The organism is Microbulbifer sp. JSM ZJ756 (assembly GCF_044383805.1).
Lineage (GTDB): Bacteria > Pseudomonadota > Gammaproteobacteria > Pseudomonadales > Cellvibrionaceae > Microbulbifer > Microbulbifer zhoushanensis.
Window position 1 is genome coordinate 114470 of the sequence record NZ_JBISER010000011.1, and the last position, 54250, is coordinate 168719.

Genomic DNA, 54250 nt, shown 5'->3' on the forward strand with positions numbered 1-54250 from the left:
TCATGTACCTGGCCGGCTTTGTGGCCGCCTGGTGGCTGGCGCTGCGCCGTGCGGCCAAGCCCTGGACGCCGCTGGTCAAGTCGGAGGTGGAAGACCTGATCCTCTACTGCGCCATCGGTGTCGTAGTGGGCGGGCGCCTCGGTTACATGTTCTTTTATAACTTCCCGCAGTTGCAGGAGGAACCTTTGTCGATCCTGCGGGTGTGGGAAGGCGGCATGAGTTTCCATGGAGGCCTGGTCGGGGTGATGCTCGCGACCACCATCTATGCCCGCAAGATTGGTACAACTTTTATCGACCTGATCGACTTTGTTGCCCCGCTGGTGCCCATCGGGCTGGGGCTGGGGCGGATCGGTAACTTTATCGGTCAGGAACTGTGGGGGCGCCCCACCGACGGGCCCTGGGGCATGGTGTTCCCGCGGGATCCGGAGCTGCTGGCCCGGCACCCGTCGCAGTTGTACCAGGCGTTCCTGGAAGGGCTGGTGCTGTTCGCGGTCCTGTGGTGGTTCTCCCGCAAGCCCCGGCCGCGCCTGGCGGTGGGTGGAGTCTTCCTTCTTTTATACGGGTTCTTCCGCTTCCTGGTGGAGTTCGTGCGGGAGCCCGATGGCCATATTGGTTTCGACCTGTTCGGCTGGATGACCCGTGGCCAGCTGCTGAGCATACCGATGATCCTGGCGGGTATCGCCATTCTGGTATGGAGTTACCGCACCCAGCCACTGGCGGGGGAGCAGAACTCGGTAAAGCCCGGCTCTCAGGCCAAGGGTGGCGCGTAAGAAGCCCTACTGTTTAATTAGGTGTAATAGATGAAGCAATACCTTGAGCTGATGCGCCATGTGCGCGATCACGGCACCCGCAAGGATGATCGTACTGGCACCGGCACCGTCAGCGTGTTTGGTTACCAGATGCGGTTCGACCTGGCCGCCGGCTTTCCGCTGGTGACCACCAAGAAGTGCCACCTGCGCTCAATCATCCACGAGCTGCTCTGGTTCCTGAAGGGCGATACCAATATCGCCTACCTGAAAGAGAACGGCGTCCGCATCTGGGATGAGTGGGCCACGCCGGAGGGAGACCTGGGGCCTGTGTATGGGCACCAGTGGCGCTCCTGGCCCACCGCTGACGGCCGCCACATCGACCAGATCGGGCAGCTGCTGGAGCAGTTGCGGATCCGCCCGGATTCGCGCCGGTTGCTGGTCAGTGCCTGGAACCCGGCCGACCTGCCGGACGAGGGGACCTCCCCGGCCGCCAATGCGGCAGCTGGCCGCATGGCCCTGGCTCCCTGCCACGCGCTGTTCCAGTTCTACGTTGCCGACGGCAAGCTGTCCTGCCAGCTTTACCAGCGCAGCGCAGATATCTTCCTGGGCGTGCCGTTCAATATCGCCTCTTACAGCCTGCTGACACTGATGATCGCCCAGGTCTGTGGCCTGCAGCCGGGGGAGTTTATCCATACGCTGGGTGACGCCCATCTCTATTCCAACCACATGGAGCAGGTGGAGGAGCAGCTCTCCCGCACACCGCTGCCGCAGCCGCAGATGCACTTGAATCCGGAAGTCACCGACCTGTTTGCCTTCCGCTTCGAGGACTTCGAGTTGCGCGGTTACGAGGCGCACCCGCATATCCCGGCACCGGTGGCTGTCTGATGGCGCCGGTAGCACTGATTGCGGCCGTGGCGCGCAATGGCGCCATCGGCATGGGTAACCGCCTGCCCTGGCGTATTTCCGGCGACCTGCAGTACTTCAAGCGCACCACCCTGGGGAAGCCGGTGGTCATGGGGCGCAAAACCTATGAATCCATCGGTCGGCCCCTGCCGGGGCGCGACAATATCGTGATCTCCCGCAACCCGGAGTGGCGTGCGGACGGTGTAATCTGTGTGGCGTCGCTGGATGAGGCGCTGGCGACCGCCTCGGCATCGGCGGCTGCCAGCGGTGCGGAAGAGGTCATGGTCATCGGCGGTGCCGAGATCTACCGGCAGGCGCTGCCACTGGCACGGCGTTTGTATCTGACTGAAGTGGATGCCGAGGTCGAGGGGGATGCGTTTTTTCCGGACCTGGGTGACTCTTGGGTCGAGTCTTATCGCGAGTGCTACCCGGCCTCGGAAAAGGACGAATACAACTACTGCTTAGTCCGTTTGGACAGGTCGAAATAGCAGTGGGTTGCACAAAAACTGTACAATCTGTTACTTTTCCTGTCTTCGCACATTGGATTCGCCGCCGCAAATGAGTGCACACGACTCGCAGGTGTTACCTGTTTGTTACTGTGCTACACATGCGGGCTGATACTGTTAAACGGCATTTGAATAATCAAATCGGCTGTTTACAATGTGCGGCTCTTAGCTGTCTTCAAGCCTAAAACTACCGCGTTGTGGCAGCTAACTCATCGCGACCATGTTGTGAAATATTGAACCCACTGGGGGGTCTAATGAAAACCAAGCGATTCATGGCTGTGGCGCTGACCACTGCGCTGTCTGCCGGCGCGCTCTACGGCAGCGTAGCCACTGCGGATACACTCGACAATGTGCTCGCCGTTGGTCAGCAGAAAACTACTGCGGCTCAGGCTTCACAGAAGCGCATTGACAAGATTGCCGAAGAAACCAGCAGCCTGCTGCAGGATTTCAAGGTAGTGAACAAGGAAATTGACGGCCTGCGTGTCTACAACCGTCAATTGGAAAAGCAGCTGGCCAACCAGCTGGCCGTGATCAAGGACCTGGAAGAGTCCATTGAGAACGTTACTGTTATCGAGCGCCAGATCCAGCCGCTGATCCTGCGCATGCTCGATGCCCTTGAGCAGTTCATCAAGCTGGACGCCCCGTTCAAGCTGGAAGAGCGCCTGGCCAACCTCGAAGGCGTTAAGAACAACATGGACCGTTCCGATATCACCGTTGCGGAGAAATTCCGCCAGGTGCTGGAACTGTACAACTTCGAAGCCGAGTACGCGCGTGGTATCGATGCTTACGGCACCACCCTGAACGTGAACGGCCAGGACCGCGAAGTTAACGTCCTGCAGATCGGTCGTATCGCCCTGGTGGCGCAGACCACCGACTCCAAGATCTCCCTTGCCTACGACAAAGAGCAGAAAGGTTGGGTTGAGATCGATGCCGGCGACTACCGTCGCGCCATCATGGAAGGCCTGAAGATCGCCAAGAAGCAGGCTACCACTGACATCATGACCATGCCGATTGCGGCTCCGGAGGCAGCGCAATGAAAACCTCTATCGCCAAACGCGTAATTGCAGTAGCAGCGGCAGGCCTGATCAGCGCTTCCGCCGTTGCACAGGAAAAGGCTGGCTCCCTGGATGAGCTGCTGCAGATGGTCCGTAACTCCAAGATTGCGGAGTCCAAGGAACACAAGCAGCGCGAAGCCCAGTTCCGTCGCCAGAAGGCCAACCAGCAGTCCCTGCTGACCCAGGCCAAGAACACCCGTACCGCCGAGGAAGAGCGTTCCGCGCGCCTGGAAGCCAAGTACCAGGAGCAGGAACTGCAGGTTCAGCAGAAGCGTGAGCAGCTGGACGAGCGTATGGGCTCCCTGAAAGAGCTGTTCGGTCACATGACCTCCACCGCCGGCGACCTGCGCGCCACCCTGGAAACCTCCATTGTTTCCGCGCAGTACCCGGGCCGTGGCGAGTTCCTCGACCAGCTGATCGAGAAGATGAACTCCCAGACCAAGCTGCCGACCATCGAAGAGATCGAGCGCCTGTGGTTCGAACTGCAGCGCGAGACTGTCGAGTCCGGCAAGGTCGTGAAGTTCGCTGGTACCGTAATCAAGCCCGACGGTGAGCAGGTTGAACAGGAAGTTGTCCGTGTAGGTAACTTCAACCTGGTTTCCAATGGCAAGTACCTGGAAATGAACGACGCCCAGAAAATGGCCGAGCTGATTCGCCAGCCCGACGGCGAGTACCTGGCTATGGCGGAAGAGCTGCAGGCAGCCACCTCCGGCTTCACCGCGTTCGGTGTTGACCCGACTGGCCCGACTGGCGGTTCCTACCTGAAAGCCATGATCAACAGCCCGGACATCGTCGAGCGCTGGCACCAGGGTAAGCTGGTTGGTTACATCATCACTGCCGTTGGTGTATTCGCCATGCTGCTGGCCATCTGGCGCCTGATCGTGCTGTCTGGTGTGAACGCCAAGGTTAACGCCCAGCTGCGCGACTCCACCCCGAACACCAACAACCCGCTGGGTCGTGTTCTGGCTGTGGCAGACGAGAACAAGGGTATCGACGGCGAGACCCTGGAGCTGAAGATGGAAGAGGCGGTTCTGAAAGAGCGTCCGGCCATCGAATCCGGCCTGAACCTGCTGAAGATCATTGCCATGGTTGCCCCGCTGCTGGGTCTGCTGGGTACCGTTACCGGTATGATCATCACCTTCCAGGCGATCACCATCTTCGGTGCAGGCGATCCTAAAGCCATGGCCGGTGGTATCTCCTCCGCCCTGGTAACTACCGTACTGGGTCTGTGTGTGGCGATCCCGACCGTGCTGATGCACACCATCGTTAACGGCCGCGCCCAGCGTATCCTGCACATCCTTGATGAGCAGAGCGCAGGTATCGTTGCTGAAAACGCCGAGCGTAAATAAGAGGAGGCGGCAACATGCACGCATTGTATGACGCATGGGCCGCCGTCAACGCCTTTATGGCGTCGGGCGGGCCAGTACTATTTCTGATCGCCGGCCTGACCTTCTTTATGTGGACGCTGATTTTCGAGCGCATCTTCTTCTTCAACAAAAGCTTGAAGGGAGATGTCCAGGCTGCGATGGACCAGTGGGAAGGGCGTGCCGAGCGCAAATCCTGGAATGCCCATCGCATCCGCGAAGCGCTGATTTCCCGGGTATCCGAGAAGATCAAGAGCAATATGGACATGATCCAGGCCTGTGTATCCCTGGCGCCCCTGTTCGGGCTGCTGGGTACGGTCTGGGGCATGATCAACGTGTTCGAGGTCCTCGCGATCACCGGCGGCGGCGACGCCAAGCAGATGGCGAGTGGTGTATCAATGGCGACAATCCCGACGATGGCAGGCATGGTAACTGCCCTGTCCGGAGTGTTCGCCAATACCTATCTCACCCGTAAGGCGGAGCGCGAAACCCAGCTGCTTGAAGACCATCTGACGATGGATCACTAAGGCACCACAACTAGCAAAGAGCCTGGCCAATATGTGCGGTGATTTGCTGTGAAGGTTTAGCCAAGCCAGAAACTCTCGCGGGGCCCCTGCGGGGCCCTGTTGAGGAAGTTCGCTGAGAGAGTTGCTATGAGCAGAAAACAAAATACGGCCCAGGAAGAACAGGGCGCGATCGACCTCACGCCCATGTTGGACGTGGTGTTCATCATGCTGATCTTCTTTATCGTCACCGCGACCTTTATCAAGGAGCCGGGTGAAGAAGTGGTCAAGCCGGAAGCGACAACCGCTGAACTCAAAGCCGCCTCTATTCTGGTTGCGATCAACGAGAACGATGAGATCTGGATTGCCAAGGAAGAAGTAGACGATCGCATGGTGAAAGTCACCCTCGAGCGACTCTACGCGGAAAACCCCAAGGGGTGGTTGGTGATTCAGCCCGATAAGAAGGCCAGTATCGAGAAGATTGCCCTGATTGCCGATGCAGCCAGGAAAATCGGTATTGAGAAAGTTTCGGTCGCGACAGAAAAGAGTTAACAGCTTATGAACCCGGTAAGATTATTAGGGGCGGGTGCGCTGGCGGTAGCCACCACCTTTGGCCTGATCTTCACCATGCATGCGCTGATTGAGGCAAACCTGGGCTCTCCCGAAGAGGAGGAGCAGATCAAGGTTGCTGACGTCGTGATGCCGGAACAGAAGATCGAAACCAAGTACGACACCAGTAAACCGGACAAGCCCGACGAGCCGGAGACCCCGCCGCCGGAAATGCCGGAGCCTGAGTTCGACGATCCCAATATGGATAACGCCCTCAACATGTCAGCGCCGAGTGCGAGTGCAGACCTGAAAGTAGGCGGTATCGGCGGCTTTGCCAGTGAGGGTGACTACCTGCCGATCGTGAAGGTTGCTCCCCAGTACCCGCGTCGCGCCCTGCAGCGTGGTATCGAGGGCTACGCAATCGTCGAGTACACCGTGACCAAAAACGGCTCTGTACGGGATGCGCGAGTGGTTGAAGCCTTCACTGCGGATGGCAACCCCACCACGATCTTCAACCGTGCAGCGGTGAAGTCGGCGCTGAAGTACAAGTACAAGCCGCGTGTGGTCGATGGTGAGCCGATCGAAGTGCCGGGTGTGCGCACCAAGATCAGCTTTAACATGGCCAGTAACTAAGGGGAAGCACTATGAAGTTGACGACCATGACGAAAGGTTTGTCCAAGTTCGTCTTGCGCACGTCCGTGGCGCTGCCCCTGGTAATGGCACCCGCGGTGAGCGTGACCGTGCTTGAGGCAATGGGCGTATCCGCGCCCTTCGCACAGGCCGAGGCGCAGAGCGAGCAGAAGACACGTAAGGTCCCGGCGATGCGGGAAAACGTGTTCAAGAAGCTGGGCAAGGTGCAGGAAGCTGCTGACGCGCAGGACTGGAATGCTGCCATGGCGGCGCTGCGCGAGATGGAAGCCGGCAAGAGCAAGTACAATGCGTATGAAACCGCGCAGATGTACTTCTTCTACGGCTTTGTCTACTACAGCATGGAGCGCTATCGCGACGCCATCAACGCCTATAAGAAAGTACTGGCCCAGGGGGTGGAGAACATCCCGGTGGGTGTTGAGCTGAACACACTCAAGACCATCGCCCAGCTGTACTTTGTCACCGAGGACTACAACAACGCCCTGACTTACCTGAACAAATGGTTCAAGGCGTCTGAAAAGGTTGGTGCCGAAGACTACGCGATGCGTGGCCAGGTGTACTACCAGAAAGGTGACGAGGCCAAGGCCCTGCAGGACATCAATCGTGCGGTGTCCATGTATGAGAAGGAAGGCAAGATTCCGAAGGAGAACTGGCTGAGCCTGCAGCGTTTCCTCTACTTCGAGAAGAACGACTACAAGAAGGTCACCAGCATCCTGGAAAAGCTCGTCAAGCACTACCCCAAAGCTGACTACTACAAGCAGCTGGCAGGTATGTACGGTGAGCTGAAGCGTGAGAAAGACCAGCTTCACATGATGGAAGCGGCCTATATCGCCGGTGCCCTGCAGAAAGAGAAAGAGCTGTTGAACATGGCTTATCTCTTTATGGGACACGAGATGCCTTACAAAGGGGCCAAGGTAATCAAGAAGGGCCTCGACGAGAAAAAGATCGAGCGCACTTCCAAGAACCTGGAAACCCTGGCGCAGGCTTACCAGATGGCGCAGGAACTGCAGAAGTCTATTCCTGAGCTGGAAGGTGCGGCCAAGCTGTCCGACAAGGGTGATCTCTATTCTCGCCTGGCCGGTATTTACCTGGACCTGGACAAGAATGAGAAAGCCATCACCATGGGCAAACGCGCCCTGGCGAAGGGTGACGTCAAGCGTCCGGACCAGCTCTACATCGTACTGGGGATGGCCAACGCCAACCTGAAGCAGTACGACGCAGCGCTGGAGCAGTTCAAGAAGGCCCTGAAAGACGATCGATCCAAGAAGTTCGCCGAACAGTGGATGGATTTTGTCGAGAAGGAGAAAAAGCGCGAGGAGCAACTGGCGATCTGATTTGCCGGTCCTGCCGCTTGAAAAGCCGCACAGCAATGTGCGGCTTTTTTTATGCCCGGGATAAAGAGCATCCCCCGCGCCCATCCTTCGCGATTAAGAATAGTTTGCATTTGTGACCAGATAAGCTATAAGTGTACATAGCTGATCAGCTTTTCCAGACCCGGCCGGAGTGCCGGCCAAGATCGACACCAGAATAATAAGGAGTGGTGTTATGGATAGAGCTTGTTCAGTCAATACCCCTGTTCTCAATCCCGCCCTACCAGGATTTGCCGGATCCGTGCGAAGCCTGGCTCCCGCCGCCCTGGTCACATTGCTACTGCTGCTGGTGATGAGCCGGCTGGTGGCCACGAACTATGAGGAGCCTGTGGGGCCCGACCCGATCCAGATAAAACCCATCCATATTCCGGATACCCGTCCCACGGTCCACAGGGAGCCAGTGCCGGAAAGGCCGGTGACCCCGCCCGCCCAGCCGCCTGTAACCGAGGTAAATCGTGAGGTTGATCCGACCAAGCTGACCACGGTAATGGCACCCCCGGGACCGACCGTGAAGCGACAGGGCCCGGTTGTGGTTAACCGAGATCCGGTACCGGTCTTCAAGCCGGCGCCCCGCTACCCGTCGGCAGCACTGCGGCGCGGGCTTGAGGGTTATGTGGTGGTGGAGTTCACCATCAGTGAAACCGGCAGTGTGCTCTCACCGCAGGTGGTGGCTGGTTATGACAGTGCCGGCAACGAGACGCGTGTGTTCAACAGGGCGGCGCTGAGTGCAGTAAGCCGGTTCAAGTACCAGCCACAGATGGACGATGGCAAGCCCGTCCGGCGCCACGGGGTGCGCAACCGGATTTCCTTCAGGCTGGCGGAGTAGCGTTAGGCCCGCTAATGGCAAGCTGCCGGGGGCGGAATGCCCGCCCCCGCTAGCTGCCTGCTGGCCGGAGGTGTCAGTCGATCTCGCGAACCGCGCCCCGGTCGGCGCTGGTGGCCAGCAGGGCGTAGGCTTTCAGTGCCCGGCTGACCTTGCGCGGTCGCTGTTCCACTGGTTGCCACGCGTCCTTGCCGCGGGCCTCCATGGCCGTGCGCCGCTTGCCGAGCTCCTCGTCGCTGATGGCGATTTCAATCGTCCGCGCCGGGATGTCGATGCGGATGGGGTCGCCGTCCTGCACCAGGGCAATATTGCCGCCCGCGGCAGCCTCCGGTGATACATGGCCGATCGACAGGCCCGAGGTGCCGCCGGAAAAGCGCCCGTCGGTGATGAGGGCACAGGACTTGCCCAGCCCACGGGACTTCAGGTAGCTGGTTGGGTAGAGCATTTCCTGCATCCCGGGGCCGCCCTTGGGGCCCTCATAGCGCACGATCACCGCTTTCCCTTCGGTTACCCGCCCCTCGAGGATATCCGCCACGGCGGCTTCCTGGCTTTCGACAATATGGGCCGGGCCCTCGAACTGCCACAGGGATTCTTCCACCCCGGAGGTTTTCACCACACAGCCATTGGGGGCAAGGTTGCCAAACAGCACCGCCAGCCCGCCCTCGGCGGAGTAGGCACTTTCCACCGAGCGGATGCAGCCGTGGGTGCGGTCGCCGTCCAGGTTGTTCCAGCGGCAGTCCTGGCTGAATGCCGTCTGGGTGGGTATGCCCGCGGGGCCCGCGCGGAAAAATTTATGTACCTTCGGATCGTCGGTGCGCCGGATGTCCCACCGATCGAGGGCCTCGCGCATGGAGCTGGAATGCACGGTGGGCAGCGATGCGTCGATCAGCCCGGCGGCTTCAAGCTCCCCCAGGATGGCCATCACCCCGCCAGCGCGGTGCACGTCCTCGATGTGGTATTTCTGCGTATTGGGGGCCACCTTGCACAGCTGGGGGATTTGTCGTGACAGCCTGTCGATGTCATCCAGCCCGAACTCAACCTCGCCCTCCTGGGCTGCCGCCAGCAGGTGCAGGATGGTATTTGTGGAGCCGCCCATGGCGATATCCAGTGCCATGGCGTTCTCGAATGCCGCCCGGTTGGCAATGCTGCGGGGCAGGGCCCGGTCGTCATCGCCCTCGTAGTAGCGCTTGGCCAGCGCCACGATTTCGCGGCCGGCGCGCAGGAACAGCTCCTCGCGATCCGCGTGGGTGGCCAGCAGCGTACCGTTGCCGGGCAGGGAGAGCCCCAGGGCCTCGGTCAGGCAGTTCATGGAGTTGGCCGTGAACATGCCGGAACAGGAACCGCAGGTGGGGCAGGCGGAGCGCTCGTACTCGGCCACGGTCTCGTCACTGGCCGAGTCGGTGGCGGCAATCACCATCGCGTCCACCAGGTCGAGCTTGTGCTCGGCCAGCTTGGTCTTGCCCGCCTCCATGGGGCCCCCGGATACGAAGATCACCGGGATATTGAGGCGCATCGCCGCCATCAGCATGCCGGGCGTGATCTTGTCGCAATTGGAAATGCACACCAGGGCGTCGGCACAGTGGGCATTGACCATGTATTCCACCGAATCGGCAATGATTTCGCGGCTGGGCAGGCTGTAGAGCATGCCGTCGTGGCCCATGGCGATGCCGTCATCCACGGCAATGGTGTTGAACTCCTTGGCTACGCCGCCGGCGCGCTCGATTTCACGCGCCACCAGCTGGCCCATGTCCTTCAGGTGGACATGGCCGGGCACGAACTGGGTGAAGGAGTTCGCCACCGCGATGATGGGTTTCTGGAAATCGTCGTCCTTCATGCCCGTGGCACGCCACAGGGCCCGGGCACCGGCCATATTGCGGCCGGCCGTAGTGGTGCGGGAGCGGTATTCTGGCATAAATCTGGGTCCGGCTGTCCTGCGGTAAATGGAGCGACAGCTTAACAAAAAACAGCCTGATTCGGGATGGTTTTCCCCGGGTGCTGGCAATTCACCACCCTGCTAGGATGGTTATTTCGCTGCGAGAGGACCGAGACTGAGTTTATTGCGCGGTGAGCCCCTTGCGCAGTACACGGGAATTCCGCTGGATGTTGTACAGGGACTGCCTGGGCGCGGGCAGGTCGCCCACCGCCACCTGGCGGAAGCCCTGCTCGATAAACCAGTGCTCCGCCTGCGTGGTGAGCACGTACAGCTCGGGGATGTCCAGTGCCCGTGCCTGCCGCTCCAGGTGGTGCAACAGCTTGGCGCCACGGCCACCGCCACGGAACTCCGGGTGGATGGCCACGCAGGCCAGCTCGGCCGCCAGCGTATTGCCTTCGTCGTCCTGGATCGGGTACAGGGCGGCACAGGCCACGGCGGTACCGTCCACTTCCACCAGCGTGAAGTGATCGATTTCCGCCTCCAGTTTTTCCCGCGAGCGGCGCACCAGGATGCCCTGCTTTTCCAGTGGGCGGATCAGCCCGAGGATACCGCCCACGTCGGTGATGCGCGCGCGGCGGATCACCTCGTAGCTGTCGCGGTAGATCATGGTGCCTGTGCCCTCGCGGCGGAACAGCTCCTGCACCAGGGCGCCGTCGTCGGTATAGCTGAGCAGGTGGGTACGGGGAGTACCGGCATTGCAGGCACTGATGGCACAGCGCAGGGACTCACTGTCGGTCTGGGTCACCGACTGTTCCGCCTGCAGGATACTGAGTTCGCGTACCGGCTCGCCGTCCACGAGCAATTGCGGCTCCTCGCGAAACAATACCAGCTTCTCCGCCTGCAGGGCGCGGGCCGCCTCCGCCGCAAGGTCGAGGAAATTGAGATTGAACAGCTCGCCGGTGAGCGAGGTTCCCAGCGGCGACAGGAGCACCAGCGCGCCCTGTTCCAGCGCACTGTTGATGGTGTTGACCTCCATCCGCCGCACCTGCCCGGTCCAGCGCAGGTCGACGCCGTCGAGCACGCCGATCGGGCGGGCTGTCACCAGGTTGCCGGAAATCACCTTCAGGGATGAACGGGCCATGGGCGAATCCGGCAGGCCCTGGCTGAAAGCCGCCTCGATATCGAATCGCAGTTTGCCCACCGCGGCCTTGATGACCTCGAGTGTTTCCCGGTCGGTCACCCGGGCGTTGGCGTGGAACTGGTTATCGATGCCGCGCTCGGCCAGGGCGCGATTGATCTGGGGGCGCGCCCCGTGCACCACCACCAGGCGGATGCCGAGGCTGGCCAGCAGTGCCAGGTCATGCACCAGGTTGCGGAAATTGCCGTGCTCCAGGGCATCGCCGGGAATGGCGATGACCAGGGTGCGTTCGCGCAGGTCGTTGATGTAGGGCGCGGCGTGGCGAAACCAGTTGAGAGAGGCGTTGTTGGCACTCACGAGCAGACTTCCGTGTATTCCCGGGATTCAGGCGCAATATACCGCAATTCCGGCCGCCTAATCACAGGCAGAACCTGGCGATCAGTCCGCGCAGCACATCCAGCATCGGCTCGATACGGTCGAGGCCCAGGTACTCATCCGGCTGGTGGGCCTGGTCGATATCGCCCGGGCCCAGCACGATGGTGTCCATGCCCATTTCGCGGAAAAATGGCGCCTCGGTGGCAAAGGCCACGCTCTCGGCACTGTGGCCGGTGAGCTTCTCTGCCGCTGCCACCAGTTCCGACGTGGCCGGTTGTTCAAAGGCCTCTACCCCGGCAAACAACGGGCCGTAATCCAGGTGCAGCCGTTCCCCGTGCACTGATGCGGCCAGCCGTTGCTGTAACTCGCTGCGCAGGTCGTCCAGTGCCATGCCGGGCAGGGGGCGTATATCGAATTGCAGCTCGGTAAAGCCGCATATGCGGTTGGGGTTATCGCCACCGTGGATGCAGCCCAGGTTCATGGTGGGCACGGGGACGGCGAAGCCGGGATTGTTATAGCGCTGCTGCCACTCTGACCGCAGCGACAGCAGTTCCCCGATCGCGCCATGCATTGCCTCCAGCGCGCTGGCGCCCAGTGACGGGTCAGAGGAGTGCCCGGCCTGCCCGGTGATCCGCACGGCCTCCATCATCATGCCCTTGTGCATGCGCACCGGCCTGAGCCCGGTGGGCTCACCCACCACGGCGAAGCGTGCGCGTGGCCGCCCGGCGTCAACCAGCGCCCGCGCGCCGGCCATGGAGGTTTCCTCGTCAGCCGTGGCGAGGATGGTCAGCGGCTGCTTCAGGGGGCTGCCGGCAATGGCCCGGGCGGCCTCGATGGCCAGCGGGAAAAAGCCTTTCATATCGGTACTGCCGAGGCCGTACCAGCGGTTGTCCCGCTCTTCCAGCTTGAACGGGTCGGACTGCCAGCGGCCCTCGTCGTAGGGGACCGTGTCGGTATGCCCGGCCAGCACCAGCCCGCCGTCCGCAGGGCCCCCGCTGCTGAGAGTGGCGATCATGTTGGCCTTGTGCGGCTGGCCGGGCAGTGGCATCAGTTCCACCGCAAAGCCCAGCGCCTCAAGCCACTCGCCCAGCAGTTCCACCACCGCGCGGTTGCCCATATCCAGCTTTGGGTTTGTGGCGCTGACACTGGGGATGGCCACCAGCTGCTGCAATTGCTGCCTGATATCCGGTACCGCGTTGTCCATAACCCTGCTCCTGGATGTGTCTGGGCGCTAGCGCGCTGGCACCGGCGACCCGCTGCGCCGTTGCCGCCATTCATTGAGTGCGACCGCACCGACGATGATACTGCCGCCCAGCGCCAGCCGGGGGAGGTCCGCATCACGGTTCCAGATTAACAGATTCACCAGCAGGCCTGCCGGGATCAGGGCATTATTCATCGCCGCCAGGGTGCCAGCTGAAACCTGTGTCGCGCCTTTGTTCCAGAGGAAGTAGCCCAGCCCCGAGGCCACCAGCCCGAGCCATACCAGGATGCCCCACTGCAGGCCGCTGCGGGGGTAGGCCGGCTCCCCCAGCACCAGCCAGGCGGCGGTCACCACCAGCAGGGCACCCAGGTAAAACCAGGCAAAGACCTGCCGGCCCGGCAGGGCCGGTCCCCGCTGTGTGAATTGTTGCATAAACTGCTTGTAGGCCACCTGGCCCAGGGCAAAGCAGAGGTTGGCACCCTGGACCACCAGGAACCCCAGCCAGAAGTCCCCATGCGGCCGGCCCCAGCGAATCACCGCGGCCCCGGCCACGGCGAGCAGGGCAACCAGCAGGTTCCAGGGGGAGAAGCGCCACTCCAGCAGGTCGTACAGCAGGGCGATGTACACCGGCGTGAAGATGGTGAACAGCAGCACTTCCGGCACGCTGAGTAGCAGGAACGACTGGTAGTAAAACAGGTACATGATGCCCAGCTGCACGGCACCGATGGCCATCAGTGCCAGGGCGGTGCGGGGACTGCAGGCGCGCCAGCGTAGCAGCGGCAGGAACAGCAGTGCGGCCAGCAACACGCGAGTGAATACGGCAAAATAGCTGTCCACGGACCCGGCCAGGTAAACGCCGATCAGGCTGAAGGAAAAGGCCCAGAGGAGGGTGACGAAAATCAACAGTGGCATGGCATCGACCGGGTAAATAGCATTGTTATTGAAAGGTGAATTTTGTCAGTAAATAACGGGGCGTCCCGGGCCATCGACAGCCTGTGGGAGCGCCTGGCCAAAATATCCGAATTCAGTTTCACCGCCAGTAATGGTCCCGGCTCGGCAACCGACTGGCGCGGCCACGCGCGCGGCAGTGTGGCCGCCGAACGCGACGATAGCCGGATATTGTTTCGCGAGCGGGCCCGATTTACCAGCAGCGACGGGCGTGAACTGGATATGCAGAACTGTTATCGCTGGACGCGGTTGCCCGGTTCCCTGCGGCTGGAGCACCTCCGCCGCAGCGAGCCGGTGCTGCTGTTCGAGTTGCAACCGGTCACCGAACATGGATTCCGTGAGGTGCAGCCACACCTGTGCGGCGCGGACACCTATACCGCGCAGCTGTTGCTGAGGAAAGGCCAGCTGGAATTGATCTGGCAGATCCTCGGTCCCCACAAAAATGAACAGCTGCACTACCACTACTGGTAGTGCGGTTGCCGGGGGTGAACCGGAAGCTGGCGTTCCAATGTTTTTCGGGGCCGAAAAGGGCTAAAGTGTTTTCCTGATCCCAAGGGCGATTACGCCGTACTGGCTTTGCGATAAAAGCAGTGGTCAGGGCCCCGTCGCCGACTCTGTCAGGAAATATCCCCATGCCGACAAAACGCCAGTTACTGAAATCCGCCGCAATGCTCGCAGTGGCACCGGCCCTGCCACTGCGCGCGGCCAGCCAATCCACAAGCAGTTCCCCGAAAGATAAGATTGAGCCCCTGACCGGTGATGTCCAGCCGATCACCGTCGCCGAGCGCCGCGCCCGCATAGCGCGGGCCCAGCAGTTGATGGGCAAGTTCAAAATTGATGCGGTTATCCTCGAGCCGGGCGCGGCCATGCGCTATTTCACCGGCATCCGCTGGTGGCGCTCGGAGCGGCTGACCTGTGTGATCATTCCCCGCGATGGCGAGATCGGTGTGGTCACGCCGTTTTTCGAAGAGCCTTCGGTTCGGGAATCCATGACCTTCGGCGAGGACGTGCGCACCTGGCACGAGCACGAGAGCCCGTTTGTGCAGGTGGCAGGCTTCCTCCGGGATCGCAAACTGAAGTCCGGCCGCATCGGTATGGAGGCCTCGGTGCGCTGGTTCGTGGCGGATGGTATCCGTGCGGCAGCGCCGGGTTTCGCCCTGGCCAGTGCCGACCCGGTGACGCGCGGCTGTCGCATGATCAAGAGCCCCGCTGAGCTGGCCCTGATGAAAAAGGCCAACGAGATTACCCTGGCGGCCTATGGCCAGGTTTACCGCCAGCTGGAGCCGGGCATGACGCCGGCCGACGTCAATCGCCTGATGCGCGAGGCACAGGCGGCCTATGGCGGCACCGATGCCTGGACCATGGCCCTGTTTGGCGAGGCCAGCGCCTATCCCCACGGTACCGACCAGCCCCAGAAAATCCGCGAGGGACAGATCGTGCTGATGGACTGCGGTTGCAGTGTCGAGGGCTACCAGTCAGATATCTCCCGCACCTTCGTCTACGGCGAGCCCGGTAAAAAGGAGCAGCGCATCTGGCAACTGGTGCGCGAGGGCCAGGATGTGGCGTTTGCCGCGGCCAGGATCGGCGAGCCGGCCGGACGGGTGGATGACGCTGTGCGCGACTTCTACCGCAAAAGCGGCTTCGGCCCCGACTACCGCCTGCCGGGGCTTTCCCACCGCACCGGGCACGGCATCGGCATGGAAGGCCATGAGCCGATCAATTTCGTGCGCGGGGAGTCCACACCGCTGGCACCGGGAATGTGCTTTTCCAATGAGCCGGGCCTGTACCTGCCGGGTGAATTCGGTGTGCGCCTCGAGGACTGCCTGTACATGACAGAGGACGGCCCGGCCTGGTTCACCCGTCCCCCCGAGAGCATTGCCTCCCCGCTGGGCGAGCTGGCCTGAAGCCGGTTACAGGCTGATCTGGCCGCGCAGGTAGGTCACTGCCGCGCCCCGTAACAGCACCCGGTCCCCGTTCAGCTCGCACTCCAGCTCGCCGCCCCGGGGGGATAGCTGCAGGGCGCGGAAGCGGGTCTGGTCGAGCCTCTCCGCCCAGTAGGGGGTGAGGACCGTGTGTGCCGAACCCGTGACCGGGTCCTCGTCAATACCGATTCCCGGGGCAAAAAAGCGACTGGCGAAATCACAGCCGAGCGGCTCTCCCACGGCCGTGCAGATCACCCCGTCCGCGGACAGGGGCACTACCCTGGCAAAGTCCGGTGACAGGCTCGCCACCTGCTCGGCGCTGTCAAACTCCAGCACCAGCTTGCCGCCCTCCCGGGTCTCGGTTGCGGCACGGCGGGGGCCGATGCCGAAAGCCTCGGCAAAAGACTGCTGTACTTCGACCGGCCGGGTGCCCTGGGCGGGAAAATCCATCGCAATCAGCTCGCCCTCACGACGCACGCGCAGTTCGCCACTGCGGGTGAAAAAGCGGATCTCCTCCTCCAGGCAGCCCAGCTCGGTCCACAGCAGGTGGGCGCTGGCCAGGGTGGCGTGGCCGCACAGGGACACCTCCACGGCGGGGGTAAACCAGCGCAGCTCGTAGCCGCGCCCGCTGGGTACGGTAAAGGCGGTCTCCGCCAGGTTGTTTTCCGCGGCGATGGCCTGCAGGACATCGTCGGCGAGCCATTGCTGCAGCGGCACCAGTGCCGCGGGGTTGCCGCCAAACAGCTGGGAGGTGAAGGCATCTGCCTGGTAGATGGGGAGTTGCATCGAAATTCCTTTCTCGATTATTGGTTCAGTGGGCGCGGTACCGGCACAAAAAAGGGGAGCCGGTTACCCGACTCCCCCTTTTGTACCGTCTTGCCGCTTCTATGGCTAGCCAAATACGCCCTTGAAGAAGAAGAAAAACAGGATGGCGATACCGGCGCCGGCGGGCAGGGTAACTACCCAGGACGCGGCGATCGTGGTGATCATGCGCAGGTTCAGCGCGCCGATACCCCGCGCCAGGCCAACGCCCAGCACCGCGCCCACCAGGGTGTGGGTGGTGGAAATCGGCAGGCCGGTACCCGAGGCCAGTACCACGGTGGCGGCGGCCCCCAGCTCGGCGGCGAAACCGCGGCTCGGGGTCAGCTCGGTGATCTTGCGGCCGATGGTGGCCATCACCTTGAAGCCATAGGTGGCCAGGCCCACCACGATACCCGCACCACCGAGCAGCAGGATCCAGGAGGGCATGGTGGCCTTGGCGGTGACCGCGCCCATCTGCACGGTATTGACCACCGCCGCCAGCGGGCCGACGGCATTGGCCACGTCGTTGGAGCCGTGCGCGAAGGCCATGGCACAGGCGGTGAAGATCATCAGGATGGCGAAGACCCGCTCCACGTTGGCGAAGCGGTTCTCGCGCTCGCGCTCCGGGTCGCGCTTGATGCGCTTGAGCATCACGATACCAAGGCCCATTACCACCAGGCCGACGAGGGCGGCGATGCCGGCGTCCTGCAGGAAGTTCAGCTCGATATTGAGATCCTTGAATACATGCTTCAGGCCCTTGGTCAGGGTGACCATGGCGATCATCCAGCCCACGGCGAACATGTAGATGGGGATATAGCGCTTGGCGTTGCCGAACGGGTCCTCGGTGTTGAGGATCAGGCGCTGCACACTGCGGAACAGCAGGAATGAGATGGTGCCGGCGAGTACCGGTGACACCACCCAGCTGGCGACGATGCTGCCCACCTTGCCCCAGGCCACGGCGTCTACCGAGATACCCACGGCGGAGAAACCGACAATGGCGCCGACGATGGAATGGGTGGTGGACACGGGCCAGCCCAGGATGCTGGCGATCAGCAACCAGGTGCCCGCGGCCAGCAGTGCCGAGAGCATGCCGTAAACCAGCAACTCCGGTTGCTCGGCGAAAATGTCCGAATCGATGATGCCCTTGCGGATGGTAGAGGTAACTTCTCCACCGGCCAGGTAGGCGCCGGCAAACTCGAACACCATGGCGATCAGGATCGCCTGTTTGATGGTCAGGGCGCGCGAGCCCACGGACGTGCCCATGGCATTGGCAACGTCGTTGGCACCTACGCCCCAGGCCATGAAGAACCCGAAAACGCAGGCGAGAATCAGCAGGATGCTGCCGTACTGGCTAATAACTTCCACGGTACTACCCCCCTTAGCGTGCTAACAGCAATTGCAGGCGATTACCCACGCTGTGGGATTTGTCGGCCAGGTCGCCAATCCACTCGATGACGCGATACAGGAAGATCACGTCCACCGGCGGCAGGTCTTTTTCGATATCGAACAGTGCGGCGCGGATTTCCACTTCTAGCTTGTCCGACTTGCGCTCCAGGTCATCCAGCTCCTCGGTCATGCGCTGGGCGATGTCCACCTCGCGCCCGGCAAAGCCGCTCTCCAGCAGCTCGTCGAGCTCGTTGATGGCGCGCAGGGCCTGGGCCGAGGTGGCCACGGCGCTGTCGACAAAGGTCTTCATCTGTACCTGCAGTGGCGCGGGAATCTGCATCTTGCGGCCGACGGCCAGCCCGGCGATGTCCTGGGCGGTATTGGCCACCTCGTCCTGGGCGTGCAACAGCTCCAGCAGGTCCGAGCGGGATACCGGCATAAACAGGCTGTCCGGCAGGTGCAGGCGCAGGTCGCGCTTGATGTCATCGGCCTGGTTCTCACTGGTGGAAATGCGCTTCTGCACTTCCTCCGCTTCGACCAGGTCGCCCTTCATCAGGGCCTCGAAGAAGGGAACCAGGTCTGCCGAGGCCTCGTGGGCCTTGGCCATGTGCTCCTTGATCGGCTTGATCGGGGAGCGGCCAAACAGGTTGGCGATATTGGACAGGGGCATGGGTAGCTCCTTGGCTCAGGGTGCGAAACGGGCGGCATGGTACCCCAACTTGGCCCGTGCGGGGTAATCCGGTACTTTCAGGGGGATTGGTGCACTGTCACGGCGGCGGCTTGCCGCTACAATGCGCGATCGGGCACAGACAAGAATATAGATGAAGGGGTTGTCCCATGGCGTCGGGAAAAGTGGCGGGAAAAATGGCGGACCGGATCCTGGACCTGCGGGGGTTGCTGGAGGACCTGGTGGAACAGGGGCTGGTGAGCCGCGAGGACGCCAACCGCCTGATCGGCACGCCGCGCAGCGCCGAGCAGGCCCAGATGCACCCGCTCAGCTATATCGCCAGCTGTGAACTGGAGAACCGCCAGGTCCCGGGCAAAGTGCTCTCGGCGACAGTGCTCACGGACTGGCTGGCGGAGAGTGCCGGCCACAGTGTCTACCATATCGACCCGCTCAAGATTAACGTGGCGTCGGTGACCGAGGTGATGAGCTTCCAGTTCGCCAAGCGCCACGAAATCCTCTGTGTGGAGGCAAACAAGGACAGCCTGCTGGTGGCCACGGCCCAGCCCTTCACCGCCGGCTGGGAGGACCAGCTGGAACACACCAGTGGTCGCAGCGTGCGCCGGGTGGTGGCAGACCCGGCGGACATCCAGCGCTACTGTGTGGAGTTCTATTCGCTGTCCCGCTCCATCTCCGGCGCCAGTGGCCTCAAGGGCAGCTCCGGCGCCGGCAACTTCGAGCAGCTGCTGGAACTGGGTAACCTCAAGGACCCCGAGGCCAACGACCAGCATATCGTCAATATCGTCGACTGGCTGCTGCAGCATGCCTTCGACCAGCGGGCCAGTGATATCCATATCGAGCCGCGCCGCGAGATGGCCCGTATCCGCTTCCGTATCGACGGGGTGCTGCACCCGATCCACGAGTTTCCCGACCAGGTGAATGCCGCCGTCACCAGCCGCCTGAAGATTCTCGGCCGGATGAATGTGGCGGAGAAACGCAAGCCCCAGGACGGCCGGATCAAGACCAAGCGCCCCGATGGCAGTGAGGTGGAGCTGCGCCTGTCCACCCTGCCCACGGCCTTCGGCGAGAAGCTGGTAATGCGGATCTTCGACCCCGAGGTGCTGGCCCGCTCCTACAGCGACCTGGGCCTGGGGGGCGAGGACCTGGCGCGCTGGCAGGCCATGCTGGGGCGCCCCAACGGCATCGTACTGGTTACCGGCCCCACCGGCTCGGGCAAGACCACCACCCTGTATACCGGCCTCAAGCAACTGGCCACCAGCGAGGTGAATGTCTCCACCATCGAGGACCCGATCGAGATGGTGGAGGAGACCTTCAACCAGACCCAGGTACACCACAGTATCGGCCTGGACTTTGCCGCCGGCATCCGCACGCTGATGCGCCAGGACCCGGATATCATCATGGTGGGTGAGATCCGTGACCTGGAGACTGCCCAGATGGCGGTACAGGCGGCCCTGACCGGGCACCTGGTGATTTCCACCCTGCATACCAACGACGCGCCCACCGCCGTTACGCGCCTGCTGGACCTGGGCCTGCCCCACTACCTGCTGAAGTCCACCGTGCTGGGGGTAATGGCGCAGCGCCTGGTGCGTACCCTGTGTCCCGCGTGCAAGCAGCCGGATACGGTGAGCGAGGAAGACTGGCTGGCGCTGACCCGCCCCTGGAAGGCGCCGCGCCCGGAAACCGTTTATCGTCCCGAAGGCTGCCTGGAGTGTCGCAATACCGGCTATCGCGGTCGCCAGGGCATCTACGAGATCCTGCCGTTCAGTGAAGCCATCCAGGCCCTGGTGACCCATGACTGCGACCTGCAGCAGGTACGCCATCGCGCCATGCGCGAGGGCATGAACAGCCTGCGACTCTCCGGGGCGCGCAAGGTGGCGGCGGGGATCACCACCGTTTCCGAGGTGCTGCGGGTGGCACCGCCGCCGGATATCGCCTTCTGATACATGCCCGCACAGGGATTTCTGCAAGACTTTCTACCTGAAGCATTCTAACGATGAGACTTCCCATGGCCGATGCCCGACTGTGCCCCGACGCCCTGCAGCCACTGTTTCGCGAGCGCTGGCAGCGCTGGGCCGACGCCGCCGGCGAGTCCGCCCTTGCCCGGGCCGAGGAGGCCATGGCGGACAGTGAGACCCTGCAGCAGGCAGTCTGCCGGGCCTTTGTGGGGTCCGACTTTTTCCTCGACCAGTGCTGCCGCGTACCCGAACTCCTGCCGGAGCTGCTGGGCCGGGACGACCTGGGCCTGGACGAATCCGGGCTGGATGACGCCGCCGACGACGCAGGGCTGGACCGGAACCTGCGCCGCCTGCGCAATCGCGTGATTGCCGAGGTGATCTGGCGTGACTTCGCCGGGCAGTGGGATATTCCCCGTGTCTGTGGCCGCCTGACCGACCTGGCAGAAACCTGCACCCGGGTGGGCCTGGCCTGGCACCACCGCCAGCTGGCGGCGCGCTATGGTGAACCGCGGGACGGCGACGGCAATGCGCAGTCGATGGTGGTGCTGGGGATGGGCAAGTTGGGGGCGCGGGAGCTCAACCTGTCCTCGGATATCGACCTGATTTTCGCCTACCCGGAGCCGGGGGAAACCGACGGTGAGCGCCCGGTGGAAAACCAGAAATTCTTCCAGCGCCTGGGCCAGAACCTGATCCGCTCCCTCGACGCGATCAGCGCCGATGGCTTTGTATTCCGGGTGGATATGCGCCTGCGCCCATACGGGGACAGTGGGCCGCTGGTGAGCCACTTCGCCGCACTGGAGGATTACTACCAGACCCAGGGGCGCGAGTGGGAGCGCTTCGCCATGGTGAAGGCTCGACCGATCGCCGGCGACGAGGAGATCGGCGCGGCACTGATGGAAATGCTGCGGCCGTTCACCTACCGGCGCTATATCGATTTCAGCGCCATCGACGCCCTGCGCGAGATGAAGGCGCTAATCCAGCGGCAGGTGCGCGCCCGCGGCCTGGCGGACAATATCAAGCTGGGGCGTGGCGGCATCCGCGAGGTTGAATTTATCGTGCAGTCGTTCCAGCTGATCCGTGGCGGTCGCGAGCCGGCATTGCGGGAGCGCAACCTGCTGCGCCTGCTGCCACTCCTGGAGAGCGAGGGGCACCTGGAGCAGGGGGTGGCGGAAGAGCTGGCGGATGCCTACCTGCGGCTGCGCCGGGTGGAGCACGGGCTGCAGGCGGAGCGCGACCAGCAGACGCAGACGCTACCGCGCGACGACGAGGCCCGTGCGCGGCTGGCATTCGCCCTGGGTTACGGCGACTGGGAGGGGCTGGAGCAGGCCCTGCTCGAAGCGCGCACAACCATCCAGCGCGAGTTCGACCAGGTGATCGCACCGCCCGAGGAAATTGCCGAGGCGGATGCCGCAGAGGAATGGCAGAGCCTCTGGGGAACCTGTACCGCCGACGACAGCGAGGAAGTGAACCTCGCCAGCCTGCGCGAGGCAGGCTTTACCCCGGAGCAAGAGGCCCTGGAGTTGCTGGCGGACCTGGGAGGTGCCCGTATCGTTGCGGCCCTGCCCACGGCGGCGCGGCAGCGCCTCGACCAGTTTATGCCGCTGTTGCTGGCGGCGGCAGCAGAGGAAGCCGAGCCGCTGCTGGCGCTGCGGCGGGTGCTGCCGCTGGTGCGTGCGGTGCTGCGCCGCAGCGCCTACCTGGTGCTGGTCAATGAAAACCCGCCGGTACTGGCCCAGCTGCTGCGCCTGTGTGCCGCCAGTCCCTGGATTGCCGAGCAGCTCGCCAGGCACCCGATCCTGCTGGACGAGCTGCTGGATTCCCGCCGGCTGCTGGCGCCTGCCTCGAAAGAGGATATTGCCGACGAGCTGCGCCGGGAAATGCTGCGCGTGGATCGCGATGATCTCGAGGCACAGATGGAGGCCCTGCGCCACTTCAAGCAGAGCCAGAGCCTGCGAATCGCCGCCCAGGAAGTGAGCGGCGCCCTGCCACTGATGAAGGTCAGCGATTCCCTGACCTGGCTGGCGGAGGCGATCCTGCAGCAGGCGCTGCAACAGGCGTGGCACCAGGTGACGGAAAAGCACGGTGTGCCCGCTGGTGCCTCGGTGGAGGACATGCGCTTTGCGATCATCGCCTATGGCAAGCTGGGTGGGCTGGAGCTTGGGCATGGGTCCGACCTGGATATCGTGTTCGTGCACGATGCCGACGGCCAGGGTATGACCGATGGTGAGCGCAGTATCGACAGCCTGAGCTTCTATACCCGCCTGGCCCAGCGCCTGATCCATATCCTGCAGACCCGCACCCTCAGTGGCCCGCTGTACGAGGTGGATACCCGCCTGCGGCCCTCCGGTAACTCCGGCCTGCTGGTGACCTCGCTGGCGGCGTTCGAGAAGTACCAGCGCGAGAGTGCCTGGACCTGGGAGCACCAGGCCCTGGTGCGGGCGCGCCCGGTGGCGGGCAGTGAACGGCTCTGCCATGACTTCGGGGAGCTGCGCAACGCGTTGCTTTGTGAGCGGCGCGATGAGCAGGAACTGCGTAAGGAAGTGGTGGCCATGCGCGATAAAATGCGCACCCATCTCGATAAGAGCAACGATCAGGAATTCGATCTCAAGCAGGGCCCGGGCGGTATTGTCGATATCGAGTTTTTGGTTCAATATTCCACATTGGCCTGGGCGCACAAGGCGCCCTCGATCGTGCGGTTCACCGATAATATCCGCATTCTCGAAAGCCTCATTGAGGCAGGCCTGATGTCGGCCCACCAAGCCGGACAAATGATCGACGCCTACAAAGCCTACCGATCTGAGGGTCATCGCCTGGCATTACAACAGCTGCCGGGAGTTGTTAACGGTGACCAGTTCGAAGCGGAAAGAAAGACCGTTCAAACAAGCTGGCAGCAAATTCTCGGCTGATTGTCCTCGCCGGGGCCCGTTGCTGCTGCGCAATGATTAAACTGTTTTTCAGCAATCCGGATTTTTGGATTTGTAGGAGTTACCCATGTCTTTTGCCGATCGCGACGGCCTTATCTGGTTCGATGGTGAGCTGGTTCCCTGGCGGGATGCCCGGGTCCATGTCCTCACCCACACACTGCACTACGGAATGGGGGTTTTCGAAGGCGTGCGCGCCTACCAGACCCCAGGTGCCCAGGCGGGGGGCGGCACCAGTATCTTCCGCCTGCACGACCACACCCGTCGCCTGTTCCGTTCTGCCAAGATCATGAACATGCCGATGCCCTTTGATGCGGAACAGCTCAATGAGGCGCAGCGCACTGTTGTGCGTGAGAACAACCTGCGCGAGGCCTACCTGCGCCCGATGGTGTTTTACGGCTCCGAGGGTATGGGGTTGCGCGCCGACGCGCTGCAGACCCACGTAATTGTCGCGGCCTGGGAATGGCCGAGTTACATGACACCGGAAGCGCGGGAGCTGGGGATCAAGGTCAATACCTCCTCGTACACGCGCCACCATGTGAATATCAGCATGTGCAAGGCCAAGGCCAACGGCAATTACATCAATTCCATGCTGGCCCTGCAGGAGGCGGTGCGCAACGGCTGTGAGGAGGCGCTGCTGCTGGACCCGGAGGGCTATGTGGCCGAGGGCAGCGGCGAGAATATCTTTATCGTCAGTGACGGTGTGCTCTACACCCCCGAGCTGACCTCCTGCCTGGATGGCATCACCCGCAGCTCGGTGATCGAGCTGGCCCACGAGTGCGGTTACCGGGTGGTGGAAAAGCGCATCACGCGGGATGAGGTGTATATCGCCGACGAGGCGTTCTTTACCGGCACCGCTGCTGAAGTGCTGCCCATCCGCATGCTGGATGGCCGCACCATCGGTGCGGGCCGGCGGGGGCCGATTACGCGGCAGCTGCAGGAACTTTACTTTGATGTGGTGCAGGGACGCAGCCCGGCCCACGCCGGCTGGCTTACCGATGTGGCTGATACGCCGGCGCCGCTTGAGGCAAGAATCGCCTGAAGCCAGCGGCGCGAATTGCCAAGAAGAGTGTGCTGCTGATTTCAGCGCAAAAAAAGCCCGGGATTGCCCGGGCTTTTTTTTGTCTGCGGGGTTGGCTTCGCTAAGACGTGGTGTCGGGCCTGCCGACACAGTAATAGTGGAAACCGGCAGCGCGCATATCTTGCGGTTCGTACTGGTTGCGGCCGTCGAAAATCACTGGCTCGTGCAGGGTGTCCCTTACCGTGGCGATATCCAGCGCCTTGAACTGCTGCCATTCGGTGGCGACGACCAGGGCATCGGCACCCTCGAGTACCGCATCGCGGGAATCACACAGCTCCAGGTCTTCCCGCTCGCCGTAGATGCGGCGGCATTCGTCCATGGCCTCCGGGTCGAAGGCGCGCACCCGCGCCCCGCGCTCCCACAGGCCCTCCATCAGGACGCGGCTGGGAGCCTCGCGCATATCGTCGGTATTGGGCTTGAACGAAAGGCCCCACAGGGCGAAGGTCCTGCCTTTCACATTGCCGCCGAAATGGGCGTCAATTTTGTCCAGCAGGTAATACTTCTGGCTGTTATTGCGGGATTCCACTGCCGACAGTATTTCGGTGGAGAGCCCCAGCTGCCCGGCGGAGTTGATCAGCGCCTTGACGTCCTTGGGAAAGCAGGAGCCGCCGTAGCCGATGCCGGCATAGATAAACTGGTAGCCGACACGGGGGTCCGAACCGATGCCGCGGCGCACTGCCTCGATATCCGCCCCGACCCGGTCGGCGATATTCGCCATCTCATTCATGAAGCTGATCTTGGTGGCCAGCATGCAGTTGGCCGCATACTTGGTCAGCTCGGCGCTCTTCACATCCATCACCAGGATCTTCTCGTGGTTGCGGTTAAAGGGCGCGTAGAGCTGGCGCAGCTTGTGTTCGGACTCTCTCTCGGAGGTGCCGATGATGATGCGGTCGGGGCGCATGCAGTCGGCGACCGCGGATCCTTCCTTGAGGAATTCCGGGTTGGAGATGACATCAAATTCCAGCTCGGCCAGTCCGCGCTCGGCGAGTACTTCGCTCACTGCGGCGCGGACCTTGTCCGCGGTGCCAACCGGCACGGTGGACTTGTTGATGATGTACTTCTTGCTGTCCATGTGGGTGGCGATAGTGCGGGCTACCGTGAGCACATGGCGCAGGTCGGCGGAACCGTCCTCATCGGGAGGGGTACCCACGGCGATAAAGATCAGCTCACCATGGGCAACACCCTCCGCGGCTTCAGTGGAAAAGGACAGGTTGCCATTGGCAATGCTCTCTTCCACCAGCGGTGCCAGTCCCGGCTCGTAAATCGGGATTTCACCCCGGCGCAGCCGCTCCACCTTGTCTGCATCGATATCAATGCAGGCCACGTTATTGCCGGACTCCGCCAGCACGGCGGCCTGCACCAGCCCGACATAGCCGGTGCCGAATACGGTTACTTTCATCCTCGAGACGGTGTCCTGTTCAGGTCAGTGTCATGGCAGCCCGGTGATTGGCAAGGTGCCTCAGGCTACCGCTGCGTCGGTAATATCCGGCCTGCTCACTTCCCGGTTGGCCCGGGTCCGGGCGTCGCACAGCTGGTGGCGTACCAGTACGATCGCCAGCGGAATCCAGTAGAAGAACCAGATGTAGCTGGGCTTCACCAGTGGCTGCTGGGCATAGATCAGCATAGCCAGCACGCCGAATCCAAACCACACCAGGTAGAGGCCGGGTACCCAGCTTAGCAGCTGCTCGCGGCGCAGGCCGGTCCAGGCCACTGCGACCAGCTGCCAGAGGCAGGCTGCCACGCCCAGCAGGCCGGCAAAGCGAGCCACGTCCAACAGGTAATTGTGCGGGTGCGGCAGCACCTCGTGCACCTCGATGAATTGCTTGTGCACCAGCCCGCTGCCGACCCAGGGAGATTGTAGGAAACCTTCCAGGCTCTTGGACCAGAGCTCCAGGCGGATGGAATAGGCGTTGCCGCGGTGCAACAGTGGCAGGTCGCCGTAAAGCAACAGGTAGGCGGCTGGCAGCGCTGCGAAGGCACCGAGCAGGACCAGTACCCGCAATACCACTGAGCGACTGACCACCGCTGCCAGGCAGATGGCAAAGACGGCCATAATGATGGGGATCTTGGTCTGCGACACGACGATATAGACACACCCTAGACCCAGGCCGGTCCAGGACAGCCAGCGCCAGCGGCGGGAATCCAGTGACAGGCCGTAGCAGCAGAACAGGACATGAAAGCCATACAGCATGGCTGTCTTGTCGATATTGTTCTGCATCGAGATACCGCCGATGCGATACAGCTTGCTGAAACCGCCATCGAGGCCGTAAACCACCAGCGACGCGGCGCAGGACACTGTGCCCAGCACGATCAGCCAGCGCAGCCACTGGTGCAGGAGTTCGTCCATCTGGTCACCACGCCGCTCCATTACCAGGTAGAGGGCGCAGTAAAAGAGCACAAAATAGACCAGCACCTTGAAATAAAAAGAGACCTCCCGCTCGACGGTGGCACTGGCGGGGTCGGCCCAGAGCGTCGACAGGGCCAGGACCAGCGGCACGCTGATAAAGCAGGCAAACTGCCAGGAGCGCAGGAAACGCCAGTCACGGCGCCAGGCCAGCAGCAGGATGGTTGTGGGTAACAGGGTCAGGTAGAAGATGGTCTGGATGCGCCCCACCTCGGGCAGCAGGTGAAAGCCCACCAGCATCAACAGCAGGCTGGCACCGGCGACATGGAGCAGCCCGGATACCCAGCGGGATTCGGGCTGGCGATAGAGTCCGTGGAGGGAAGGAATGGTATTACTTGATCCAGACATAGTTGTGGCTGTGTGGCAAATTCATGGCGGACTCGACAATGTACTGGGCGTACAGGGTGTTATTGATCTCGCGGTGAAAAAATTCCCGACAACGACTGGCCCATTGGCGGCGCTTGTCGTCGTCGGAGTGGAATTCGATAATTCGGTTGAGGAGGGATTCCTCACTGTCGAAATAGACCAGTGTTTCCGGGGGCATGAATTCGTCAAAGGCGCCGGCGGCATGGGTGAATACCAGTACGCCGTTGCCCGCCAGTTGTGCCATCCGTGCCGAGGAATACCACTGGTAACCCTCCTGGCGGTTCAGGTTCAGCCCCATCTTGCTGTTGGCCAGGATTCGGTCGTAGTCGCGCCCCCAAAGGGTCGGCTCGCCGAACATGCCGGGCGTGCGAAACCTGAGGTCGGGCGGCAGGTGCTCTTTCAGGTACTGCGCAATCTTGCCGCGCTCCGTGTGCGCCTGTGACTTGCTGCAGAACAGCAGGTCCACTTCCAGGTCGCTCCGCTGGCTGCAGTCGGCCGTCTCGACCGAGGGGTCTACGGGATTGGGCATATGCCACAGGCTGGCCCGCCTGCCCTCATAGCGCTTCAGGTCATCGACGCCGGTGGAAACGAACATGGCGTCGGCGATTTCACAGCGTTTGGCGATATTGTCCGAATTGCGGGGCACGAACAGCGGATCGTTATTGCAGGCGGCGATCACTGTCTGCGGCCGCATACGGCGGATTTCGGCAAAGGTCTCATTGTCGATCAGGTCGCAGTGGCCGAGGATCACCAGGTCCGGCTCGAATCCCTCCACCGACTGCAACAGGCGCTGGTTGACCTTCTTGCGACTCACCAGCTCACGGATGCGCAGCGGCGCTTCGAATGCGGCGACGTCCCGGTCGCTGAAGGCGAGTACGTTATGGCCGGCCCTGACCAGGCCGGTATACAGTTTGAGGGCCCAGCTGACGGACGTATGGCCGTACTTGCGTTGCTGGTGATTGTCGACGTGAATAATACGCATAGGGGTGGATAGCCGTCGGCGTTGTGGCGAGCCGTTTTACGGTAATGGCGGCGCTCGAACCTCGAGCGGGCCAGTCCGGGACCGGGACAATTGGCGAAATTCAGGGCAGCGATTATAACGGGCTGCCCGAGAGCAAGTCCACGCTGTGCCCGGCCTGTGCCTGGCTTCAATACGACGGGGGTATCGGTTAGCATGAGCGCCCGCGCCCGGAGCGGCGCAGTACCTATATTCATTAAGTCGGGGTTTCCCAATTGCGGCTGACAGTCTGGCGTTTTCTCGATGGTAACCGCGCGCACGAGAAGCAGAGTGCTGCCCTGGTCAGCGGCCTGCGCGACTGTGCCGGCGACGCGGTTGATTGCCACGAAATTGGCGCCGTCGGGGTGTTTTCGCTGTTGCGTCACGGGCTGCCCGCCCACCTGGCGGAATTGCCGCAGCCGGACCTGATCATCGGCGCAGGCCATCGCAGCCACCTGCCGATGCTGATGGCGCGTCGCCGGTTCGGCGGCCAGGTGGTGGTTATCATGCGCCCGTCACTGCCCCTGCGCTGGTTCGATTTTGCCATCATTCCCGAGCATGACCGGCCGCCACCACTGGCCAATGTGATTCTCAGCCAGGGGGCACTCACCGAGCCATTGCCCGGTGGCCAGGTCCGCCCGGGGCGGGGGCTTATCCTGCTGGGTGGTCCCAGCAAGCACTTTGCCTGGGATGCAGGTGGTGTTCAGGCGACGGTGGAGCAGTTGCTGCAGGCCCCGCTGCAATGGGTAATTTCCGATAGCCGCCGCACGCCGGGCGGCACACTTGAGGGGCTCGCCGGTAGTGGGGCAGAACTCTGCCACTGGCGCGACTGCCCCCCGGGCTGGCTGGTGGAGCAACTGGCGCAGGCTGAGCGCATCTGGGTGACCGGCGACAGTGTGTCGATGCTGTTCGAGGCCTTGCAGAGTCAGGCGCAGGTGGGGGTAATCCCGCTGCCCAGCCGCCGGCGGGCCAACAAGGTCCGCGCCGCAGTGCAGCGGCTGCTCGACCAGGGCCTGGTAACCGACTGCACGGCCGATGCCGGCCAGCCAATTGAGAATGCACGCCCCCCCCTGGGCCAGCAGGTAACCTGTGCGTGCGCGTTGCTGAGGCGCCGCAGCCACCCGATTGATTGAGGCCGCCGCTGCCACCTGAAGACCGGACCAGCGATTCGAGCCGGCGGCACCGTCCCGGAGATAACATGATCCTGATTACAACCCAGTGCTTTCCGCCCCGTCGTGGGGGCATAGAGGTTCTTATGGAGGGCCTGGCGGACAATCTCGGTCGCGCGGGGCGGGAGGTGCTGGTGCTCGCCGACCGTGTCGAGGACGGCGAGGTGCCGCGCAGCGACACTTACCAGCTGCGGGTCTATGGCGGCTGGAAGCTGTGGCGGCGACGTCGCAAGGCGCAGGCGGTCCGTTCCCTGGTCAGGAAAGGCGGCATCGAAGGGGTGTTTGCCGATTCCTGGAAGAGTGCCGAGCTCCTGTCTGACCTGGGAGTGCCACTTGCGGTGTTGGCTCACGGCATGGAATTCCCTGCCAACCCCGATGCTGCCAAGCGCGCGCGTATTCGCAAGGCCCTCTCTGGGGCAGGTGTAGTGATCGCCAACTCCGCCTATACCGCCGACCTGGTCCGGCCCTATCTCAGTGCAAAGACGCGCCTGGTGGTGATCAATCCGCCAATTGGCCCGCAGCCCGTGGCCCTGCCCGACCAGCTCGAGACGGTGGACGCAGTCATTGGCGGGCGGGGGCCGGTCCTGCTGACACTTGCACGGCTGGAGCCACGCAAGGGCGTGGACGCGGTGATCCGCGCGCTGCCGGAACTGCTCCGCCGTCACCCGGACCTGCTCTACATTGTGGCCGGCAGGGGTGAGGATCGCGCGCGGCTCGAGGAGCTCGCGGTATCCGAGGGCGTTGCCGACAATGTCCACTTTGCCGGAGGCGTCAGTGATGAGGAAAAGGCGGCGCTGTTTTCCCGTGCCGACCTGTTTGTGATGCCGGCACGGCGGGAAGGTGATTCGGTAGAGGGCTTTGGCATTGTCTACCGTGAGGCCAACTGGTACGGCGTGCCGGTGCTGGCGGGGCGCGATGGGGGCGCTGCAGATGCGGTAGTTGATGGCGAGACGGGCCTGTTGTGCGATGCTGCTGACCAGGCTGACGTCACCGCCCATATCCTGTCCCTGCTGGAGGACGACGCTAAGCTTCGCCGGATGGGCGAAAATGCCGCAGGGTTGGCACGGGGTATTGCTCAGTGGCAGGCCTCGGTCCGGCGTTTTCTCGAGGCGCTGTAGCCGGGGCGATTAGTCGGCTCAGCTGCGGGAGTACTTGTCGGCGAAGCGGACAATGTCATCCTCGCCCAGGTAGGAGCCGGACTGCACCTCGATCAGCTCCAGGGGGATAGTGCCCGGGTTCTCCAGCCGGTGTTTCACTCCCAGCGGGATGTAGGTGGACTGGTTTTCGGTCACCAGTAACTCTTCCTCCCCGCAGGTCACCCTGGCAGTGCCGGATACGACGACCCAGTGCTCGGCGCGGTGATGGTGCATCTGCAGGCTTAGCTGTGCCCCCGGGTTAACCACGATCCGCTTTACCTGGAATCGCTGGCCCGAATCCACCGAATCGTAGAACCCCCAGGGCCGGTAGACCTTGCGGTGTATCCGGGCTTCCGGGCGGTTGCCTGCCTTGAGCCTCTCCACTACTTTCTTGACTTCCTGCACGCGATCCTTGGCGGCCACCATGATTGCATCGTCACTCTCGACCAGCACCACGTTGTCGAGACCGATCGCCGCGACCAGCTTACTGTCACTCTGGATAAAGCAGTTGCGGCTGTCCTCGATCATCACGTCACCCTTGATCGTGTTGCCGTTGCCGTCCTTGTCCGAGACCTCCCATAACGCCGACCAGGAGCCCACGTCGCTCCAGCCGCAGTCCATGGGAACTACCACGGCGTCGCGGGTTTTCTCCATTACCGCATAGTCGATCGATTCATCCGGGCATTCGAGGAATGCGGCGCGATCCGGCCGTACAAAATCCACATCCACATGGGCAGAGGCCATGGCCCGCTCACAGGCACTGAGAATATCCGGTCGATGTGCCTGCAGCTCCTCGATATAGCGGCGGGCGCGGAAAAGAAACATGCCACTGTTCCAGAAATAGTCCCCGCTGCGCACATAACCCTCTGCCGTTACCCGGTCCGGTTTCTCGACAAATTGCTCGACCGTGAATGCCCTCCCGCTGGCGGGGCCGCGGCGAATATAGCCGTAACCGGTCTCCGGCCCGGTGGGAACAATCCCGAATGTCACCAGTTGCCCGCGCTGGGCACAGGGGCGCGCGCGATCAATCGCTCCCTGGAAGGCGGGGATATCCCGGATGACATGGTCCGCTGCCAGCACCAGCAGCAGGGGGTCCTCGTTGCCCGCGGCCAGGCATTGCAGTGCCGCCAGCGCCACCGCCGGCGCCGTATTGCGGCCGACCGGTTCCAGCAGGATGCCACCGTGGGGCTGGCCCGCGGCGCGCAACTGTTCGGCCACCATAAAGCGGTGCTCTTCCCCGCATACCAGCAGCGGCGGTTCATGCTCCAGCCCGGCCAGCCTGGCACAGGTTTCCTGCAACATGGTCTGTTCGCCAAATAGTGGAAGAAACTGTTTCGGGTATAACTGGCGGGAGAGTGGCCACAGTCGTGAGCCCGAGCCTCCGGCCATGATTACTGGCACGATCATTTTCCGACCTGGTCCCTGCAAACGCACTGGACAGGAGGCGCCCGCACTGTTGCCGGGATCGCCACCCCTGAACTGGTAAGTATGGACTTGGCCGGGGGGAGGGGCCATCAGGGAGGCGGTGGGACCGGTCCCGGGGCCGGCAAGGAGGGGGGACCGTGTGGTCAGGGCCTAACTGTGGCGTTCCGCCTCTTTCCAGGACAGGGATTTGTCCGACACTTCCCAGTGTATGCGGCGCCACATACGCTGGATGCGCCGCTGGATGTAGTGCCTGTTGGAGAATTCAAACCACTCCGGGAAAGGCAGCAGGGTGGCCCGGCCGAGTCCGTCAATCAGGACCAGTTCCGGAGTCCCGTCCCGCATGCGCACCACCAGGTTGTGGGGCAGGATGTTCTTGGTCAGGACGCGGGTTTCCCACAGCCACTGGGCAAACTGCTCCAGGGCGGCGGTAATCGGTGCGTCCAGGCCGTGCTGCTGCAGGTAGCTTTCCAGCGTGGGGGCCGGATTGCCGCTGTCGTCGAGGATCAGCTGGGAAACGGCAGCGGTGCCCTCGCTGGTGTCCACCAGCCCGTACCAGCGGGCCAGGTGACGCCAGACCGGGCTGTTGTCGCCCACACGACGCAGGGCGCGCTGCCGGTAGCCCGCGAGTTCACGGAGGTTGTCGTCGAAGCGGTCGTTGCCGGCCAGGCGCTTGTACCACGGAGCGCGGTTGCGCAGTTCGTCGATACGACCGGTACGCATGACCTTGACGCACTTCCCGGCATCGGACGGATGGCGATAGCAGTGGCGGTTGCCGCCGCTGGCGAATGGCTTTTGGCCGCTGAGGTCAATCATGTTGCGTCCCGCCCCGATTCGGCCAGCAGTCCACGGTAGAGCGACAGGGTGTTCTCGGCCTGGGTAGCGAGGGTAAAGTCCCGTTGCAACACCGGCCGGGCGTCGCTTTCCAGTAGTTCCAGCGTCTTTTCCCGCAGTCCGGCGATGCTGCCGTTTGCCACCAGCCCTTCGGGGAAGCAGGCGCTCAGGGATTCCGCCGGGCCGCCGATGTCGTAGCCGATTATGGGGGTGCCAATCGCCGCCGCCTCGATAACGGTTCTTCCGAAGGGTTCGGGACGTTTTGACAGGTTGTAGACCAGGGCTGCGGCGCTGTACCAGTAGCGGATATCGCTGCGCTGTCCCACAAATGACACCCGCCCATCGAGCCCCAGCGCCCGGGCTCGCTGGCGCAGCTCTTCCGCGTAATGTTGTTTGTTGGGCTCGGCGCCACCCAGGATTACCCCGTGCAGGTCGTGCCGGTCCAGCTCGGCCAGGAGCTGCAGGAAGTCTTCCTGGCCCTTCCAGCGGGTCAGGCGGCCAGGCAGCAACAGCCAGCGCCGGTCGCGCAATGCCGGGAACTCTGCCTCGACCGATTCGCGCCAGCCCTCGGGTGGCTGGAGGCCGGGGTGAAACTCAGCGGTGTCGACGCCGCGGTAGATAATTTCCGGGGGGCGCTGCAGGTAACGGCTGTAGTGCTCCACCAGGTAGTCGCGGACACACCCGGAGATAGCGATTACCTGTTCGCTGCGGGCCATAATGGCGCTGTACCGGTTGACGGAATAGAGACCGTGGGCCGTGCTTACCAGGCGCGGGCGGTTTCCGGCCGGCAGCTTCTTCCAGGCAAAATAAGTGAGCCAGGCGGGTATCCGGGAGCGCACGTGCAGTATGTCCGGCTGTTCGGCGCGGATCAGCTCCCGCAGCGGGCGCACTTCCCGCAGGCTGAGCAGGGACTTGCGGTGGATGGGGCGGGACAGGTGGCGGGAGCCCTCCAGTTCCAGCTGCTCCACCATCCGGCCGCCACTGGAAACCACGACGGATTCGTGCCCGGCCGCCACCAGTGCGCGCGCCAGGTCCAGGGTTCCCCGCTCAACGCCACCGGAATTCAGCGCTGGCAGCAACTGCATGACTTTCATCGGGGCCTCGTTATTCTGGGTGAGCAGGGCTGGCTGGCGTTTGCAGCCTGGCACTTCCCTGTCCGTACGGTCGGTACAGGGGGGATGCGCCGCCATCCGCAGTGCAAAGCCGGGTATTATAGACATCCCCGGCAATGGGGTATAGGCTGCCAACTTCCCGCCCGGCAGGTGCTGTCCCGGGGCATGGTCAGTGACTGGAGTTTACGTTGCATCCCCATCTCGATATCTGTATCTGCACTTGCCACAGGCCCGAGTTACTGCGCCGCGCGCTCGCCAGCCTGGCCGCGATGGAGCTGCCCGAGTCACTGGAGGTCTCGGTTACGGTAGTCGACAACGATCCCGCCGAGAGCGCCCGGCCGGTGGTGGAGGAAGTCGAGCCCTCTTTCCCGCTGCCACTTGTGTATGCCGCCGAGTCCCGTCGGGGAATTCCCTTTGCCCGCAACCGCTGCCTGGACGAGGCGCAGGCAAAGGGGGCCGATTACCTGGTATTTATCGACGACGATGAGTGGGTTGCCGGCGACTGGCTGCAGAAACTCTATGGTTTCGCCCACGACGCCGGTGGCAACACGGTGGTGTGTGGCAGCGTGATCAGCCTGATGCCCGCCGCGGCCCCCGATTACTATTCCATGTTCTTTTCCCGCAAGCGTCGCCGCACCGGTGAGCGCCTGCCGTACTGCGCCACCAATAACGTGTTGATGCCAATGGCTGAAATTGCCAGGCTGGGTCTGCGTTTCGATGAAAACCGGCCGTTTGCCGGCGGTGAGGATGTCCTGTTCTTTACCGAGGCCAACCTGCAGGGCATGTCGATATTTCACTGCGCCGAGGCGGTGGTGTACGAGGATGTGCCGGAATGCCGGGCCACCATCCGCTGGCTGTCGCGGCGCAAGTATTCGGTAGGTATTACGCTGGCGCGCCAGAAAGTGCTCGCCGGGCGCAGTCGCGGGATGGTTTTCGCATCAGCGATGGTGCAGCTGCTGAATGCCTCGCTGGTATGTGTGCTGGGTGTCGCTATCAGCCGGCAGCGTGCGCGCGCCTGGCTGCGTGCCTGCCGCTCCGCCGGTATGGCCTGCGGTGCCCTCGGGGCAGAATCGCAGTTTTACCGCGGCGTGAATTCCTGACTTCCCTCCCGGCCGGGGCAGTCCATCCCCCGGCCCTGTTCAAGTCTCAGCGGTAGGGTTCCCGCACGGCGTCTGTCGCGGTGGGCGACGTGCCGGTCGCGGACAGTTAAAATGCCGCTTTTCCAGCAAGTTCAACCCGGGATCCCGACACCTGCATGCAGTTCCTCTACACCTGGCTATTACGCCTCGCCCTGCCGTTTATCCTGCTGCGCCTCTGGTGGCGCGGGCGCACCATGCCCGCCTACCGGCAGCGCTGGCGCGAACGCCTGGGACGGGTGCCGCGCAGGGCCAGCCGGCGCCCGCTGGTATGGGTGCATTCGGTTTCCGTGGGGGAGACCCTCGCCGCGGTGCCGTTGATCGAGCAGCTGGCAGCCCGCCACCCTGACTGGCAGTGGCTGGTCACCACCACCACCCCGACCGGCTCCGAGCGGGTCGAGTCTGCGATGCGACCACTGCTGGGCGGACGCCTGCTGCATTACTACCTCCCCTACGACCTGCCCGAATATCACCGGCGCTTCCTGTCGGCGCTGCGGCCGCGGATGCTGGTGATCATGGAGACCGAGCTGTGGCCGAACCTGCTGTCGGCCTGTGCCAGGCGCAAGGTGCCGGTGGTGCTGGCCAATGCGCGCCTGAGCGACAAGTCGGCACAGGGCTACGCGCGCTTTGCCCGCCTGGCCGCAAAGATGCTGGGTCACCTGACCCGTGTGGTGGCCCAGTACCCGGAGGATGCGCGGCGCTTTGTCGAGCTGGGCCTGGATGAGGCGCGCATCGTTGCGGTGGGCAATATCAAGTTCGATCTCAATATCGACCTGGGCCTGTCCAGCGAGGCCCAGGCCCTCGCGCACCAGTGGCGCGCAGCCGGCCCGGGGGGCACGCGCCCGGTTTGGCTGGCGGCGAGCACCCACGATGGTGAGGAGGCCACGGTGCTGGACGCCTTCGCCGAAGTGCAACGGCGTTTTCCGGACCTGCTGCTGGTACTGGTACCGCGACACCCGCAGCGCTTCGACAGCGTGGCACAGCTGGTCCGTGATCGCGGTTTTTCCCTGGCGCGCCGCAGTGATGGTGGGGTGCCTGCCGGCTCGGACCAGGTGCTTCTGGGTGACACCATGGGAGAGTTGCTGCGGTTTTACGGTGCCTGTGACGTGGCATTTGTCGGTGGCAGCCTGGTGCCGGTGGGGGGGCACAACATGATCGAGCCGGCCGCCTGGGGCGTGCCGGTGATCTGTGGTCCGCACCTGCATAACTTCTCCCGCGTGGCTGCGTTGCTGCGCGAGGCCCGGGCCCTGCAGGTGGCGGAAAACGCGCCCCAGATGGCTGCGCAGGTCGTAGCATGGCTGGAGGATGAAGAGGAAAGACGCGCTGCAGGCGCCCGCGGGCGGCAGGTGGCGACGGAAAATACCGGGGCCCTGCAGCGGCTGGTCAATGAGGTGGATGCCGTCGCAGGTCCCTGATCAGGTCGGCGGCCGGGGAATGGCGCGCCGACCGGGTTTTAGTTGGGGGACGTGCCGGGCTCCTCGGCAGACTCCTCGATCGCGGCCGGGCTGGTCGGCTCTACGGTGTCCTGGCTGCCGCCCAGCGGCATGGAGGCGCCCTGGCGTGCGATGGCGCGCGAAACGGCGCTGCCCGGGTTCAGGCGGGTTTCCAGGTCCTGCAGGTCCTTGGGTGCCAGCAGGCCGGCAGCGCGCTTGAGACGCAGGGTATTGAGGATGTAGCTGTACAGCGAAGCGGAATAATCCCGGCGGGCCTGGAACAGGGTCTGCTGTGCCAGCAGCACGTCGACCACATTGCGCGTGCCCACCTCATAGCCGGCCTGGGTGGCGTCCAGGGCGCTGCGGGCGGAAATGATGGCCTGCTTGCGCGCGTTAACACGGGATACGTCGGTGACCACCGAGCGGTGCAGTGTGCGGGTATCCTGGATCGTACTGCGCTGGACGAGGTTGCGCAGGTCCTCGGCCTGGAAGGACAGGTTGCGCGCCTCGCGGCGGCTGGCGCTGATACGGCCACCGGAGAAGATCGGCACGTTCAGCGTCACCGCCGTAATCGTGGTCTCTCGGGTAGTGTCGATGGGCAGGTCGACGGTGGGTTCACCGGCGACGGTGGTCGAGGAATCCCCCTCACGGCGGAAATCCTGGTAGCTCACCGAGCCTGTGAGCGTGGGCAGGTGTTCGCTGGCTGCCGCGCGGGCATTGTAGCGCGCGGCTTCGGCGTTCAGGCGCGCCGCCTTCAGGTCGAAGTTGTTGGCCAGGGCGAAATCCACCCAGGCGCTGCGATCCACCGGCTCCGGCGGTGCCACCGAAAAGGTCTCGCTCAGCGGGGCGATATCGTCGTGGTGCTGGCCGGTCAGTACGGACAGGGCGTCGAAGGCGCTGAGCAGGATGTCCTGGGCGTCGTAGAGTCGGGCCACGGCGGAATCGTGGGCGGCGCGGGCATCGTAGACATCGGTAATCGCGGTCAGGCCCACCTCGAAACGCTGCTGGGTCTGCTCGAGCTGCTGGGCCAGGGCCTCCTCTTCGGCGCGGGCGGTTTCCAGGTCGTCCACTGCCCGCAACACATCGAAGTAAGCGTCTGACACCCGTAGCATCATTGCCTGTTGGTTGGCACTGAATTCTGCAGCAGCCTGTTCGCTGACTTTCTTGCCCTGCTTGTAACCGAACCAGGCGCTGGCATCGAACAGGGCCTGGTCGAGGCGCGCCGAGTAGATGCGCTCGTCCACGTCCGTGTCGCTGCTGTTGGGAGTGGCGATGACCCCGGTAGGTCCAAAGGTGTAGTCAAACTGGGTGGCAGTGGTGTCGGTATTGTTGGCCTCTGCACTACCGTTGATCTGCGGCAGCAGTGCGGAGCGGCCCAGGTTCTTGGCCTCCAGCCCGGCTTCATAGGCGGCGCGGTCCGCGGCCAGCTGGGGGTCGTTTTCCAGCGCCAGCTGGTAGATCTCCCACAGGGTATCCGCCTGTGCCTGCATTGAACCGAAACTGATAATCGCTGCGGCGAGCACTTTTTTCAGCGGGCCCGCAACGCGGCCTGCCCTTGAGAATTCTTTCGTTTTCATCTGTCTCAACTTCCTGTGGCGGGTCTCAAAGCTGCAAACTCACTGCCAGTCTCCCCACTGGCGGGCGCATTTTGCGGGTGGTGCAGCGCCATGGGGAATGCCGAAAGCGCCTGTCTGTACGGCCCGCGAGCCCGGTTTTAGCAGTCGCGAGAGTGTACCTGTGCACAGAGTGAGCGTCGAGGCGACGCTGGCAGCATTTTGGTATATCTTCGTTAAACCGACGCGAATGTGCGGTCATCGGTGCAGCGGGGCGTTGCTGCGTCCCGGCATGATCGACAATGGCGTCGTTTTTTCAATAGACGCAGGCGGTGGCCATTCGGATGCAGCAATCATTCAAAAGAATTGGGCAAGGGGAGGCGCCGGATGGCGGATGCGCCTGACGTGCCCTGGAGCCGCCGGCAACGCGCCTGCCATGAGTGCGACCAGGTGCTGGGTGATGCGGTGGCGCCGCCCGGGAACAAACTGGAATGTCCGCGCTGCAATGCGACCCTGCACCGCAACCCCCGCGGTAGCGTCAACCATACGGCGGCCCTGAGCCTGACCGGCCTGCTGTTGTTCTTCCCTTCCCTTTCCCTGCCGCTGCTGAGTTTTTCCATTCTCGCATTCGGTGCGGAAAACACGCTGTTGAATGGTGTGCGTGCGCTGTTTGCCGAGGGCTACCTGTGGATGGCGGGGCTGGTATTGTTTTGCAGTGTGATCGCGCCGCTGGCCAAGTTCCTCCTGCTCGGGTTTATTTCCCTGGGTTGCCACTGGCGGTTACTGGACCGCCCGGTAACCTGGTCGGTGCGCTGGTACCAGCACCTGAAAGAGTGGGGCATGCTGGATGTCTACATGCTGGGCCTGCTGGTCGCGCTGATCAAGATGAGTGACCTGGGCAAGATGCAGGTGGAGCCGGGCCTGTACAGCTTTGTGGCAATGATGGTGATCTCGAACCTCACCACGTTGAGTTTCGACCAGCAGGCGGTCTGGTCGCGGCTGGAGCGGCGCAGGAAGCGCGCTCCCGGCCCGTCCCCGGGCGAGGGGCCGCTGGTGGGCTCCGGGGAGCAGTTATGAGTACTATGGACAGGGCCCTGTCACAGGGACGTACCTGCTGCCTGAGTTGCCACTGGCTGGTGACATTGCCGCGCGGTGGCGGCGGCTGCCGCTGCCCGCGCTGTGGCGGCAAGGTGCATGGGCGGATCGAGGGAAGTGTGATGCTGACCTGGGCCCTTACCATTACTGGCGCGCTATTGTTGATACCTGCCAATATCCTTCCGGTAATGACGGTGGTTTACCTGGGCTCCGGCGAGCCGGCCACGATCATCGGCGGGGTGATGCAGCTCTATACCGCAGGCTTGTGGGGCATCGCGCTGATTGTCTTTATTGCCAGTATCGCCGTGCCGGTGATGAAGCTGGTGGGGCTGGTACTGTTGCTGCTGCAGGTGCAGGGCAGATTGCCGATCAACCCCTCGCAGGCAATGACCACCTATCGTATCGTGTCGGCTATCGGGCGCTGGTCACTTCTGGACCTGTTCATGATTTCGATTCTGGTGGCGCTGGTGGATATGGGGGCTGTCGCCAGTGTGGCCGCCGGCCCCGGCGCCACCGCGTTTGCCTCGGTGGTGGTGATCACCATGCTGGCAGTGCGCTGTTTTGATCCGCGCCTGGTCTGGGATACCTATTACGGGAATCCGTACAGGAATGCGGGGCCCGATCATCGCGCGCCCGCCGCAGCCGGAAGCCGGCGGGGAGAGAAGAGCGACCCAACCATAAAAGAACCACCGGAAGAGGGAGTGGCCGGGGATGTCTGAGGAGTTTCCCCACGAACAGTCGCATCGTGAACAGCAGGCGGTCGTCAGGCGCAGCCGCGGCCTGCCATTAATCTGGTTGCTACCCCTGGTGGCGGCACTGATCGCCGGCTGGCTGGTTTACAAGGATTTTACCTCCGGTGATATCCGCACCGAGATACTGTTTACCTCCGGCGAGGGCCTGGTCAAGGGCAAGACCGTGGTCAAGTACGCGGGCGTGGATATCGGGGTGGTGCGCGATTTCCAGCTGGTGCCCAATGCGCCAGAGCTGGATGGCAAGGACGGTGTGCTGGCCCAGGTGGAATTCAATCGCAGCGCCGAGTACCTGCTGGTGCAGGGCACCAATTTCTGGTTGGTGAAGCCAGAGCTCTCGATCACCGGCGTGCGCGGCCTGGAAACCCTCGTATCGGGAAACTATATCGGCATGGAGCCGGGCAGTGGCGAACGCAAACGCGAGTTTGTCGCCCTCGAGCGACCGCCCGCCAGCGTGCGTGGCGAGGGGCTGCGGGTGGTGCTGAAGGCCCCGCGGCTCGGCTCGCTCAACCGCGGTTCACCGGTTTACTACCGCCAGCTGCGGGTTGGCCAGGTAGAGGACTACCGGCTCGCCGACGACGACTCCCAGGTGGAGGTGGACCTGTTTATCCGCCAGGAATACGCGCACCTGGTACACCGCGGCAGCCGTTTCTGGAATAGCTCGGGCCTGTCGGTGGAAGGCGGCATCAGTGGCATCACCGTGAACATGGAATCCCTGGCGGCACTGGTGGCCGGCGGGGTCAGCTTCCACACCCCGGAAACCCGGCGCCAGTCGCCGCTGGCGGTCAATGGCAGTGAATTCAAGCTATATCGCAGTTTTGCCGCAGCGGATGCCGGTATCGAGGTGACCCTGAATTTTGATCGCGGGGTCAATGTCACGCCCGGCAGCACCAACGTGGTCTACCAGGGGATCAAGGTGGGCGAGGTGAGCGAGGTCAAGGCCAGTCGCAATATCGATGGAATGGAAGTGCGGGTCCTGATGGACCCGATTACCGATGACCTGCTGAGTGAAAACACCCGTTTCTGGATGGCACCGCCGACCCTGGATATCTCCTCGGGGCTGGACGACCTGCTGTCCGGCAACCGTATCGAGGTGGACCTGCGCCGCGGCCAGCGCTCGCAGCGGACCTTTTCTGCCCAGGCGTCGGCGCCACCGCGGGACCCCCGCGTGCCGGGGTTACACCTGCGCCTCACTGCACGCTCGCCGGGCTCCCTGCAGCGCGGTGCCAGTGTCTATTACCGGCGCATTGAGGTGGGCAAAGTGCAGGGCATGGAGCTGAACCCCGAGGGCGATGGGGTGGAGGTCTATGTGGTAATCGACCCCCGCTATGCACACCTGGTGAACCACAGAACCCGTTTCTGGAACGTCAGTGGCGTGCGCGCCAAGGCAGGTCTCAGTGGTATCGAGGTGCAGGCCGATTCGCTACTGTCATTGCTGCGCGGGGGGATTGCGTTTGGCAGTGACCCGCGAGCGCGCGACGAAAAGGGGCCGGTGGAGGATGGCGACCGTTTCCATCTCTACCGCAGCCGCGAGTCGGCACTCGAGGCAGGCCTGCGCATTCGCATCACCCTGCCCTCGGCGGAGGGGTTCCGTGACGGAGCGCCAATCCGGCACAAGGGTGTGCAGGTGGGTGAGGTTACCCGCCTGCGCCTGGGGGACAGTGCGTCGGAAGTGATCGCCTATGCCAAGCTGTACCAGCGCGCCGAGCACTTTGCCCGCAGCGGCACCCGCATGTGGGTTGTGGGGCCGGAAATCGGCATCGACAAGGTGGCCAACCTGGACACCCTGGTGACCGGTCGTTACCTCGCCCTGGAGCCGGGCGAGGGCGAGGCGCAGACTGAATTTGTCGCGCTGGCGGAGCCGCCGCGGCCAGACCTGGCCGACACCATGATGCGACCGGGACTGACGGTTATCCTCAATGCGCCGCGGCGCGGCTCGCTGGTGCCCGGCAGCCCGGTGTACTACCGCCAGGTGCAGGTGGGTGAGGTGACCGGCTTCGAATTGGGGGAACTGGCAGACCGTGTATACATCTACGTATATATCGAGCCCCGTTACCAGACCCTGGTACGCGAGCACACGGTGTTCTGGAATGCCAGCGGTGTAGAGGTCAACTTTGGCCTGCAGACGGGGCTGAATGTGCACACCGAGTCCACGCAGGCACTACTGGCCGGCGGTGTTGCCTTCGCTACGCCGGAGGCCGGTGAGATGGGCCGCGAGGTGGTGTCGGGCAGCCACTATCCGCTATATCCGGAGGCGAAACCGGAGTGGCTGGGCTGGAGTCCCAAGATTGAACTGTATGACCCCGCATTGCCGGAAAAATAAACCGAAGTAAGGATTCACTATGCGTAAGATAATGACAGGACTTTTACTCACGTTGCTCCTCGCTGGGTGTGACGCGACCCTGGTAGAGCGGGTGCAGCCTGCGGAGGCGCCAGTTTCATTTTCCACCTATGCTTGGGGCGTGGCTCCACTCGTAGATGTCCCCGATGCCTCGGCCCAGCTGGTTGAGATGGATGACGAGTTGCGACAGATCGTCGAGGGGTACCTCCGCAACCGGGGTTACCGCCGGGTGGAGGACGCCGAGAATGCCGATATGCTGGTGAGCTACCAGGTTGCGGTGGTCGAGGGCGAGATCTCCACCGAGCAGAGCAATCCGGGCTGGGATGCACAGTTCGACAGCAATGCGACCCGGGGCGCGGTAGAGCTGCCCAGTGACACCGGTGCGCCGCGGCTGACCCTGAGCCTTGAGATCGGCCGCCCCCAGGGTGGGGCTATCTGGGGGGGCACCTCCAGTGAGGTATTGGGAAGGCCCGAAGACGCAACCGATCGCCAGCGGCTGCTTGCCAACATGATCAAGCAGCTGTTGAGCGACCTGCCCCCGGCCGCCAGCTACTGATCCCCGGGAAGCGGGGTTGAATTCCGGCATGGAAGCCAGATTTGTATAAAGACATACTGACACCATGGTTCGGGAGACACACATGAAAGTCGGATTGCGGGCATCGATGGTGATGCTCTTGTTACTGGTGCTCGGCGGCTGCGCCGCCGCCCCGCAGGTCGCGGTGGATTACGATCCCCAGGCCGATTTTGCCGGGATGCGCACCTATTACCTGCTGGACCCAGTCGCCACTGGCCCGGTAACGCCGCTGGAGATCAAGCGGGCGCGCCAGGCGGTGGAAGGCATCCTGCAAAATCGCTACCGGGCAGTGGATAACACGGACGACGCGGACTTCCTGGTACAAGTACAGTTCCAGGCCGTGGAGAAGGTAGCGGTTTACGAGGACAGCTTTGGCCTTTATGGCGGCTACCGCTACTGGGGGTTTGGCTGGCGCTCGCCGGTCGAGGTGCGCCAGTACCGGCAGGATACACTGGTGGTGGATATCCTCTCACCCGAGAGCTCGCCCCTGTGGCGGGGCAGTATGCCCTCCAGCGCCGGGCGCTACCAGGATCCGGCGCAACGCCAGCAGCGGCTGCGCGAAGAGGCCGCGCTGCTGCTGAACCGTTTCCCGCCGGCCTACTGACAGCCCCCCACCCCCGGCGGGACCGGGGGTGCCACCCTACTATTCCCAGAGACCTGATTCATGACCGAAACCACCAGGGAGAGAAATACCGATCTTGTCCCCGAGTTCTCCACCGATGCGGTCGAGGTGGTCGAGCGTGAAACCGTCTTTGACGGTTTCTTCAAGATGCTGCGCCTGCGCCTGCGTCACCGGTTGTTCCGCGGGGGGTGGAGCGAGATCTTTACCCGCGAGCTGTTCGTCCGCGACAACGCCGTGGGCGTGCTGTTATTCGATCCCCGGCGCGAGCAGGTGGGCCTGATCGAGCAGTTCCGGGTGGGAGCCCTGGAGCGGCCCTACGGTCCCTGGTGCCTGGAAGTGGTGGCGGGCATGGTGGAGCGGGGGGAGAGCCTCGAAGAGGTCGCCCGTCGCGAGGTGCAGGAGGAGTCCGGGCTGGAGGTCGGCCGGCTGGAACCAATCCACAGCTATTTGCCGAGCCCCGGCGGCAGTTCGGAGCGTCTGCACCTGTTCTGCGCCTGTGTCGACCTGGGTGAGGCAGGGGGCATCTTCGGGTTGCCGGAAGAGCAGGAAGATATCCGCCTGCGGGTCCTGCCGCTGGATACCCTGCTGGCGACCCTGGCCGGAGACTCGCCCGACGCCGGCGCGGTGGACAACGCGGCCACACTGATCTGCCTGCAGTGGCTGCAGTTGCATCGTGAGCGACTGACGGGCAGAAAAGGGGCGACCCATGGTTAACGGGTCATCGTATATATCCTGCGTTTACCGAGAAGGACCGCAAACTGAGATCCAAGTCACGGCGTGGATAGAATTGGAGTGTCGATAATGGCGGTTCAGAAACAGGCCCATCCTGGAAGCAAATTGCGACTGAAAAGTCGTCAAAAATCGGAATATCGGATGGACTTGCCGGCTTATCACGCCGACTGCGATGCCAACTACCTGCGCCTGAGCAAGCTGTTGCCGCAGCTGGGTGAGCGGGAGCGCTGGAGGTACAGTATGCCCCACGGCTCCCTGGAGCTGGAGGTGATCGAGCGCTCCCGTTACACCACCGAGGTGAGCCTGAGCGCGTCTTCCGCCAGCGAGCAGCGCTGGATGGCGCCGCCCAGGATTACGGTGCGGCTCTACCACGACGCGCGCATGGCCGAGGTGGTCGCGGTGGACGGCCGCGGTCCCCTGGGTGAGAAAGCCCCGGGTGTGCTGCACGCGGGGGCCCGCATGCAGGGGGCCGACGAACGACAGCAGGCCAACCGCTTCCTGGGGGAGTGGCTGGGGCATTGCCTCGCGAATGGCCGGGTGGATTTTGAACTGGTTTTAGATGGCCGACAGCTCTGACGCCGCTGTCGGTGGTCACATGGATGTGGTGACAGGGTAAGCAAGTGAGTGGAAGCGACGGAAGCAGGCAGGACAAGTTGAGCGGATCGAAACACCGGTTGGTGCAGTTTACAGATCCCCATATCGGGGGGCGACCGGACTACCAGCTCCTGGGGCTGGATACCGGTCGTACCCTGGATGATGTGCTGCGAGCCATCGAGCGGGACCAGTCGACAGCTGAAATGCTGCTGGCCACCGGCGACATCAGCGCCAATGGTGCCGAGGCGGCCTACGAGCGTTTCATGCACAAAATGCGCAAGGTCAGCGCGCCCTGGTTCTGGTTGCCAGGCAACCATGACCAGGCCGAGCGAATGCATGAGGTGGCCCCGGGCAATACCGCCGAGCTGGTGGCCCTGGGCAACTGGCGGCTGTTGCTACTGGATACCAGTGTCGAGGGCGAGATCTGCGGCGGCATGACCGAAGCCCAGCTCGATCGTCTCGACGAGCTGTTGCAGGAGTGCCGCCATCACCCGGTGATGGTACTGATGCATCACCAACCCGTGCCGGTGGGCAGCAAGTGGATTGATGGCCATATGCTCAAGGAAGGCGCCGAGCGCTTCCTGCAACTGGTGTCCGCGGCAGGTAATGTGAAGGCCCTGGTCTGGGGTCATGTACACCAGCAGTTTGACGGCGACCTGAACGGTATTGGCCTGCATGCTACCCCTTCCACCTCGGTGCAATTCACACCGGGCAGTGGTCCCTTCGCTGTGGATGACAAGTTGCCGGGTTACCGCTGGTTCGACCTCGACGACAGCGGCACCTACACCACCGCTGTCGAGCGTGTCCCGGTTTCTGACTACAACGTCGACCTCACTTCCTCCGGATACTGACCGTCCGGCACAGGAGCCAGTCCTGCCAATCCGTTGGTCCGGCCTTTCCCCGCTCCCTGTCGTATCCGCTGCCTTTCACCCTACAATGCCGGTATTGGGACCCGGGCCGGCCGGGTACCCCTTGGGCCCAAGCCGAGGTCCAGGCAGAGGCCTGTAGAAACAAATGACCAAAGCACCGAACCGGAAACAGAAAGCAGTGGGAGCCATGATGCAAATGTTATCGAGTGCCTGGCTGGGAGCCCTCGTCCTGGTCGTGGCGGGGTGTGCGCAGACCGATCCCTCCGGGTCGGCATTGGCTGTTGCCAACCCCGGGGCGGCTTCCGCCACGGGGTTGCAGCCGCGGGCCAGCGGGCTCGACAGTGTCGCCGCCGCTTTTGCCTTCGACCTGGCTAATGCCAGTGTCTACGTGGCGCCATTGCAGATTGGCTACCGCAAGCGCAGTGCCGATGTCCGTGAGCGGCTGAATGCCGGTGACTTCCAGCTGGATGCGCGGGAGCGTGAACGAATGCAGCAATTGATGGAGGAGGCGCTTGCCGAGCGCTTCTTGCAGCCGCGCAACAGTCGTTTGGCGGGCAGCCCGGCACAGGCGGATTACCGGCTGCAGTTGCGTCTAGAGAATTTCGCCCTGAGCGCCCCGCTGGAGGCGCCAACCTGGAGCCGGCGAACATTCACGGAGCAGAGTGCCTATGGCGTGCTGGCCGGTGAGCTGTACGACCGCGATGGCAACCTGGTCATGCGGTTCCGGGACCGGCGGGATATCGGCGAGAATCCCGGCTCACTGGCCTCGGGAGGCCAGCTGCAACAGTTCAGTGGCCCCATCTTCTGGGCCGACATGCGGGTGGATATGCGCCGTGCCTTCTCCAGCCTGGACCGGTCGCTGCGGTGATCCCCCGGGCGGTCCGCAGATTACTCGCGGACTCGCCCTGCCGTAGAAGGGCGCTATAATCCCCGCCCATGTCTGAACTTCCGCAAAAAAATCATTCGCTATTACTGTACCTGCACGGTTTCCTCTCCTCCCCGCAGTCGTATAAGTGTCGCCTGATGGAGGAGTGGGTGGCGCGGCACAGGCCTCACATGAGCTTTCGTGCCCCGCTGATCTCCCCGCACCCGGCGCTTGCCTCCGCGGCACTGGAGGAAATCCTGGACCAGAACCGTGGCGCAAGCATCGGCCTGGTCGGAAGCTCCATGGGTGGCTTCTATGCGACCCTGCTGGCCGAGCGCCACGGGCTGCCCGCGGTGGTTGTGAATCCGGCGGTACACCCGGCCCGTTTTATGCCCGCCTATGTGGGGCAGCCACTGGCGCCGTACAGCGGTGAGCCGCACGAGTATCGCCTAAGTGGTGCCGACGTTGCTAACATGCGCAGTCTGGAGGCGGAGCTGCAAGGGTCGTTCAGGGGGCGCTACTGGCTGCTCGCGCAGCGCGGCGACGAGACTCTGGACTTCCGCGAGGCGGAGGGTTTCTATCGCGGGCAGCGCCAGACCGTTGAAGAAGGCGGGGACCACAGCTTCCAGGGCTTTGAGCAGTATTGTGAGCCCATTGTCGAATTCCTTTTCGGCCGGTAGGCACGGCAGATTGCCGGCTGCGGCTCGCGGCCGCTCCTACGGGACAATAGTTGTTAACGAGTAACCAATAAAAATATGGCCAAGTATTCCGCAGAAGATATCGAGGTACTCACGGGGCTGGACCCGGTGCGCAAGCGCCCGGGGATGTATACCGATACCACACGCCCCAACCACCTGGCCCAGGAAGTGATCGATAACAGCGTCGATGAGGCGCTGGCCGGGCATGCGAAGAAAATCGAAGTGGTCCTGCACAAGGATAACTCCCTGTCCGTCAGCGACGACGGGCGCGGCATGCCGGTGGATATCCATCCGGAGCAGGGCCGCCCCGGTGTTGAGGTCATCCTCTCCACGCTCCATGCCGGTGGCAAGTTCTCCAACAAGAATTACCAGTTCTCCGGTGGCCTGCACGGTGTGGGCGTGTCGGTGGTGAACGCTCTTTCCAAAGTCCTGGAGATCACCATCCAGCGAGATGGGCAGGTACACAGGATGGGCTTCCAGAACGGCAACAAGGCCTCGGACCTGGAGGTGATCGGCACCTGTGGCAAGCGCACCACCGGTACCAGCCTGCGCTTTATGCCGGACCCGCAGTATTTTGACTCCCCGAAGTTCTCGGTGCCGCGCCTGCGCCACCTGCTGCGCGCCAAGGCAGTGCTATGCCCGGGCCTGACCGTGGTCTTTATCAACGAGCAGGATGGCGAGTCGGACCAGTGGTTTTACGAGGACGGCCTCAAGGATTACCTGGCGGCCGCCAACCAGGGCTGGGAAGTACTGCCGGCAGAGCCATTCGTGGGCAGCTTCAGTGCCTCCACCGAAGCCGCAGACTGGGCGGTGCAGTGGTTGCCCGAGGGCGGCGAGGTCACCGCCGAGTCGTACGTCAACCTGATTCCCACTGCCCAGGGCGGCACACATGTGAACGGCCTGCGCTCCGGCCTGCTGGAAGCGATGCGCGAGTACTGCGAGATCCGTAACCTGGTGCCGCGCGGAGTCAAGCTGGGGCCCGAGGATATCTGGGCGCAGTGCTCGTATGTGTTGTCCGCCAAACTGGCGGATCCACAGTTCTCCGGCCAGACCAAGGAGCGGTTGTCCTCGCGCGAGGCCACCGCGTTTGTTTCCGGCGTGGCCAAGGATGCCTTCAGCCTGTGGCTGAACCAGCATACCGAAGAGGGCGACCGGCTGGCGGAGTTGTGCATCGGCAATGCCCAGAAGCGACTGCGTTCGGCCAAGAAAGTGGCACGCAAGAAAGTCACCCAGGGGCCGGCACTGCCCGGCAAGCTGGCGGACTGTGCCAGTGGTGATACCAGCCGCTCCGAACTGTTCCTGGTGGAGGGCGACTCCGCCGGTGGATCCGCCAAGCAGGCCCGCGACCGCGACTTCCAGGCCATCATGCCGCTGCGCGGGAAGATCCTGAATACCTGGGAGGTGGACTCCGGGGAGATCTTTTCCAACCAGGAAGTACACGATATTGCCGTGGCCCTGGGGGTGGACCCCAGCAGCGACAACCTGGACGGCCTGCGCTACAACAAGATCTGTATCCTGGCGGACGCTGACTCGGATGGCCTGCACATCGCCACACTACTCTGCGCCCTGTTCCTGCGCCACTTCCGCCCGCTGGTAAAGAACGGCCATGTATTTGTCGCCATGCCGCCGCTCTACCGGGTCGATATCGGCAAGGATACCTATTACGCACTGGACGAGGCGGAGAAGCAGGGCATTCTCGATCGCATCAGCGCCGAAAAGAAAAAGGGCAAGGTGCAGGTAACCCGGTTCAAGGGCCTGGGGGAAATGAACCCGTTGCAATTGCGTGAAACCACCATGGACCCGGATACCCGCCGCCTGGTGCAGCTCTATGTGGAAGACGGTGATGACAGCAACCAGGTGATGGATATGCTGCTGGCCAAGAAGCGTGCGGGAGACCGTAAGCAGTGGCTGGAAAGCAAGGGGAACCTGGCCGAGGTCGTGAGCTGAGTGGCGATTTTACCAAAAGGTCATAAATACGCCCCGCTGAAATCTGGCAAATCCATCTACATTTATCATGAGTTTATAAAATAATTTATAGGATAAACTTGTCAAAATCGCGGGGCGTATAAAACTGGCTCGCCAGTATTGAATCTGTGAGTGTACACAAAAGTTCTCGCGGCGGCCCAATTTGCGCTTTTGCAGGCGTTACCCCATGGTTGTGCTCATGGGGTTACTCCCAATTGTAGTAGGTCATCAGATAATGGTTGATGCCATAGCTTGCGTCAGCTATGGCGTCGTAGCCGACAGGCGGTACCCTCTCGCTGTTTAATCTGTGGAACAGCCTTTCCATCGGAGCATTATCCTATTAGTTCCAGGGGCGACTCATACCCTGTGTCATCCTGTGGCACCATAATCTCAGCCGGAATACGCAGCGACTATACTGTCCGACCTGATCCTGGTGGAACATGAGACTATTCGGTTTGCATCACTGCTCCAAGTGACTTCCAGTGCCTCTGCTGTGAGTGCTTAATCTGGATACTCTTAGCTCCCCCGGCCAGCCCCTGCGACGAGGATAAGGCTCGCAAATCATAGCAGGGCAGAACCAGCTGAGTCGCCCAGGATGTAGGTAATATCACCACGCCAAACCTGGTTCCGCTTTTCCACTTTGAATTGGCGTCAAGCGTGTTTGGGATATCTGGTCGCTCTACCGTTGGCTCCTTGTACATTGGAAGGCCGGGCTGGTTGCAAGTCAGCGGAGCTTCAGACCGGCAGCCCCTGCGGCAAGTTACCCGAAGAGTGGGCCGCCCCGGATAATGAGCACCCCTGATCCACGACCAAACGCACGGCATCTAGCATGAACTGCGTAGAGAAGGATCGCTGCTGTCTTCTCATTGAACAGCTTTGTGCAAGGTGCAACTCTACCACCTAGGCCGGTGTCCGGGACTTGTAGGCCAAAACATAAAAATTCTTTCCTGAATGAAAAAAGCCCCCATGCGGGGGCTTTTAGTGGTTACTTATCCTGTGAGGAGCTCTTTCTTAATTTGAGGTCTTACAGCCCAGGTTAATAGTGGCAAGCGGTTCCCGATTTGGAGCGTGAGCAAAAACCAGAGTCTCGAAATTAAACGTACCGGGGGTGCTATTGTCTGCACCTCCCTTGGAGTAGAAGGGTTCACCCTTGAAGTTGTCGTGATAATAGGAATCCCCTGATAGCATTGTCAACATGTCTGCACTGGGAATGACCAAGCTATCACCCTGGCGAAATAGCCCAGTGCAAAGCGTATTGAGCTTACGAGGAGACTTTTCAATTCTAGATCTCAGTAAACTTTCTTTCGCAATGATTTCGTTGAAGGTGTTATCGTTTATAACCAGCAAGTCTTCAGTGGATCTATGATCCAAAATCAGCATCCCTGGTGCAACATCCTTAGTCATTACTAGATCAGATTCTCCAGAAAATACTCGAACAAGGAGGCGCTGCTTGGGTGGCTCTGAAAATTCGATCTTTATGGTGCTACCATCTTCAGATACGTACGCTGTCGCGTCGAAGGCTGTCAGGCTGAGGCCCTGGAGCTTCATTTTTCCATCGGTGGGATCGTCAGAAGAGTAGACCTTCACGTATAAATTACCATCGCGCCAGCCTTTTGTAAGAATTACCTCAGGTGGTACGCTCTCCACGGTTTGGGTGAAACCAAGCAGGTCAACGACATGATCCGTGGCGTAGTGTGGGAAGCCATAAGTAAATCCAGTTTTATGGCTGAAACCTAATGAATGGCCAAGTTCGTGCATATAGGTTCTATAGTTACCCTTGGTCAGGCTGTCAAGATATCGCAAGCTCAAAAAGCCGGAGCGACCCGTCCCCCAAAACTGGCTCGGGGTCTTTCCACCGCCTAAGCCTACCCATCCTTTCTTATAGACCTCCATTGTCGATATATCCGACCGTTGGCCACTGGAAGCCAGGCTAAAGAGGTAATACATGATGGATTCGCTGGGGGAACGGGTGGCTACGCACCCCTCCCATTCGTTGCAGGGGCGTCCTACCGAATATCCCATATATTCCCCCCCGAAAGCGAAAGCGTCGAGAGCCTCTGTGAAGTGATAGGTGTTCATAAACCATTTAATATTTGCCGAAAGAGCCTTCAGGGTATCCGCTTCTGCTGGAGTTGGATGCCGCAAGCAGTGCCAAGCGGTATCTCCAGTTCTCGGCTCATCACAACTTGCAACCTTTCCCCTATAAGAAATGTCGAGATTAAGCATTGGCGCGGTTTCTACATACTGCAGATTGCCGTCTGGAACACCGGAGTAAGTTGTACTGGAGAAGCCATTCAGCGTGCTATCAAATACAATCTTCAGCGGAGCAGATCCAGCATTCGTCGTATGCATGACAAGAATGGATGAAAAGCGCCTTGATGTATTGTTAGTAATCGATATCAGTCCATTGCCGAGGGGTTCAACCCGGATGTCATTTGCAAGGTATCTAGTCTCGATATTTGAGATGACTTCCTCACTGCTGACCTGGGTCACAACAATCGAGTCCAAACTTGAAGGCTTCATGGACAGCTCAGTCTGGGCATATGTCGACTTGCTGAAGTCCGAGCTCAGATTGGCACTCTGGCAATTTTCCCCACAGTCGAAATTCAGCCAAAATTCTTCGGAGTTAGTAGTGACATCTACTTCTGGGGGAATGTCACTGGATGGAGGGGCTGTGCCATCGGCCTCGTCAACTACCTCCTCGTCAACTACATCCTCTGAAGGGGGCTCCTCCTCTGAAGGGGTCTCGTCTTCTGAAGGGGTCTCGTCCTCGGAGGCTACAGGGGCAGGCTCGTCGACCTCCCGCTTCGCGTCATCTTTACACGCTACAAGTAGAAGCGAACAAAGGATAATTAAAATTTTAATATTCATATCCTTCTCTTTATGGGGTCAAAAGTCCAAACTGAATGAAAGTATTAGATTGTGGTTTCACCATCTAAGTGATAGTTGCCACCCAGGAAAGGACCTGGCAACAATTGCCTAGTTTCGTGCAGGGCTGAAAATTACTAAGCAGGAATGCACTCTAAGTGGCCAGGGGATGCCGACTTGTGATCTAGACGACATTTATCCTTTATGACAGCGATAATGAGCCGATATGACAAGGGTGGAGCTTTGTGATTTCAGTGGACACATTAAAATGCGTACTTTAGAGGTGGCTATAAATGTGAAATGGATCTCATAGGTCAATAAATGGATAACGTTATTTCCCGGATCAAAGTGGAAGCATTGATTAGAAGCGCCAATCGAATTGATCAGAACCATACCTACGCCAGCTTTATCGGCTCCTACAAGATACGGGAGGTTCGTCCGGGGTATGTTTCAATTTTTGATTACATTGGTATCTGGAAAAAGCTGATGGCCAATAGTGGTGACCCGCTGTTGCCCTGCAAGATTGGAGAGCATGTACACATATCTGACCTTGGTGTGCCTGGGCTAATTTCGATGCACTCAGAAAATCTCGGTCTTGCCTTGAAAAGTGCAGTGATGTACGACAGGCTGATGTCGGATTGCTTTCTTTTGACATCAGTCATTAATGGGTCGGAAGTAAAGGTTTCTCTTTCTGCAAAAAAACTGGATGTAGAGTTTGACTGGCACCACGTATTTCTCAAGCTATTTTCGCAGTTTGCTAAGATCGCTAACTTCCTGACAAACAATCTTTACTCCGAAGATATAGGGATTATTCGCGTAGGGTTCTCTCGCGATATAGAGGGCCTTGAAGATTTATATTCCGACTACTTTCGCTGTCCAGTGTATGGCTCTCAAGCTGAAGACTATTTCGTCATTTCAGCCAGGGTGTTGGATCTTCCTGTGCATAACCCGCAAAAGGATCTTTTTGAGCTCTTTACAAATATTGCAAATCGATCCCTGGAATCCTTGAATCACAAGACCTATAGTGACAGAGTTCTCAGAATTCTTGAGGGTTATAAGCACCCAGCCATGGCTAGAGTTGATGCTGTATCTCAAGAGCTAAACTTAAGTGTTGCCACACTAAAGAGAAAGTTACAGTCCGAAGATACATCCTTTTCTATGTTAAAGGATCTTTTCTTGTTGAGTGAGACCCAGAAAATCCTGGACCTTGGTTATTCCAGTTCCTCCTATGTTGCTGAAATGCTCGGGTATTCAGACGCAAGTTCTTTCTCGAAAGCATTCAGGCGGTGGACTGGCGGGAAAGTCGAGGATTATATGAAATCTAAATCAAAAGAAGCTCCCCTCTCATCGGACTAGATATTTATATTTTTTTACACGTAGAAGTGGGTGGGTGGAGAAAAGGAAGGCATGCATACTATAGTTGTCTGAAAATTTGACATAATCATATACGCTTCTTTCGGCGAGGCATGGTTTGCATACGTATTCCCCGTGTTTTTCGCTTACGCTATTTTCTTTCTGGCCTATGGCGTGAAACATATAAATATTGATAACTCCTTGGGTGATGTCTCGTATGGTGTTTATATTTATGCTTGGCCCGTCCAGCAAATAATTGCGCAGTTCTTCCCGGGACTGAATCCCTATACACATACACTCGTTGCTACCCCTCTGGTTTTCGGGTTGGCCTATGCTTCCTGGAACCTGGTTGAAAAGCCAGCGCTGGGCTTCAAGAAGTCCCTGATGGCATTTGATATCAACTACTTGCGCACAAGACTTGCAGCGCTTTCCTGAACTGCCGGGCCCGCTACCGGGCCTGACTCCCCGCGGTGGGGGCCCTAACAAGCGACTGTGATGTCAAGCAGCCTGCTTGACATCGCACTCTCCCCAGTAAGTCCCATCCCTCACCATCGCATTTAGCACTACAATCATCTTCCGCATGCTCGCCGTCAGCGCGACTTTCCGG

General features: G+C 61.7%; 47 protein-coding genes (1 of these 47 only partly in view). 32 read left to right on the top strand and 15 right to left on the bottom strand.

The genetic code is table 11. The annotated features are described in order from the left end of the window. The 10 genes from lgt to ACH6CX_RS16680 form a co-directional block, all read left to right on the top strand. On the top strand, window positions 1-770 hold the 3' portion of the coding sequence (gene lgt / locus ACH6CX_RS16635) for a prolipoprotein diacylglyceryl transferase (protein ID WP_233006556.1). 70 nt of this gene lie to the left of the window's left edge; 770 of the gene's 840 nt are visible here — the last part of the coding sequence; the start codon falls outside the window, past its left edge; it ends in the stop codon at window positions 768-770. A gap of 30 nt (window positions 771-800) precedes the next feature. Next, entirely contained in the window at window positions 801-1634 is an 834-nt protein-coding gene (locus ACH6CX_RS16640; protein WP_396675967.1) for a thymidylate synthase, read from the top strand. Then, window positions 1634-2140 (top strand): type 3 dihydrofolate reductase, encoded by a 507-nt coding sequence (gene folA / locus ACH6CX_RS16645; protein ID WP_233006554.1) that lies wholly within the window; start codon window positions 1634-1636, stop codon window positions 2138-2140. The genes ACH6CX_RS16640 and folA overlap by 1 nt, the downstream gene beginning before the upstream one ends. Before the next feature lie 272 nt (window positions 2141-2412). After that, window positions 2413-3195 (top strand): DUF3450 domain-containing protein, encoded by a 783-nt coding sequence (locus ACH6CX_RS16650; protein ID WP_233006553.1) that lies wholly within the window; start codon window positions 2413-2415, stop codon window positions 3193-3195. Next, a complete protein-coding gene (locus ACH6CX_RS16655; RefSeq protein ID WP_233006552.1) occupies window positions 3192-4562 on the top strand; it encodes a MotA/TolQ/ExbB proton channel family protein in 1371 nt (456 codons plus the stop codon). Before ACH6CX_RS16650 ends, ACH6CX_RS16655 begins: the two co-directional genes overlap by 4 nt. A 14-nt stretch (window positions 4563-4576) precedes the next feature. Next, complete coding sequence (locus tag ACH6CX_RS16660) at window positions 4577-5104, top strand: MotA/TolQ/ExbB proton channel family protein (protein WP_233006551.1); 528 nt, start codon at window positions 4577-4579, stop codon at window positions 5102-5104. A 126-nt stretch (window positions 5105-5230) separates the two neighbouring features. Beyond that, window positions 5231-5632, top strand: coding sequence for a biopolymer transporter ExbD (locus tag ACH6CX_RS16665; RefSeq protein ID WP_233006550.1), 402 nt, complete (start codon window positions 5231-5233; stop codon window positions 5630-5632). Window positions 5633-5638: 6 nt separating this feature from the next. After that, window positions 5639-6262 (top strand): energy transducer TonB, encoded by a 624-nt coding sequence (locus ACH6CX_RS16670; protein ID WP_233006549.1) that lies wholly within the window; start codon window positions 5639-5641, stop codon window positions 6260-6262. Between the two features lie 11 nt (window positions 6263-6273). Next, a complete protein-coding gene (locus ACH6CX_RS16675) occupies window positions 6274-7611 on the top strand; it encodes a tetratricopeptide repeat protein (protein ID WP_233006548.1) in 1338 nt (445 codons plus the stop codon). A 277-nt stretch (window positions 7612-7888) separates the two neighbouring features. Continuing rightward, entirely contained in the window at window positions 7889-8473 is a 585-nt protein-coding gene (locus ACH6CX_RS16680) for an energy transducer TonB (protein ID WP_233006547.1), read from the top strand. Window positions 8474-8546: 73 nt separating this feature from the next. Here the strand turns inward: ACH6CX_RS16680 and ilvD are convergent, their stop codons facing one another. The 4 genes from ilvD to ACH6CX_RS16700 all read right to left on the bottom strand — a co-directional run bounded on the left by ilvD (window position 8547) and on the right by ACH6CX_RS16700 (window position 13969). Next, window positions 8547-10382, bottom strand: a complete 1836-nt coding sequence (gene ilvD / locus ACH6CX_RS16685; RefSeq protein WP_237062947.1) for a dihydroxy-acid dehydratase — start codon at window positions 10380-10382, stop codon at window positions 8547-8549. 142 nt (window positions 10383-10524) lie between these two features. Beyond that, window positions 10525-11838, bottom strand: a complete 1314-nt coding sequence (argA, locus tag ACH6CX_RS16690) for an amino-acid N-acetyltransferase (protein WP_233006545.1) — start codon at window positions 11836-11838, stop codon at window positions 10525-10527. A 61-nt stretch (window positions 11839-11899) separates the two neighbouring features. Further along, entirely contained in the window at window positions 11900-13060 is a 1161-nt protein-coding gene (gene argE / locus ACH6CX_RS16695) for an acetylornithine deacetylase (RefSeq protein WP_233006544.1), read from the bottom strand. A 27-nt stretch (window positions 13061-13087) separates the two neighbouring features. After that, the gene (locus tag ACH6CX_RS16700; RefSeq protein ID WP_233006543.1) at window positions 13088-13969 is read right to left on the bottom strand and encodes a carboxylate/amino acid/amine transporter; all 882 of its coding nucleotides are present in this window, start codon (window positions 13967-13969) and stop codon (window positions 13088-13090) included. A gap of 42 nt (window positions 13970-14011) precedes the next feature. On the opposite strand from ACH6CX_RS16700, the gene ACH6CX_RS16705 reads away from it, so the two are divergent. Further along, entirely contained in the window at window positions 14012-14476 is a 465-nt protein-coding gene (locus ACH6CX_RS16705) for a DUF6314 family protein (protein WP_334079222.1), read from the top strand. 161 nt (window positions 14477-14637) lie between these two features. After that, a complete protein-coding gene (locus ACH6CX_RS16710; RefSeq protein WP_334079221.1) occupies window positions 14638-15909 on the top strand; it encodes a Xaa-Pro peptidase family protein in 1272 nt (423 codons plus the stop codon). A gap of 6 nt (window positions 15910-15915) precedes the next feature. Here ACH6CX_RS16710 and ACH6CX_RS16715 read toward each other — a convergent pair whose 3' ends face one another. From ACH6CX_RS16715 to ACH6CX_RS16725, 3 genes are all read right to left on the bottom strand, one after another. Then, on the bottom strand, window positions 15916-16713 hold the full coding sequence (locus tag ACH6CX_RS16715) for a PhzF family phenazine biosynthesis protein (RefSeq protein ID WP_334079220.1): 798 nt from the start codon (window positions 16711-16713) through the stop codon (window positions 15916-15918). Window positions 16714-16818: 105 nt separating this feature from the next. Continuing rightward, window positions 16819-18093 (bottom strand): inorganic phosphate transporter, encoded by a 1275-nt coding sequence (locus ACH6CX_RS16720; RefSeq protein ID WP_233006539.1) that lies wholly within the window; start codon window positions 18091-18093, stop codon window positions 16819-16821. Window positions 18094-18106: 13 nt separating this feature from the next. Next, window positions 18107-18784: a TIGR00153 family protein gene (locus ACH6CX_RS16725; RefSeq protein ID WP_233006538.1), complete on the bottom strand. Its 678-nt coding sequence runs from the start codon at window positions 18782-18784 to the stop codon at window positions 18107-18109. A gap of 167 nt (window positions 18785-18951) precedes the next feature. On the opposite strand from ACH6CX_RS16725, the gene ACH6CX_RS16730 reads away from it, so the two are divergent. From ACH6CX_RS16730 to ACH6CX_RS16740, 3 genes are all read left to right on the top strand, one after another. Next, entirely contained in the window at window positions 18952-20739 is a 1788-nt protein-coding gene (locus ACH6CX_RS16730) for a GspE/PulE family protein (protein ID WP_237062941.1), read from the top strand. Between the two features lie 65 nt (window positions 20740-20804). Then, entirely contained in the window at window positions 20805-23660 is a 2856-nt protein-coding gene (gene glnE, locus ACH6CX_RS16735; RefSeq protein WP_396675975.1) for a bifunctional [glutamate--ammonia ligase]-adenylyl-L-tyrosine phosphorylase/[glutamate--ammonia-ligase] adenylyltransferase, read from the top strand. An 85-nt stretch (window positions 23661-23745) separates the two neighbouring features. Further along, on the top strand, window positions 23746-24717 hold the full coding sequence (locus ACH6CX_RS16740) for a branched-chain amino acid transaminase (protein ID WP_233006535.1): 972 nt from the start codon (window positions 23746-23748) through the stop codon (window positions 24715-24717). A gap of 100 nt (window positions 24718-24817) precedes the next feature. On the opposite strand, the gene ACH6CX_RS16745 is transcribed toward ACH6CX_RS16740, so the two are convergent. From ACH6CX_RS16745 to ACH6CX_RS16755, 3 genes are read right to left on the bottom strand one after another with little or no spacing between them, the layout of a single operon-like run. Next, entirely contained in the window at window positions 24818-26155 is a 1338-nt protein-coding gene (locus tag ACH6CX_RS16745; protein WP_237062937.1) for a UDP-glucose/GDP-mannose dehydrogenase family protein, read from the bottom strand. A gap of 60 nt (window positions 26156-26215) precedes the next feature. Next, the gene (locus ACH6CX_RS16750; RefSeq protein WP_334079218.1) at window positions 26216-27508 is read right to left on the bottom strand and encodes an O-antigen ligase family protein; all 1293 of its coding nucleotides are present in this window, start codon (window positions 27506-27508) and stop codon (window positions 26216-26218) included. Next, the gene (locus tag ACH6CX_RS16755) at window positions 27492-28508 is read right to left on the bottom strand and encodes a glycosyltransferase (RefSeq protein ID WP_237062933.1); all 1017 of its coding nucleotides are present in this window, start codon (window positions 28506-28508) and stop codon (window positions 27492-27494) included. Before ACH6CX_RS16755 ends, ACH6CX_RS16750 begins: the two co-directional genes overlap by 17 nt. 251 nt (window positions 28509-28759) lie before the next feature. On the opposite strand from ACH6CX_RS16755, the gene ACH6CX_RS16760 reads away from it, so the two are divergent. Both ACH6CX_RS16760 and ACH6CX_RS16765 read left to right on the top strand, forming a co-directional pair. Continuing rightward, on the top strand, window positions 28760-29656 hold the full coding sequence (locus tag ACH6CX_RS16760) for a mitochondrial fission ELM1 family protein (RefSeq protein ID WP_396675978.1): 897 nt from the start codon (window positions 28760-28762) through the stop codon (window positions 29654-29656). Window positions 29657-29721: 65 nt separating this feature from the next. Then, window positions 29722-30810 carry a glycosyltransferase family 4 protein gene (locus ACH6CX_RS16765; RefSeq protein WP_396675980.1) on the top strand — a complete coding sequence of 363 codons (1089 nt, stop codon included), beginning with the start codon at window positions 29722-29724 and terminating at the stop codon, window positions 30808-30810. A gap of 18 nt (window positions 30811-30828) precedes the next feature. Here the strand turns inward: ACH6CX_RS16765 and ACH6CX_RS16770 are convergent, their stop codons facing one another. The 3 genes from ACH6CX_RS16770 to ACH6CX_RS16780 all read right to left on the bottom strand — a co-directional run bounded on the left by ACH6CX_RS16770 (window position 30829) and on the right by ACH6CX_RS16780 (window position 34232). Next, window positions 30829-32235, bottom strand: a complete 1407-nt coding sequence (locus tag ACH6CX_RS16770; RefSeq protein WP_233006529.1) for a mannose-1-phosphate guanylyltransferase/mannose-6-phosphate isomerase — start codon at window positions 32233-32235, stop codon at window positions 30829-30831. A 168-nt stretch (window positions 32236-32403) separates the two neighbouring features. Further along, window positions 32404-33066 carry a YrbL family protein gene (locus ACH6CX_RS16775; RefSeq protein WP_237062920.1) on the bottom strand — a complete coding sequence of 221 codons (663 nt, stop codon included), beginning with the start codon at window positions 33064-33066 and terminating at the stop codon, window positions 32404-32406. Further along, window positions 33063-34232 (bottom strand): glycosyltransferase family 4 protein, encoded by a 1170-nt coding sequence (locus tag ACH6CX_RS16780; RefSeq protein ID WP_233006527.1) that lies wholly within the window; start codon window positions 34230-34232, stop codon window positions 33063-33065. Before ACH6CX_RS16780 ends, ACH6CX_RS16775 begins: the two co-directional genes overlap by 4 nt. Before the next feature lie 152 nt (window positions 34233-34384). Here ACH6CX_RS16780 and ACH6CX_RS16785 point away from each other — a divergent pair, with 152 nt between their 5' ends. Beyond that, a complete protein-coding gene (locus ACH6CX_RS16785; protein WP_233006526.1) occupies window positions 34385-35296 on the top strand; it encodes a glycosyltransferase family 2 protein in 912 nt (303 codons plus the stop codon). A gap of 155 nt (window positions 35297-35451) precedes the next feature. Further along, window positions 35452-36747, top strand: coding sequence for a lipid IV(A) 3-deoxy-D-manno-octulosonic acid transferase (gene waaA / locus ACH6CX_RS16790; RefSeq protein WP_233006525.1), 1296 nt, complete (start codon window positions 35452-35454; stop codon window positions 36745-36747). Window positions 36748-36785: 38 nt separating this feature from the next. Here the strand turns inward: waaA and ACH6CX_RS16795 are convergent, their stop codons facing one another. Continuing rightward, window positions 36786-38342: a TolC family outer membrane protein gene (locus ACH6CX_RS16795; RefSeq protein WP_233006524.1), complete on the bottom strand. Its 1557-nt coding sequence runs from the start codon at window positions 38340-38342 to the stop codon at window positions 36786-36788. A 363-nt stretch (window positions 38343-38705) separates the two neighbouring features. On the opposite strand from ACH6CX_RS16795, the gene ACH6CX_RS16800 reads away from it, so the two are divergent. The 11 genes from ACH6CX_RS16800 (at window position 38706) to parE (ending at window position 49404) form a co-directional block, all read left to right on the top strand. Continuing rightward, window positions 38706-39395 carry a paraquat-inducible protein A gene (locus tag ACH6CX_RS16800; protein ID WP_233006523.1) on the top strand — a complete coding sequence of 230 codons (690 nt, stop codon included), beginning with the start codon at window positions 38706-38708 and terminating at the stop codon, window positions 39393-39395. Further along, a complete protein-coding gene (locus ACH6CX_RS16805; RefSeq protein WP_237062915.1) occupies window positions 39392-40132 on the top strand; it encodes a paraquat-inducible protein A in 741 nt (246 codons plus the stop codon). The genes ACH6CX_RS16800 and ACH6CX_RS16805 overlap by 4 nt, the downstream gene beginning before the upstream one ends. After that, window positions 40125-42485, top strand: coding sequence for an MlaD family protein (locus tag ACH6CX_RS16810; RefSeq protein WP_233006521.1), 2361 nt, complete (start codon window positions 40125-40127; stop codon window positions 42483-42485). The genes ACH6CX_RS16805 and ACH6CX_RS16810 overlap by 8 nt, the downstream gene beginning before the upstream one ends. A 19-nt stretch (window positions 42486-42504) precedes the next feature. Beyond that, window positions 42505-43059 carry a DUF4136 domain-containing protein gene (locus ACH6CX_RS16815; RefSeq protein ID WP_233006520.1) on the top strand — a complete coding sequence of 185 codons (555 nt, stop codon included), beginning with the start codon at window positions 42505-42507 and terminating at the stop codon, window positions 43057-43059. 82 nt (window positions 43060-43141) lie between these two features. Further along, window positions 43142-43681 carry a DUF4136 domain-containing protein gene (locus tag ACH6CX_RS16820; protein WP_233006519.1) on the top strand — a complete coding sequence of 180 codons (540 nt, stop codon included), beginning with the start codon at window positions 43142-43144 and terminating at the stop codon, window positions 43679-43681. A 60-nt stretch (window positions 43682-43741) separates the two neighbouring features. Continuing rightward, window positions 43742-44413 carry an NUDIX domain-containing protein gene (locus ACH6CX_RS16825; RefSeq protein ID WP_334079215.1) on the top strand — a complete coding sequence of 224 codons (672 nt, stop codon included), beginning with the start codon at window positions 43742-43744 and terminating at the stop codon, window positions 44411-44413. Window positions 44414-44572: 159 nt separating this feature from the next. Next, window positions 44573-45007, top strand: coding sequence for a DUF1249 domain-containing protein (locus tag ACH6CX_RS16830; RefSeq protein ID WP_233006517.1), 435 nt, complete (start codon window positions 44573-44575; stop codon window positions 45005-45007). 77 nt (window positions 45008-45084) lie between these two features. Further along, window positions 45085-45876 (top strand): metallophosphoesterase, encoded by a 792-nt coding sequence (locus ACH6CX_RS16835; protein ID WP_396675986.1) that lies wholly within the window; start codon window positions 45085-45087, stop codon window positions 45874-45876. Window positions 45877-46084: 208 nt separating this feature from the next. Beyond that, complete coding sequence (locus ACH6CX_RS16840; protein ID WP_233006515.1) at window positions 46085-46762, top strand: hypothetical protein; 678 nt, start codon at window positions 46085-46087, stop codon at window positions 46760-46762. A gap of 68 nt (window positions 46763-46830) precedes the next feature. Beyond that, window positions 46831-47439 (top strand): YqiA/YcfP family alpha/beta fold hydrolase, encoded by a 609-nt coding sequence (locus tag ACH6CX_RS16845; protein WP_334079213.1) that lies wholly within the window; start codon window positions 46831-46833, stop codon window positions 47437-47439. Window positions 47440-47514: 75 nt separating this feature from the next. Next, complete coding sequence (gene parE / locus ACH6CX_RS16850) at window positions 47515-49404, top strand: DNA topoisomerase IV subunit B (RefSeq protein ID WP_233006513.1); 1890 nt, start codon at window positions 47515-47517, stop codon at window positions 49402-49404. A gap of 1029 nt (window positions 49405-50433) precedes the next feature. On the opposite strand, the gene ACH6CX_RS16855 is transcribed toward parE, so the two are convergent. Further along, window positions 50434-52293 (bottom strand): hypothetical protein, encoded by a 1860-nt coding sequence (locus ACH6CX_RS16855; RefSeq protein WP_396675989.1) that lies wholly within the window; start codon window positions 52291-52293, stop codon window positions 50434-50436. A gap of 318 nt (window positions 52294-52611) precedes the next feature. Between ACH6CX_RS16855 and ACH6CX_RS16860 the strand changes: the two genes are divergently transcribed. Both ACH6CX_RS16860 and ACH6CX_RS16865 read left to right on the top strand, forming a co-directional pair. Beyond that, window positions 52612-53646, top strand: coding sequence for an AraC family transcriptional regulator (locus tag ACH6CX_RS16860; protein ID WP_233006510.1), 1035 nt, complete (start codon window positions 52612-52614; stop codon window positions 53644-53646). A 132-nt stretch (window positions 53647-53778) separates the two neighbouring features. Next, window positions 53779-54078, top strand: coding sequence for a hypothetical protein (locus ACH6CX_RS16865; RefSeq protein ID WP_396675991.1), 300 nt, complete (start codon window positions 53779-53781; stop codon window positions 54076-54078). Window positions 54079-54250: the final 172 nt, after the last annotated feature.

What these genes read in the sequence shown, in the direction of transcription:
- ACH6CX_RS16750 (WP_334079218.1), bottom strand. Translation starts at nt 27,508, where the DNA reads ATGTCTGGATCAAGTAATACCATTCCTTCCCTCCACGGACTCTATCGC.
- ACH6CX_RS16820 (WP_233006519.1), top strand. Translation starts at nt 43,142, where the DNA reads ATGAAAGTCGGATTGCGGGCATCGATGGTGATGCTCTTGTTACTGGTG.
- ACH6CX_RS16775 (WP_237062920.1), bottom strand. Translation starts at nt 33,066, where the DNA reads ATGATTGACCTCAGCGGCCAAAAGCCATTCGCCAGCGGCGGCAACCGC.
- argE (WP_233006544.1), bottom strand. Translation starts at nt 13,060, where the DNA reads ATGGACAACGCGGTACCGGATATCAGGCAGCAATTGCAGCAGCTGGTG.
- ACH6CX_RS16665 (WP_233006550.1), top strand. Translation starts at nt 5,231, where the DNA reads ATGAGCAGAAAACAAAATACGGCCCAGGAAGAACAGGGCGCGATCGAC.
- ACH6CX_RS16805 (WP_237062915.1), top strand. Translation starts at nt 39,392, where the DNA reads ATGAGTACTATGGACAGGGCCCTGTCACAGGGACGTACCTGCTGCCTG.
- glnE (WP_396675975.1), top strand. Translation starts at nt 20,805, where the DNA reads ATGGCCGATGCCCGACTGTGCCCCGACGCCCTGCAGCCACTGTTTCGC.
- ACH6CX_RS16670 (WP_233006549.1), top strand. Translation starts at nt 5,639, where the DNA reads ATGAACCCGGTAAGATTATTAGGGGCGGGTGCGCTGGCGGTAGCCACC.
- ACH6CX_RS16770 (WP_233006529.1), bottom strand. Translation starts at nt 32,235, where the DNA reads ATGATCGTGCCAGTAATCATGGCCGGAGGCTCGGGCTCACGACTGTGG.
- ACH6CX_RS16745 (WP_237062937.1), bottom strand. Translation starts at nt 26,155, where the DNA reads ATGAAAGTAACCGTATTCGGCACCGGCTATGTCGGGCTGGTGCAGGCC.
- waaA (WP_233006525.1), top strand. Translation starts at nt 35,452, where the DNA reads ATGCAGTTCCTCTACACCTGGCTATTACGCCTCGCCCTGCCGTTTATC.
- ACH6CX_RS16640 (WP_396675967.1), top strand. Translation starts at nt 801, where the DNA reads ATGAAGCAATACCTTGAGCTGATGCGCCATGTGCGCGATCACGGCACC.
- ACH6CX_RS16710 (WP_334079221.1), top strand. Translation starts at nt 14,638, where the DNA reads ATGCCGACAAAACGCCAGTTACTGAAATCCGCCGCAATGCTCGCAGTG.
- ACH6CX_RS16825 (WP_334079215.1), top strand. Translation starts at nt 43,742, where the DNA reads ATGACCGAAACCACCAGGGAGAGAAATACCGATCTTGTCCCCGAGTTC.
- ACH6CX_RS16730 (WP_237062941.1), top strand. Translation starts at nt 18,952, where the DNA reads ATGGCGTCGGGAAAAGTGGCGGGAAAAATGGCGGACCGGATCCTGGAC.
- ACH6CX_RS16650 (WP_233006553.1), top strand. Translation starts at nt 2,413, where the DNA reads ATGAAAACCAAGCGATTCATGGCTGTGGCGCTGACCACTGCGCTGTCT.
- ACH6CX_RS16810 (WP_233006521.1), top strand. Translation starts at nt 40,125, where the DNA reads ATGTCTGAGGAGTTTCCCCACGAACAGTCGCATCGTGAACAGCAGGCG.
- ACH6CX_RS16830 (WP_233006517.1), top strand. Translation starts at nt 44,573, where the DNA reads ATGGACTTGCCGGCTTATCACGCCGACTGCGATGCCAACTACCTGCGC.
- ACH6CX_RS16845 (WP_334079213.1), top strand. Translation starts at nt 46,831, where the DNA reads ATGTCTGAACTTCCGCAAAAAAATCATTCGCTATTACTGTACCTGCAC.
- ACH6CX_RS16755 (WP_237062933.1), bottom strand. Translation starts at nt 28,508, where the DNA reads ATGCGTATTATTCACGTCGACAATCACCAGCAACGCAAGTACGGCCAT.
- ACH6CX_RS16840 (WP_233006515.1), top strand. Translation starts at nt 46,085, where the DNA reads ATGCAAATGTTATCGAGTGCCTGGCTGGGAGCCCTCGTCCTGGTCGTG.
- ACH6CX_RS16660 (WP_233006551.1), top strand. Translation starts at nt 4,577, where the DNA reads ATGCACGCATTGTATGACGCATGGGCCGCCGTCAACGCCTTTATGGCG.
- ACH6CX_RS16815 (WP_233006520.1), top strand. Translation starts at nt 42,505, where the DNA reads ATGCGTAAGATAATGACAGGACTTTTACTCACGTTGCTCCTCGCTGGG.
- ACH6CX_RS16855 (WP_396675989.1), bottom strand. Translation starts at nt 52,293, where the DNA reads ATGAATATTAAAATTTTAATTATCCTTTGTTCGCTTCTACTTGTAGCG.
- ACH6CX_RS16655 (WP_233006552.1), top strand. Translation starts at nt 3,192, where the DNA reads ATGAAAACCTCTATCGCCAAACGCGTAATTGCAGTAGCAGCGGCAGGC.
- folA (WP_233006554.1), top strand. Translation starts at nt 1,634, where the DNA reads ATGGCGCCGGTAGCACTGATTGCGGCCGTGGCGCGCAATGGCGCCATC.
- ACH6CX_RS16800 (WP_233006523.1), top strand. Translation starts at nt 38,706, where the DNA reads ATGGCGGATGCGCCTGACGTGCCCTGGAGCCGCCGGCAACGCGCCTGC.
- ACH6CX_RS16700 (WP_233006543.1), bottom strand. Translation starts at nt 13,969, where the DNA reads ATGCCACTGTTGATTTTCGTCACCCTCCTCTGGGCCTTTTCCTTCAGC.
- ilvD (WP_237062947.1), bottom strand. Translation starts at nt 10,382, where the DNA reads ATGCCAGAATACCGCTCCCGCACCACTACGGCCGGCCGCAATATGGCC.
- ACH6CX_RS16860 (WP_233006510.1), top strand. Translation starts at nt 52,612, where the DNA reads ATGGATAACGTTATTTCCCGGATCAAAGTGGAAGCATTGATTAGAAGC.
- ACH6CX_RS16740 (WP_233006535.1), top strand. Translation starts at nt 23,746, where the DNA reads ATGTCTTTTGCCGATCGCGACGGCCTTATCTGGTTCGATGGTGAGCTG.
- ACH6CX_RS16765 (WP_396675980.1), top strand. Translation starts at nt 29,722, where the DNA reads ATGATCCTGATTACAACCCAGTGCTTTCCGCCCCGTCGTGGGGGCATA.
- parE (WP_233006513.1), top strand. Translation starts at nt 47,515, where the DNA reads ATGGCCAAGTATTCCGCAGAAGATATCGAGGTACTCACGGGGCTGGAC.
- ACH6CX_RS16795 (WP_233006524.1), bottom strand. Translation starts at nt 38,342, where the DNA reads ATGAAAACGAAAGAATTCTCAAGGGCAGGCCGCGTTGCGGGCCCGCTG.
- ACH6CX_RS16725 (WP_233006538.1), bottom strand. Translation starts at nt 18,784, where the DNA reads ATGCCCCTGTCCAATATCGCCAACCTGTTTGGCCGCTCCCCGATCAAG.
- ACH6CX_RS16715 (WP_334079220.1), bottom strand. Translation starts at nt 16,713, where the DNA reads ATGCAACTCCCCATCTACCAGGCAGATGCCTTCACCTCCCAGCTGTTT.
- ACH6CX_RS16675 (WP_233006548.1), top strand. Translation starts at nt 6,274, where the DNA reads ATGAAGTTGACGACCATGACGAAAGGTTTGTCCAAGTTCGTCTTGCGC.